Source organism: Kribbella albertanoniae, assembly GCF_004348455.1.
In the GTDB taxonomy this organism is placed as follows: domain Bacteria; phylum Actinomycetota; class Actinomycetes; order Propionibacteriales; family Kribbellaceae; genus Kribbella; species Kribbella albertanoniae.
Genome location: NZ_SMKA01000035.1, coordinates 1 through 45,705, shown reverse-complemented (window position 1 = coordinate 45,705; position 45,705 = coordinate 1). Strand labels below are relative to the sequence as shown.

Genomic DNA, 45,705 nt, shown 5'->3' with positions numbered 1-45,705 from the left:
CGCTGCGCTTGTCGCCGAGGGCCAGCAGGGCGTCGGCGATCTCGTCGATCTTTGCCTTGTGCCGCCGGACCGCCCCCGAGGACGCCTTGATCACGCAGGTTTTGGTGCCGTGCTCGTCGGAGCGGCCGACCCAGACGCCGCGCTCGTCGGTCTTCTCGGCCGCCTCGGCCTTGGCCAGGTCGGGGTCGGCGTGCATCTTGGCGGCTTTGATGATCTTGGCCAGCCGGGTCGGTGAGATCGTGTCAAGCAGGTGCGCGACGCGCTTGTCGACGTACAGCGCGGCCGCGAGTGACAGTTTCTCGCAGTCACGGGCGAGGTTGCGCGCCTTCCAGGCCGTGACCTCCTCGCTCAGCACCCTCGCCCAGACGAACGGGAACCGGTGCCGCAACGCCAGCGCGTTCGCCAGATAGTCCCGCGCCACACCGGGCGACATTCCCACGACCGCGCCGTACTCCGAGACACAGAACTCCAGGATCGGTGGGCAGCCGTCCCCGCCCAGCACCACCACACGCTCCCGGCCATCACTCGCACGACGCCCCGGACGCACCGGGCACACATCGGGATGGAAGCGGTCGGCGTACACGACAGCATGAACGAGGGAGCGTGTGGCCGACCGTTGCTCGGTCGCGCGTTCCTCGGCGGCCGACTCCAGCAAGTCGGCCGTCGACAGCATTGACAGCTCCGTCTCGAACATGTGTTCTAATATAGTCACGAAACGATAACGGGGCAAATCGGCCTTGCAGACAAGGGATACCGCGGCCTGGGTCTCGTAGCGGAGGAGGTGACTTGGGTGGATCAGCGTGTCGACAAGGAACGGCCGGCCGGATCGGGTTGGCGGCTGTTGGCGATTGCGGCGGTGACAACCAGGGTGATGGCCGCCAGCAGGACTGGTCGGTAGCCGAGGTGGTTGGCGAGGGTGACGCTGATGGCACCGGCCGCCAGGGAGACGAAGAAGCCCAGACTGGTCAGGATGGTGAAGTCGCCGGCCGCGAGTTCGCGGCGGCTGAGGTCCATGATCACGGTGGTGGCGGCTACTGAGCCTGCGGCGTACACACCACCGAACAGGCCGAGCACGGTGACTGTGAAAACGAGTGGCGCGAACCCCGAGCTCAGCGGCAGAAAGGCGCTCAAGGCAACGGCTTGTGCCGCGCAGGACAGCGCGAGCACCCGGCTACGTCCGTACCGTCTGGTGAGTAGTCCCCCACCGACCGCGCCGGCGATACCCGCCGTACTTGCGACGATCCCCACGACGATGCCGATCCGGTCCGGCGGCCAGCCGGCATCAACCAGCATCGGCATCACCAGCGCGTACCCGCCGGCCACGCCGACCCAGCTCAATGGCAGCAGCACCAGAGTCCAGCGGACGACGCCGGGCGCGCGGAAGACTGTCAGCAGGGAGCGTGGTGAGGGTCTCTGCCGGGAAGAGGGCCTGCTCGCGATACGACACGAGCTGCCTCAGCGGCGCGAGCGTGACGACGACCACGGTGAGCACAGCCGCGTGCCATCCCCACCTCGAATAGATCAGCAGCGCCAGACCACCCCCGACAACATGTCCCAGGTAGCCCCCGCCCAGGCGGATGCCACTCCCGGCACCGCGGTCGGCGTACCTCAGTGCTCGCACTGACAGCGCATCCGCAGCCACGTCTTGCATCGCGGCGGCCTGGACGATGAGGAGCACGATCACCAGCAGGAGGCCGAACTGCCTGACGGGATCGATCGGGAGCAGCGCGGCCAGTCCCAGAGCGAGTGTCGGTTGCAGGACCAGCAGCCACGAACGGAAGTGACCCCTGCGAGCTCCGAACCGATCCAGCAGTGGCGCCCACAAGAACTTCACCGCAAGCACCATGCCGGTCAGGTTGAGCGCGGCGAGCTGACTCAAGGACGCACCGCGATCACGCAGGATCACAACCAGGGCGACATGGAGGAAGCTGATCGCGATGTACTGCCCCGCGTGCAGCGCCGCCAACAGCCGGTACGTCGGGATCGGCCGCGCGACGCCCAACTCAGCTGACTGCGTCGTCATCGGCCCCCCACCTGCCAGCTCGCCGCAGTCAGGCGCTCCCGGTAGAAGCGCGCGTACGTCGCGCCGCGAGCCATCAGCTCGTCATGGCTGCCGACCTCTGCCGTCCGGCCACCGTCGATGACGACGATCTGATCGGCCTGCTCAATCGTGGTCAGGCGGTGGGCGATGACCACAACCGTGCGGCCTCTGCTCGTCAGGGCGGTCAGGCCGGCGGTCACGGCCGCATCGTTCTCCGGATCCAGCGCCGCGGTGGCCTCGTCGAGCAGCACGATCGGTGCTTCCTTCAGCAACGCCCGCGCGATCGCCACCCGCTGCCGCTCTCCGCCGGACAGGGAGAGACCGCCTTCACCGACTCGGGTGTCCCACCCGTCCGGCATCCGCGCGACCACCTCGTCCAGCCGGGAGGCGGCCGCGGCGTCGGCCAACTCGTCGTCGGTGGCGTCGGGTGCGGCGAGCCGCAGGTTCTCGGCCAGCGTGCCGTCGAACAAATAGGTGTCCTGGAACACGATCGCCAGCTGACTCATCAAGCTGTCCGTCGTCAGTTCACGGACGTCGACCCCGCCGACGCGCACCGATCCCCCATTGACGTCCCAGAACCGGCAGATCAGCCGCAGCACCGTGGTCTTACCGGAGCCGGACGGACCGACCAGCGCGGTCATGGTGCCGGCCGGGACCCGGATCCCGAAGTCGTTCAGAACGGGGCGTCCGCCGTACCCGAAGGTGACGTTGTCGAACTCCACCGTGCTGTCGCCGCTGGGCTTCGGTTGCGCGGGCTCGGGCAGCGGGGCGGCGTCGAGTACTTCGGCTACGCGGTCGATCGCGACCTCGGCGACCCGGATCGTGCCGAACAGGTTGCCGACCTGCGCGAGCGGTTCGACGAAACGTGCTGCGAGGACCAGCAGGGCAATGGTTTCGGCGAGCGAGAGTTCACCGGCCAGGGCTAGTAGCGCGCCAGAGACAAGCACGATCGTGAAGCCCACTTGGACGACGGCGATGTAGGCGATCTGCGGCATGGTGTGCCGGTTCAGCGCGGCGCGGAAGGCCACTCGTTGCTGGTCCAGTGCGCGTTCCATCGGAGCGAACCCTTCCTGGGCACGGCCGGTGGCGCGCAGGACCGGCTGGGCCTGGGCGAACTCGATGGCGCGACCGGCGGCCTCGGAGGACGCGTCGTCCATCACCACCTGGGTCTCGCGGACGATCGGCGCCGACCAGCGCAGGATCACCATTGCGGCCGGCAGGGTGACCAGGAAGGCCAGTCCCATCCGCCAGTCGATCAGGAACACACCGGCGACGACCGTCAGCGGGGTTGCGATGGACTGCACCAGCTCGGGCCAGACATGCGAGACGATACTCGCGGCCGACGGCGTCGACTGCGCGACCGTTCGGGCCGTGCGGCCGGCTCGGTCGCCGACGAACCAGCCCAGCGGCAAGGTGAGTAAGTGCCGGCCGAGTCCGTGCTGCAGGTCGCGCATGATCAGGTGGGCGATGCGGTAGCCGAGCGACTTCGCCCACCACAACGCGCCCAGGTATGCGACGCCCAGTACGGCGATGATCCCGGTCCATCGGGCGGCGAGGTTCAGATCGGGTGGCGACTGGAGCAGGGCCTGCAACAACGGGATCAGGCCCAGCAGCATTCCACCTTGCAGTACGCCGAGGACGGCGTACCGGATGGTCAGTGTCCGAAGCATGGCCGGGTGCGGCCAGAGAGCGAGCAGCCGGTTGATCATCGTGCAGCCTCCGTCCTGGGGAGCTGGTACTGCGCCGCCCACATCCGGGCGTATTTCCCGGCACTGTTGAGGAGTTCGTCGTGCGTGCCGCGCCCGACGACGTGGCCGTCGTCCAGCACCACAATCTGGTCGGCGCGCGCGATGGTGTGCAGGCGATGTGCGACGACGAGCAGCGTGCGGCCCTTGGTGAGTTCGGCCAGCGCCTGCTGGATCGCAGCCTCGTTGTCCGGGTCGACGGACGCGGTCGCCTCGTCCAGCAGCACGATCGGCGCGTCCTGCAGGATCGCCCGGGCAATGGTCAGTCGCTGTCTCTCCCCGCCCGACAACACGCCACCGCGACTGGTGACGACTGTGTCGTAGCCGTCCGGTAACGCGAGGATCGTCTCGTGGAGTTGCGCCGCCCGTGCCGCCGCCTCCACCTCGTCGTCGCCGGCAGTCGGGTCGCCCAGGCGGATGTTCTCGCGGATGGTGTCGCGCACCAGTACGACGTCCTGGAAGACCACCGCGACCATCCGCAGCAGTACGCCGGGCGCCAGCTCGCGGACGTCGACCTCGCCGATCCGGATCGCGCCGCCGGTGACGTCGAAGAACCGCGGGACGAGGCGCGTCAAGGTCGTCTTGCCGGAACCCGACGGCCCGACCAGCGCGGTCACCGACCCTTGTGGGCAGTGCAGATCGACGTGATGCAGCACCTGGTGGTGCTCGTCGTAGCCGAAATCGACGGCCGCGAACCGGATGTCCCACTGCGACGGCATTCGAGGCTCACGCACTGTCGGCAGCGAGGGCTCATCGAGAACCGCAGAGACATTGCCCGCAGCAGCTTTGCCCTTGCGGAGCAGTTGGGTGCCTTGCACCAACGTCATGTACGGCGCGGGCAGGCCGACGCCGACCAGGATGAACGGCAGCAGGTCGACCGGTGCCAGCCAGCCGGCCGAGATCATGGCCGAGCCGGCTCCGATCACGACGACCAGGACGGCTGCCGGAGACAGCAGCGCCATACTGGCGAACAGCGCGCGGCCGCTCTCGGCGCTCCAGGCCGCCAACGCATCACAGAACTCGTCGACCGCACCCGAGAACCGCCGCCACGCCCGCCCGGTCAGGCGATAGGCCTTGATCACCTGGATGCCGTCGACGTACTCGACCGTCGCGTTGTTGATGGATTGCTGGGCGGTGACGAGCTGCTGCATCCGGACCGGCAACGTGCGATGCGCCCTGCTGATCGTGAGCATGGCCAATGGCAGGAGCGCTAGCGTTACCAGGGTCATCCGCCAGTCGACCGTCACCAGATAGACGATGGCTGCGAGGGGTAGTCCGACCGCGCTCGCCACGTCGAGCCCGGCATGGGCGACCAGGTGGTGCATGTCCTCGATGTCGTCGTCGAGGACCTTCTTCAGTTCGCCTGATCCCTTCTTGCTGAACCAGCCCAGCGGGACGGTGGAGAGGTGGCGCGCCAGGCGGGCTCGGAGCTGGCGCTGCAGATCCGCGTCGACGTAGTGCGTCAGCAGATTGCCGGCCACCAGCAGACCGAGACGCCCAGCTGCTCCGGCCACGCCGACTGCCAGCCAGCCGACGACCGCGCGCCCCGGGGTGTCCACGGTCAGCAGCGTCTTCGCGATCTCGGCGACTGCGACGTACGGCAGGAGGCCGAGCGCCGAGCTGACCAGCGATAGACCGGCGCCGAACAGCAGCCGTCCGCGGACAGCGTGGAACAGGCTCGGTGTAGGCGGTTTCGCGGTGGCTTTGCGGTCGGCTTTCATCAGTGCGGCGCTCCCTGTCTGACGGATGCGTACAACGTACACACAGGGACAGCTTAATGACAACCATTTCAATTTAGGGAGAGCTTCAGTCGCGCGGCAGGAAGCCGTTCACCAGGGCGGTCACGCCGCTGACGAGGGCCTCCCGAGGCGCCACGATTGGCGCCGTACCGGCGATTTTCGCGAGTTGGGTGTAGGCGGTGCCAGCTGCGGAACCCTGCCGCCGGAACGCGGTCAGCGTGAGCTCGTCGAGGTGGCCGAAGGTCAGCTGACCCCAGACGAAGTGCCACATCGCCGCGTGCGCGACGACAGCGGTCGCGTCATCGAGCCCGGTCTCCCGCAGCGCCTCGACCAGATGCTCCGAGATCGGCAGTGCGCCGGGCGGCAGCTCCTGGACGGCGAGCAGGGCTTGCACGGTCCACGGGTTGGCTGCGAGTACGTCGTACGTCTGCGTCAGCGTATCGATGATCCGCTGCCGTGGATCAGACCCAGTCGGCAGGGGCTGCCGGGCGATCTCCTCCGCGACGTTTTCGAGCAGGCCGATCAGCAGCGAGCGCTTGTCCGCGACGTGACGGTAGAGCGACATCGGCGACGTACCGATCTCGTCGGCCACGCCACGCATGGTCAACCGCTCTACGCCGTCGCGTTCGACCAACTGCTGCGCCGCCGCGATGATGCGGGCACGGCTCAGCGGGCCGGCCCTCCCGGCCGGCCCGGATCTCCGCTTGGTCGCCACCCGCCCAGTCTGTCAGGGGGTGGTCAGCACGATGCGGAGGTTGGCCTTGGGTTGGTGTTGCCAGGCGGCTTTGGCTTCTTCCAGGGGGTAGGTCTCGATGATGGGGCGGATGCCTTTGAGGACGGCGAAGTTGAGGGTGTCCTCGGAGTCCTGGGCCACGCCGGAGTACCAGCCGGAGACGCTGATCCGGCTGTCGGCGAGTTCGTGGCCGGTGACCTGGATGGGGTCGGAGCCTTCCAGGACGATCAGTTGGCCGTTGGGGCGGAGGCCTTTGATCAGGTCGGTCTGGAGTTCGGCGCGAGAGACGGTGGCCAGTACGGCGGACGCGCCTCCGAGGGCCTTCAGGGCCTCACCCGCGTCGCCTTCCGTGCTGTCGATGTATTCGTCGGCGCCGAGCTGCCGGGCCAAGGCGTCCTTGTCGCGGCCGCGGTTGATCGCGACGGTCCGGAAGCCCATCTTGTCGGCGAACTGGATCGCCAGGTGCCCGACACCGCCGACGCCCTGGACCGCCACCAGATCACCGGGTCCGGCCTTGGAATGGCGCAGGGCGTTGAAGGCGGTGATCCCGCCGCACATCAGCGGGGCCGCTTCCTCGAACGTGAGTCCTGAAGGGATCCGGGCGACCGCGTCTTGCGGGGCGACCATGTATTCGGCGTAACCACCGTCGTACGACGTACCGACGATCGTCCGGTTCACGCAGTTCGTGAAGTCACCGCGGCGGCAGTGCTCGCAGGTGAAGTCGACGCCGCCGGACCAGCCGACACCGACCTTCTCGCCGACCGTCCACAGCGTCACGCCCTCGCCGACCGCGTCGACCACGCCGGCGATCTCGTGGCCCGGGATCCGGGGCAGGACCGTGCCGAACAAGGCGTTGCGCGGGATCGCGTCACCGCCGCAGATTCCGCAGGCGTGGACCTTGACCCGAATCTGTCCGGGCGCCGGGTCGGGAATCGCTACATCCGTTACCACGAAGGGCCCGCCGGCCTGCTGTACCTGAGCTGCTCGCATAGTCATCAGAAACCCTTTCAGTGCATTCCGCCGTCGGCGACCAGTTGCTGTCCGGTGATCAGGCCGGCGTCGTCACTGGTCAGGAACGCCACCACCGCCGCCACGTCCTCCGTCGTACCGAGGCGCCCGATCGGCACCATCGCGACCAGGCTCTGCTTGTACTCGTCGTTCGCCGGGTCGGTGAAGATGCCCGCGCCGTCGATCGGACCCGGTACGACGGTGTTGACCGTCACGCCACGTGGTCCGAGTTCGAGGGCGAGCACTCGGGCCAGGTACCCGGTGGCCACCTTGCTCGTGCCGTAGAGACCGACGCCCAACTGCGGGACGGTGGTGGTGTTCGACGAGATCGTGACGATCCGGCCGTTGTCGGCGATCCGGCGGGCGGCCTCGCGCAGGACGAAGTACGGGCCCTTGGTGTTGACCCGGAAGAGCAGGTCGAAGTCCTCCTCGGTCACGTCGGTGACCGCGACGTTCACCTTCTCCATGCCCGCGTTCGCGACCACGATGTCGATCCGCCCGAACGCCGCGATGGTGGCATCGAAGACCTTCTGGATCCCGTCCAGCTGGGACACGTCGGCCGCGACCGTGATCGCGCGGACCCCGAGCGCTTCGGCCGCCGCCTGAACCTCGGCCGCGGCGTTCTCGTCGCGCGAATAGTTGACCACCACGTTCGCCCCTTGCCCGGCGAGCCGGAGCAGGATCGCCCGGCCCAGCCCCTTGGACGAGCCGGTGACGAGCGCGGTTCTCCCCTGCAGCGTCATACTTACTTTCTCCCATCAAGTCGCCCTGCTCCGATCGTCCGGCGTGATCGGACGGAACGGAAACAGAGCTTTTTTGGGGAGGGCACAAGGAATCGTTGTGGCAGGATGCTGGTGTGGATCTGAGCTTGCGTCTCCTGCAGGCGCTGGCCGCCGTGGCCGAGGACGGCAGCATGACGCGGGCGGCCCGGCGGCTCAATCTGACCCAGCAAGCGGTCAGCGGGCAGATCCGCCAACTGGAGCGCATTGTCGGTACGCCGCTCGTCGTGCGGCTGTCGTCCGGAATCGAGCTGACCGCGGCCGGCCAAGTCGTTCTGAAGCAGGGCGAGGCGTTGCTGTCGTCGGCGGAAGCGATGATGTCCGAGGCTCGGATGGTCGGGGCCGCGCGGTCCGAGCCACTGCGGATCGCGTTCAAGGCGCAGAGCACCGCGCACTTCATGCCTGCGGTCGAGGCGGCGCTGCGGCGGCAGGCACCGGATCTCGAGGTGCAGCCGATCTCCTCGCACACGCTGCCCGAGGAGATCGAGGCGCTGGTCGAGGGCCGGGCGGACGCTGCGTTTCTGTGGTTGCCGATCGGCGATGATCCCCGGTTCGTCATTCATCCGCTGCTCGCCGAGGACCGCTGGGTCGCGCTACCGCCCGGGCACCCGTTGTCCGAGCGGAACAGCTTGACGATTGCCGACCTGGCCGACGTACCGGTGGTTGGGCCGCGCGAGGGGATGCCCGAAGCGGTCGTCAGCTTCTGGTTCATCGATCCGCGGCCTGACGGTTCGCGGGCTGTTTTCGGGCCAGAGGGTCGGACCCCAGAGGAGTGCCTGCATCTGGTGGCCGCGGGGCACGGCTGCTGGATCGCGCCTGCGTCGACGGTGACCTACTTCGCGCATCCGCGGCTGGTGTGGCTGCCCCTGGTCGACGCGCCGCCGAATCAGCTGGCGCTCATGTGGGCTGTGCACAACCCGAACCCGTATCTGCCGTTGCTGCTGCAGGAGACCAGCCGGGTGCTGCTACCTGCCAACTGAGGTGGATTGGGCCGGCTTGTCGAGGGCGCCGTCGAGGCGCGTCGTGATGGTGATCGTGAGGAGCGTGAGGACGGCGAGGGCCGCGATCAGGGTCCAGCGGGCTGCGGTGTTGCTCATGAGGAAATCGTGGCGTGCGGCGGGTGCCCTGCGGAAGGGTGCAGCGACGGTTTCAGGGGCCGGTCCGGGGTGCGCTCCGGGGGTTCCCTTGTGCGGGAACGCCGGGTGAACGAGGTGTGACCGAATCGGCACGCCGAGGTGGTGGGCGATCTGCCGTGCACGGCTTTACGGTTGGTGCCTGGGCCGGCGCCGAGAAGGGGTCAGATGAGCACTTTCGAGGACTTGGGTTCGTTGTTGCTGGTCCGCGGCGCGGATGAGATCGACCACGCCGGCGGCAGCCTCTACGTGCATCTGCATCGCGTCGCCAAGCGGCTCACCACGCTGGGCGCGTCCGAGACGCTGATCCTGGCCGGGCTGGCGCACGCGTCGTACGGCACGGATGGTTTCCCGACCCATCTGTTCGACTGGCAGACCGAGCGCCCGGTGCTCGAGTCGGTGATCGGGCCGGAGGCGGAGCTGCTGGTCTATCGGTACGGCGCCTGCGACCGGGAGACCAGCTGGCGCGATCTGGCCGAGCACCGCACGGTCACCGACCGCTTCACCGGCACCTCGGAGGAGGTGAGTGGCGAGCAGTTGCGGGAGTTCGTCGATCTCACCATCGTCAACGAGCTCGACGTTCTCGACCACGCACCGAAGCTCGAGCCCAAGCTGCGCCCGTTCCTGCAGGAGCAGATCCCGCGCTGGCAGTCGCTGGCCTCGCCGGCCGTGCTGGCCGATGCGCAGCGGATTCTGCAGCTCTGACCCGCGTTCCTGGAATTCCGTCGTTCGGCGACGCATGATCGGAGCATGTCCAGGTACGAAGTGATTGCTCACGCCAAGCCGGTACGCCGTCTGACCGAGCCCGAGTACGTCGCCCTGTCGCTCACCTCGTACCCGCTCGACCGGGGTCTGCGGTTCCAGCGACTCGACGAGCTGCCCGACGGGAAGGTCGCGATCGTTCTCCAGCACAAGACCTCGGCCCGCAAACAGGACCAGGCCTACGCGATGGCCCAGCGGACGCTGTTCCAGCTCGGCATTCCAATGACCGAGGTGGAGCGCGTCGATCTGCATCGGGTCACGCGCAAGCACGGCCGCGCCTTGGTGCGTTCGTGGATCGGTCCGCAGGGTCCCGGTGATCCCGCCGGTGACCGCGAGCCGCGCCGGCCGAAGCCGACGCTGCCTTCGCTGCGGGCTGCCCGGGAGCTGCCGACTGACTAGGGGGTGAAGACCTCGAAGCGGGTCGCGTACTTGGTGCCCAGGAGGGTGCCGGTGGGCCGGGAATTCCCTTCGAGGAATTCCTCGGCGTCGAAGTGCGGCCAGTTGAGGCCGTCGATGTAGGCCTTGTGGGCCTTCAGGGACTCGACGCCGATGCTGAACGTGTCGGTGGTGTCAGCAGCGTGCCGTGAGTTGGGCGAGCCGGCTGCCCAGACCTGCTTGACGCCACCCCAGCGCTCACCGGCGTCGGGGAAGATCCAGCGGTTGGCCGCGTCGCGGACGGCGTCCAGCGTGGCGCGACCGGTGCTGATGTGATCGGCCTGGTTCATCAGTACGTCGCCGTCCCACGTGTCGCGGAAGTTGTTCGTGATCACGATCTCCGGCTGGTGCCGGCGGATCACCTCGGCGATCACGCGGCGCAGCGGTACGCCGTACTCGATCGTGCCGTCGGGTTGACCGAGGAACTCAACTGCCGACACCCCCACGATCCGCGAGGACTCGATCTGCTCGGCCTCGCGCAGTGGGCCGCACTCGTCGGGGGCGATCCCGTCGATCCCTGCCTCGCCCGAGGTCAGCAGGACGTACACGATCTCCTTGCCCTGCGCGGTCCAGCGCGCGATCGCCGCCGACGACCCGAACTCCAGGTCGTCCGGATGCGCGACCACGGCCAGCGCCTTCTGCCAGTCCTCGTCGACCGGCTGCAATCCTTCCGAAGCACTCATGCTGTGCAGGCTAGTCGCCGAAGACCTTGCGTGTGTACGGGTTACTGAACGTGCGGTTGGGATCGACCCGATCGCGCACTGCGAGGAAGTCGTCGAAATGCGGGTAGCGGGCACGGAGGTCGTCGGCGCCGAGGGTGTGCAGCTTGCCCCAGTGCGGACGCCCTTGGTACTCGGCGACGATTCGCTCGAAGGCCTGGAAGTAGATGTCGTGCGGTAGCCGGTGGTACTGGTGGATCGCGATGTACGCCGTGTCGCGGCCGGACGCGGTCGACAGCCAGATGTCGTCGGCCGCGGCCACCCGGACCTCGATCGGGAACGGGAAATGGTGGCCCGACTTGTCGATCCAGTCCCGGAGGCGGTGCAGCACCTCGACCACGTGCTCGCGCGGTACGGCGTACTCGGACTCGCGGAAGACGACGTTGCGCTCGGAGACGAACACCTTGTACGACGCGTCGACGTACTCGCGGGCGGAGAGGGCGCGGGATGCGAGCCGGTTGATCCGGGGCACCAGCGCCGGGCGTCGGGTCGCCAGGCGGTTGGTGAGCTCGAAGACACGGTTGGACAGCAGTTCGTCGTCGATCCAGCCGCGGATCGTGCCGACGGGCGACGCGGTCACTCCTTCGGCAACCCGGTTGTTGCGCAGGGTCAGCGCGAGCTCGGTGTGCGGGAACCAGTAGAACTCGAAGTGATCGTTGCCGTCGGCAAGCTGATCGAAACCGTCGAGCACTTCGGCCAGCGGGAGGGGCATCTCCTGGGCGCGCAGCAGGAACGCCGGGACGGTCTGCAGGGTGACCGCGCTGATCACGCCGAGCGCGCCGACCGAGACCCGGGCCGCGTTGAAGACGTCCGCGTTCTCCTCCGGGGAGCAGTGCAAGATCGAGCCGTCGGCCGTGACCAGGTCGAGTGCGGCGATCTGGGTGGCGATCCCGCCGAGGCGAGCGCCGGTCCCGTGGGTGCCGGTGGAGATCGCTCCGGAGATCGTCTGTTTGTCGATGTCGCCGAGGTTCGCCATCGCGAGGTCGAAGGCGGCCAGGCCGGCGTTGAGCTTGCGCAGACCGGTCCCGGCGCCGACGGTGACGCGACCGGATTCCTGGTCGGCGTTGGTGATCGCGGACAGGTTGTCGAGTCGGACCATCACCTGCTCAGGCGCGGCACAACCGGTGAACGAGTGGCCGGAACCGACAGCCTTGAGCTTCTTGCCTTGCTCGGCCGCAGCTTTGACCGATGCGGCCAGCTCGTCGACCGAGGTCGGCGCCAGGATCTCAACGCCGGTCGCAGCTTCAGTCCCGGCCCAGTTTCGCCACGTGCTCATCCGAAGTTCCGTCCCTCACCTCGGTAGGTTGCCAGCTCGGTCAAGGTTTCGCCGTCGATTGCGTGGACGGACTCGAAGCGTTCGAACATTTCCCCCGCCTTTGCGTAGCGCATCCAGACTCGATCTCCAAGATGCAGGGCGTCGGCGGACTTTCCAAGGACCGGAGTCTGCACTTCTCCGGCACCTTCTGTGCCCAACAGCTTCAGGCCGGCCGGCCAGGCGGGTGAGGGCAGGCGGGACTTCTTCGCGGGGCCGGAGGCGACGTAGCCGCCACCGAAGAGGGTGGCGATCCGCGGGGCTGGGCGGCGTACGACGTCCAGGGCGTACGCGACCGCGGGCTCGGGCTGGAAGACGTCGTACTTGTCGAACAGCGTCGGACCGTAGAGGCCGGAGCCGGCGGTGACTTCGGTGACGACCGGGTCGGCGCTGCTGATCTCCAGGCTGCCGGTGCCACCACTGTTGACGATCCGCAGCGGACCGAGCTGCTTGACCGCGTCGACGACCGCACCGCGCCGGTCCGCGAGCTCAGCGGCGGAGCGGCGCTTCACCCAGCGCACAGCCGGGGACGTGTCGGGCAGACCGGCGATCTGCGCCTCGTAGAACATGACTCCGGTCAGCTCGAACGCGTCGTCCGCGACAACCTGCCGAGCCAGTGCGGCCACGTCATCCGGGGTGCGGAGCGGCGAGCGCCGTACGCCGAGATGCTGGCCGAAGACCCGCAGGGACGCGTCGACGTCGAGTGCTACCTGGATCTTCGCGCCACCAGTAGTCGCGGCGCGGATGAAGGCCAAGTGCTCTGGGGAGTCGATCATCAGCGTGATCTTCGCGGCCGCCTCGGGGTTGGCGGCCAGCTCGCGCAGCGCAGTGCGGTGCGTGGTCGGGTAGCCGAGCAGGATGTCGTCGACACCGTTCTCAGCGAGCCAGAGGGCCTCCAGCAGCGAGTAGCCCATCACCCCGTGGAACCCGGGCCGCTCCAGCGCGGCCGCGAGCAGCTGGCGGCAGCGCACCGACTTGGAGGCGATCCGGATCGGAGTCCCCGCGGCCCGCCGTACCAAATCGTCCGCGTTCCGCCGGAACGCGGCCAGATCCACCACGGCGAACGGCGCATCCAAGCCCGCGGTCAGCCGTCCGTACCGCTCGAACTCACCCATTCTGGGAGTGTAAGCGAAGAAATACTGAAAGGTAATACATCTTTGCGAGTTAGCCCTTGAGCCGGGCAGCTGCCGCCTCCACGCGCTCGTCGGTTCCGGTCAGCGCGACCCGGATGTGGTGATCGGCGTCGGGGCTGTAGAAGGTGCCGGGCGCGACGAGGATGCCGTGCTCAGCCAGGGCGGCCACCGAGGCATAGGAGTCGTACGTCAGGTGGTCCGCCCACAGGTAGAGGCCGCCGTTGGAGAGCGTGATGTTCCAGCCGGCGCCGGTGAGGGCGTCGCGGAGGAGGGTGCGGCGGCGGAGGTAGCGCTCGCGCTGCTCATCCACATGGGTGTCATCAGCGAACGCAGCAGCCATGGCTGCCTGGATCGGTGAAGGCACCATCAGTCCGGCGTGCTTGCGTACTGCAAGCAGTTCCGCGACCACCGTCTCGTCGCCAGCGACGAATCCGCCCCGGTAGCCGGCCAGGTTGGAGCGCTTGGAGAGCGAGTGCACCGCGAGCAGGTTGTCGAAGGTCCCACCGCAGATGTCGGGGTGCAGCACGGACATCGGCTTCTCGTCCCAGCCGAACTCGGCATAGCACTCGTCACTCACCAGCAGTACGTCGTTCGCCCGCGCCCACTCGACAGCCCGCCGCAGGTCGTCCGGGGGCGTGATCTGGCCAGACGGATTGCGGGGCGAGTTCAGGTAGGCGATCCGGACCGGACCACCGTCGTACGCCGTCGGGTCCGCCACCGGCACGCTGGTTGCGCGTGCCAGGGCCGCACCGGCCTCGTAGGTCGGGTAGGCCAGGTCGGGGATCAGCACCATGTCCCCAGCGCCCACGCCGAGCAGCGTCGGCAGCATCATGATCAACTCTTTGGTCCCGATGACCGGCAGTACGCCGTGCTGCGGGTCCACGCCGACCACTCCGAGACGACGGGCCAGCCAGTCGACCGCAGCTTGGCGGGCCGACGCCGTACCGAGTGTGGTCGGGTACGCCGGTGCGTCCGCCGCGTCAGCCAGCGCCTTCTGCACCAGTGCGGGCACTGGGTCGACGGGACTACCCACGGACAGGTCGACGATGCCGTCCGGATGGGCGGCCGCCTTGGCCTTGTATGGGGCGAGCTTGTCCCACGGGAAGTCGGGCAGCCGGCTGGAGGTCTCGAATTTCACTCCGCCATTCTCCCCCGCTCATTCACTGCAGGGCTTGCCTGGGTCCACTCTCTGGAGGATCTGGTCGGCGATCACCTTCAGCTGAGCGAGTTGCTCCGGCGTGAGCGCATCGATCACGTACTCGCGGACGGTACGGACATGTCCGGGTGCAGCGTCCACCAGGAAGGCGTAGCCGGCATCCGTCAGGGTGGCGACGGTGATCCGGCCGTCATCCTCAGCGGGACGCCGTACGACGAAGCTGCGGCGCTCGAGCCGTTTGACCACGTGCGACAGCCGCGACAGCGAGCCGTTGGCGAATCCGGCCAGATCACTCATCCGCCGGGACCGGTCCGGTGATTCGGAGAGCCCGGCGAGCACCAGGTACTCAAAATGGGTCAGACCGGAGTCCCGCTGCAGCTGGTAGTCGAGCGCTCCGGGCAGCTTGAACATCAGCCCGGCCAGCGACATCCAGGCCGCGAGCTCATCGCGCTCCAGCCATCGGGTGTCCTCGTTCCGCTCCGCCACGCCGCTAGTTTACGTGATTTGTTGACGCTTCAAGTCCCGAGGGTCTACCTTGAGTTGATACATCAACTGATAACCGAGAGTGAGCCATGAACGTCTTTCTGTGGATCCTGGCCGGAGTTCTGGCCGCCTTCTTCCTGGCCGCGGGCGCGAACAAGCTGGCTCAGTCGCACGCCAAGCTGCTCGCGACCCCGAACATGAAGTGGGTCGAGGACTTCTCGCCCGGCACCCTGAAGCTGATCGGGGCCGCCGAGGTGCTCGGCGCGATCGGCCTGATCCTGCCGGCCGTCCTCGACATCGCCCCGATCCTGACCCCGCTGGCCGCGGTCGGGCTGGCCGTGATCATGCTCGGCGCGATCATCACCCACGGCCGCCGCAAGGAGTACCAACCGATCATCATCAACGCGGTGGTCCTGGTGCTCGCCGTCGTGCTCGCGATCTTCCGGTTCGGCCCGAACAGCTTCTGAGCACTCAGAGGTAGAGGCCGGTCTGCCCGTCCTCGAGGCGGTTGGAGGCGACGGCGTGCAGGTCGCGCTCACGCAGCAGGATGTAGTCGTCGCCTCGGACCTCGACCTCGGCCCGGTCCTCCGGGTCGAACAGGACGCGGTCGCCGACCTCGACGGTCCGGACGTTGGCGCCGATCGCGACGACCTTCGCCCAAGCCAGCCGGCGGCCCATCTGGGCGGTGGCGGGGATCAGGATGCCGGCCGACGACTTGCGCTCACCCTCGGCCTCCACCGAGACCAGGACGCGGTCGTGCAGCATCCGGACCGGCAGCTTGTCGTCGGTGAGCTTCTTGCGAACAGTCACCGGCGTCCCACCAGGCGACGGATCAGCAGCAGCACGGCGACGACACCGACGGCAGCACCGGCGACCGCGACGAGCTTCTGGGTGCGGAGCTGCCCGGTCTCGTCGAACACCTGGGACTTGGCCTGCTCGACCTGCCGCAGGGCCACGTTCTTCGGGTGCGCGCGGTCGACCAGCTCGTCCACGGTCGAGGCCAGCCGGGCCCGGGTGGCGGCGATGTCCGCTTCGATCTGCTCGGCGGTGCGAGCTTTCGTCTCCGACATACCCCCATCCTCGCAGGTCAGCCCTGCATGTCCACGACCACCTTGATGTCGTCGGGCTCCCGGGCCAGCGCCGACGTCCAGTCGGACAACGGGACGGTCCTGGTGATCAGGCGCGTCAGCCAGTCCGGATCCGCCGCCTGCAACACGTCCACGGCGTCGGCGTAGTGCCGCTTGGCGGCGTTGACCACGCCGATCACCGAGACGTTGCGCACGACGAGCTGCCGGATCAGTGCATCGAGCTGTACGTCGATCGAGGCGGGCCCCGGCGAGATGCCGATCAGACACATCACCCCGGCCGGTCCGAGCAGCTTGGCGCAGTCGAAGACGACCTGGCCGACACCGGTCGCTTCGATGATCACGTCCGGTACGACGGGGAGCTGGCTGAGGTCCGTCAGATAGCTGGCCCCGAGTGCGCGGACCAGGTCCGGCTTCGGCCCGTCGGACATCCGGTCGAGCACATGGACGTCGTACCCACGCTGTCGCGCGACCATGGCGGCCAGGAGCCCGATCGGCCCGGCCCCTGTGATGAGGACGTGTTCGGGGCCGTACCAGGACCGCTGTCCGACCGCATCGATCTGTTCCCAGCTCTTGGTGAGCACACTGGCCGGTTCCACGAGTACGCCGAGGTTTCCGAGCTCGGCGGGAACCGGTACGGCGAAGTAGGGGTCGACGCGCCAGCGCTCGGCGCCGTACCCGTCCAGCTCCTTGATTCCGCGCTCGGTGTAGCGGCCGTTGCGGCAGAAGTCCCACTCACCGCGTGCACAGGCCGGACAGGGCACCGGGTCCGGCCGGCGGACCACTCCGGCGACCAGGTCACCCGGTGCGAAGCCGGAACCCGCAGGTGCCTCGAGGACCCGTCCTAGCGACTCATGGCCGATGACCAGCTGGTCTGAGCCCGGCCGACCGGTTCCGAAGTGTGCGGACACCAGCTCTAGATCGGTCCCGCAGATGCCTGTCAGCAGGGCTTCTACCAGGATTGATCCGTCAGTGACCGGCGGCTCTGCCACCTCACCCAACCGCGCGGAGTCCGCCTTGCCCGGTGTGATGGTCATCGCCCGCATGGCCTCAGGCTAGCCGGGTCATGTCCACTGTCACCTCGATTGCTGTGGCCGCGCCGCCCGAGTAGATGCCCTTCAACGGGGACACGTCGGCGTAGTCGCGACCAGTGGCGACCCAGACGTGCCGGTGTGCGATCGGAAGGTCGTTGGTCGGGTCGAAGCCCCACCACTCACCGGTCCAGGCTTCGATCCACGCATGGCTCTCACCGACGACTGTTTCACCCACTGCTGCGTTCGGCTTGGTGTGTAGGTAGCCGGAGACGTAGCGGCTCGGGATACCGACAGCACGCAGCATGGCGAGCGTGAGGTGTGCGTAGTCCTGGCAGACGCCCTCACCGGCCTGCCACGCGTCGATGGCCGACGAGTGCACACCTGTGGTGCCGCGCTGGTACTTGAGGGTGTCGTGCACCCACTTGGACACTGCGAGCACGGTCTCCTGGGGAGTCCGACCCTTGCGCAGCCCGCGGGCCACAGCGGTCAGCTCGCGGTGCTTCGGAACGTAGCTGGTCCATTCGAGGTACTCGGCGTACAGGTCGACGGACTCCGACGACCGCACGTCGTTCCAGGACGCATCGACCGCAGGGAGCGGCTGTCCGGTCGTTTCGACCACGGAGGACGCGACGACCTTGAGCTCGGTGTGCGGGGTGAACAGGTCGAAGGCGTTGACCTCAGTGCCCCAGTAGTCCGTGTACTTGTAGGCACGGGTCGCGGGGACAGTCTCCAGCCGCGCAACCATCAAGTTCTGCCGGTCGTCACTGCGCGGGGTGAGCCGAGCCTCGTTGTAGGACTGGGCGACCGGACCGTCGTACCGGTAGCCGGTGGTGTGCACCACCCGGAGACGCCACCTCACAGGTTCACCTCCGCGTTGTTCCACTCGATCCAGGGCACGGTGTGGAAGTACTGCCGGGACACTGCCTCGCCGACCTCGCGCACTGTCGTCTGCAGCGCCTGCAGTCGGCCGGTGAGGTTGTCCAGCAGCTCAGCAGGGCGCAGGAACTCCAGATCGCTCCGCGCCTTCCCCAGCAACCGGGACGCCTCCGCGCCGGTACCAATGCGGGCCGCCGGACCGCGGTCGAGCTCCTCCAGACACGCCTCGGCCTGCAGCAGCGCGTGGAACGCCGACCGCGGGAACAGCCTGTCGAGCAGGAGGAACTGCACCACCCGGGAGGCATCGAGTGCACCCCGATACGTGCGCAGGTACGTGTCATGGGCACCAGCAGAACGCAGTACCGTCACCCACCCGGGAGACGTCGGCTTGTCGCCCACCCGGGACATCAGCAGCCGGACGATCATGTCGACCCGCTCCACCGAGCGCCCCAGCACCAGGAACCGCCATCCGTCGTCGCGGCTCATCGTGGAGTCGGCCAGTCCGGCGAACGTCGCCGCCCGGTCCTCCACGAAGCTCAGGAACCCGTGCGGCCCCATCCGGCGCGCAGCACGCTGCCGCTCCGGTACGGCGTTGTACGTCGCGTTGATGCACTCCCAGAGCTCACTCGACACCACCTCCCGGGCGACGCGGGTGTTCTCCCGGGCACTGGAGATCGACGAGATGATCGAGCCGGTCTCCGGTGACATGGCGACCAGCTCGGTCAGCCCCCACACGTCCAGCGGTGCGCCGTCCGGCGGGTTGATACCGAGGACGTGGAGCAGGGTCCGGCTGGCCGTATCGGCATCGACCGAGGCATCCTCGAGCAGCTGGTGCACCGAGACGTCGAGGATCCGCGCGGTGTCGTCCGCGCGTTCGACGTACCGGCCGATCCAGTACAGCGATTCGGCGTTGCGTGCGAGCATCGTCAGCACCTCCCCATCACTGTTGCTGCTGCTGGGCGATATTGAGTTCCGGACCGCGCTCCGGAGTGGACGCCTCTTCTGAGGTCACGCCGAGCCCCGGACCGCTGAGCTCGGAGACCGCCGCCGAAGCACGTGGCGCCAGGACCCAGGTGTCCTTGGAGCCACCACCCTGCGACGAGTTGACGATCAGACTGCCCTCGGGAATCGCCACTCTGGTCAGTCCGCCCGGCAGTACGAAGACGGAGTCGCCGTCATTCACCGCAAACGGCCGCAGGTCGACGTGACGCGGTTTGAGCCGTCCACCGACCTTGGTCGGCACAGTCGACAGCTGTACGACGGGCTGCGCGATCCACCCCCGTGGATTCGCCTTGATCCGGCGCCGCTGGGCTTGCAGCTCCTTGGGCGAGGCGTCTGGTCCGAAGACGATGCCATAGCCGCCAGAACCCTCCACGGGCTTGGTGACCAGCTCGTCGAGCCGGTCCAGCACCTCGTCGTGTTCCGCGGGCAGCCAGCAGCGGTAGGTGTCCACATTGGGCAGCAGCGGCGCTTCACCCAGGTAGTACTTGAGGATCTCCGGCAGATACGTGTAGACGAGCTTGTCGTCACCGACACCGTTGCCGATCGCGTTGGCGATCACCAGGTTGCCTGCGCGCGCCGCGTTCACCAGGCCCGCGACCCCGAGCACGGAGTCCGGTTCGAAGTGCACCGGGTCGAGGAACTCGTCGTCGATCCGCCGGTAGATCACATCGACCCGCTGCTCGCCCTCGGTGGTCCGCAGGTAGATCACGTTGTTCCGGGCAAACAGGTCGCGGCCCTCGACCAGCTCGACGCCCATCTGCCGGGCCAGCAGCGAGTGCTCGAAGTACGCCGAGTTGAAGACACCTGGTGTCAGTACGACGACGTTCGGATCAGTGGCTCCTGGTGGGGCCGCAGCGCGGAGTGATCTGAGCAGGTGGACCGCATAGTCGCCGACCGGACGCACCCGGTGCTTGGCGAACAGGTCCGGGAAGACTCGCGCCATGGTCCGGCGGTTCTCCATCACGTAGGACACCCCGGACGGGCTGCGCAGGTTGTCCTCCAGTACCCGGAAGTCGCCCTGCTCGTCGCGGACCACGTCGATCCCGGCCACGTGGATCCGGACGCCGTTCGGCGGGACGATGCCGGCGGCCTGCCGGTGGAAGTGCTCGCACGAGGTGATCAGCCGGCGCGGCAGTACGCCGTCCTTCACGATCTGCTGGTCGCCGTAGATGTCAGCCAGGAACGCCTCCAGCCCGCGAACCCGCTGCACGATCCCACGCTCCAGCCGGGCCCACTCCGAGGCCGTGATGACCCGCGGCACCAGGTCAAGCGGAAACGGCCGCTCCTGGCCAGACAGGCTGAAGGTGATGCCCTGATCGACCAGAGCCCGGTCCAGTGCCTCGGACCGCGTCGTCAGGTCCGCCGGCTGCAGCGGACTGAGGGAATCGTGCAGCCGCTTGTACGCCGTCCGGACGCCATCGACCGGATCGAACATCTCGTCGTACGCATCGGCATGCGGCCGCCGCGGATCGAGGTATCCGGCAAACAACTGTGGTTCCGCGGGGCGGGGAGGTACGCGGCTCATCTCCGCATCCTCACTCACGAAAGCCATGTCCGCACCTGGAACGAGAGGCGTGCCCCCTGAGGCGTGGCCAGAGTTTTCACGCACGTAACATTGCGGGCATCTCACTCGATCCGTGGAGGGCCTGATGTCCGAGCGTTTGTCCGTCGGCGATGCCGCACCTGATTTCACCCTCCAGGATGCCGACGGCAACGACGTCGCGCTGAAGGACCTGCGCGGCCAGAACGTGATCGTCTACTTCTACCCGGCCGCGATGACCCCGGGCTGCACCAAGCAGGCCTGCGACTTCCGCGACTCGCTGGACTCCCTGCAGGCCGCCGGGTACGCCGTACTGGGGATCTCCCCCGACAAGCCCGCGAAGCTGGCCAAATTCCGGGAGCGCGACGGCGTGACGTTCCCGCTGCTGAGCGACCCGGAGAAGGAGACGCTGACCGCGTACGGCGCCTTCGGTGAGAAGACCATGTACGGGAAGAAGGTGACCGGGGTGATCCGGTCGACGTTCGTGATCGACCCGGACGGCAAGGTCGCGGTGGCGCAGTACAACGTGAAGGCGACCGGGCACGTGGCCAAGCTGCGGCGCGATCTGGGGCTGTAGGGCGCGGGTTGCTGATTCACCGGCCGGAGGTCTTCCGCGGAGGAAAACCTCCGACCGTTTCATGTGAGCGGTCCAAGTCCCGAGCATGCCGCTGTGATTTGGATCACACCAGTAGTTCAGCGGACCGCAGCTAGGGTGTTACCCACCGTGAGATTTCCCGCTTTCCTGTGAACGAGCAGTACTCCGGAGGCCGTTGCAGTCTTCCGGAGAAGCCGTTTCGGTTCATTGCGAACTTCGCCCTGACCAGCCCAAACCGGGTACTCTGCGCGCGCAGTGAGCCTCTGGGAGGGAGGGACCAACCGCGATGGGAAAGCATTCCTCTGCGGTAACGCGAAGTAACAAGAGCAACAACAACCGCCGGCCGGTGTACATCACCGCGGTCGGACTACTGGTGCTGTCGATCGGCGGCGTCTTTGTGGTCCGGTCCTTCGGCTCGGAGGCCGGGGCGGACGGGATCCTCGGCGGCAAAGCGTGCGACGATCCGGCCCAGGTCAAGCTGACCACCGCGCCCGAGTTGCAGCCGGCCATCGAGACCGCGGCCAAGTCGCTGGCCGCCAAGGGCGGCAAGGACGGCGTTCCGTGCCTGCAGTTCACCATCACCGGGGCCTCTGCGGCGAAGGTCGCCCGGAGCCTCGCGACCGGGGGCGCCGACCGCCCCGACCTGTGGATCCCCGACTCCTCACTCTGGGTTTCCCAGGCCGACGACGGCGAGACCGTTCCGTCCGTCGCCGTACCGTCGGTGGCCAGCTCGCCGATGGTCCTGGTCGGCCGCAGCTCGAACTTCGCCGATACCTCGTCCTGGCTCCGGGCCATGGCCGGTGCCCAGCCGGCCCTGCTCGACCCCTTGGGGACTTCGCCGGGTGCGCTCGCACTGCTGGCGATCCAGGCCGAGCGGCAGCAGACCTCGACGCCGGACACCACGGTGAACAGCGTCGTCGTACCGCTCGCGCAGCGGCTCGGCTCGATGCCCAAGCCGTACACCGATGTGAACGCACTCTTCGGCCGCGCGGCACCGGAGGGCAGCACGGTCGTCGTGCCCGCCTCGGAGCAGGCGTTCGTGAAGTTCCAGGAAGAGCACCCCGAGGGCGGACTCAAGGCAGTCATGCCCGCCACCGGCACGCTCTCGCTGGACTACCCGATCGTGGTCACGGCCAAAGGCGACACCGCCAAGGCCACTGAAGCCGGCAAGGCGCTCGGCGCGGAGATGCTCGGCGACGTCGCCGGCCAGGCCCGCGACCAGGCCGGCTTCCGCGACCAGTTGCTCGGCCAGCTCAGCGGCGGCCGTGGCGTCGGTGAGGTCGACCAGCTCCCGAAGCCGAACGCCGAGGCGATCGAGCGCACGCTCGGTGGCTGGAGCCGGCTCTCGCTGTCCACCCACTCGCTCGCGGTGATCGACGTCTCCGGCTCGATGGCGGAGAAGGTCGGCAACAAGACCCGGATGCAGCTCACTCTCGAGGCGGCCATCGGCGGCCTCACGCTGTTCCCGGACACCGCATCGCTCGGCCTGTGGACGTTCTCGTCGAACAACGGCACGGACGGCGCCGACTACAAGAAGCTGGTGCCGATCGCCCCCTTGTCGCCGAAACAGCGCAAGACGATCACCAACGTCCTGAAGGTCCAGAAGCCGATCCCGAACGGCGGCACCGGCCTCTACGAGACCGCGATCGCCGCCGTCCGCGCGGTGCGGAGCGACTACGACCCGAACGCGGTCAACTCGATCCTGCTGTTCACCGACGGCAAGAACGACGACCCGGGCAGCGCCGACCTCGAAGCGACGATCCGCAGCCTGCAGAGCCTGAACGACCCCGACCGCCCGGTCCGCATCATCGCGCTCGGGATGGGCCCGGACGCGAACCCGGACGAGCTCAGCCGACTGGCCCAGGCCACCGGCGGCCGCCACTATGTCGCCCAGAACCCCAGCGACCTCCGTCAGGTCTTCATCGACGCCCTGCAGAGTCGCTGACCTCGCCCGCTCCCCTAGGATGTCTGTCCTAGGGGAGCCATTCCCCGGCCAGAGTGGTGGAACGGCAGACACGCCGGCTTTAGGTGCCGGTGCCCTTGGGTGTGCGGGTTCGAATCCCGTCTCTGGCACAGCTGTCGACTAGTCGAGGCAGAACTCGTTGCCTTCGACGTCCTGCATGTTGATGCAGGACTCGTTGATGCCGTCGGCGTACAGGATCTGGCCTTGTACGGCGCCGAGCGCGACCAGGCGGTCGGACTCGGCCTGTAGTGCGGCGAGCCGCTCGTCGCCGACGAGGCCGGTCCCGGCGCGCACGTCCAGGTGCACACGGTTCTTGACGACCTTCCCCTCCGGGACCCGCTGGAAGAACAACCGTGGTCCCACGCCGGTGGGATCGATGCATGCGAACGCCGACCCCTGGCTCTCCGCCGGGAGCGAGTCGTTGAACTCGGTCCACGACGCGAACCCCGGCGGCGGGGGCGGCACCTCGTAGCCCAGTACCTCGCACCAGAACCGCGCAACCCGCTCAGGATCCGCGCAGTCGAATGTCACCTGAAACTGCCTGACCGTTGCCATCCCCTCAGCTTATTCGCGCCGCCGGTGCATTAGCTTGTCGAAAGTGGACAGCGGGCTTCGTTGCAGGGGTGTAGGGATGCGGGGATGAGCGCATCGGTGAGCGACGCGATCACCAGAGTCCACCGCGAGGAGTGGGCTCGGGTGGTCGCTGGGCTCGTACGGCGGTTCGGGGATCTGGATGTGGCCGAGGAGGCCGCGGCCGAGGCGTTCGCGGTGGCCGTCGAGCGATGGCCGAATGACGGCGTACCGCCTAACCCAGGTGCATGGCTGACGACGACGGCGAACCGGAAGGCCATCGACCGGCTCCGGCGGGAGAGCAAGCGCGACGATCGGCAGAAGGAGGCTCAGATGGCGTACGACGAACCTGTCGAGCCTCTCGGGGTGATCGACGACGAGCGGCTGCGGCTGATCTTCACGTGCTGCCATCCGGCGCTGGCACCGGAGGCGCGGGTGGCGTTGACGTTGCGGATGGTCGGTGGGCTGACCGTGCCGGAGATCGCGCGGGCGTTCCTGGTGCAGGAGACCACGATGGGTCAGCGGATCACCCGGGCGAAGGCGAAGATCAAGGCGGCCAAGATCCCGTACCGGGTGCCGGCCGCGGAGGACCTGCCGACGCGGGTGACCGGCGTACTCGCGGTGCTGTTCCTGGTTTTCAACGAGGGCTACCTGGCGACCGGTCCCGATACTGATCCGGTCCGCGCGGACCTCACGGCCGAGGCGATCCGGCTGGCCCGCCTGATCCGCGGGCTGTTACCGGCCGACGGCGAGGCGGCGGGGTTGCTGGCATTGATGCTGCTGACCGAAGCCCGCCGTACGGCGCGGGTCTCGGCGACCGGGGAATTGGTGCCGCTCGGCGAGCAGAACCGCGGCGCCTGGGATGCCGACCTGATCGCCGAAGGGCACCAACTCGTCCGCGAACGCCTGGCCGCCGGCGTCGCTCCCGGCCGCTACCAGATCCTGGCCGCGGTGAACGCCGTCCACACTTCGGCGCGCGATGTCCGAGACACCGACTGGTCGCAAATCGTCGCGCTCTACAACCAGCTGTTCCGCGTGGACCCCTCACCGATCGTGGCACTCAACCGCGCGATCGCCATGGCCGAGCTGGACGGGCCGGAGGTAGCGCTGGGTGCTATCGACCAACTGGAGCCGACTCTGTCGGGCTATCACGCCTACCACGCGACGCGGGCCGATCTGCTTCGGCGACTGGGTCGCAGCAAGGACTCCCGGGCCGCCTACGACCAGGCGATCGGCCTGGCCGGCAATACGGCCGAAGCCGCTTATCTGACCCGCCGCCGCGATCAACTGGGCTAGCCCGGAAACTATTCAATTCAGGTCGAAACAATCCATCCAAACGCTTGGCCGAATAGCCGCACAGTGATCACGCAATTACCCAGGTGATAACTCCGGCGAGCTTTTGCCGAACAGCGCTTGGCAACATGGTGAAGTTGCAGCGAGGTGCCTGCTCAGACCTAAAAAACATAGCGGTTGTTCTTTATTCTCTTAAGCGTGTCCATCAGCCCCGGTGGACGCAGGGGAGGAACTTCAGTGATGGCTGCGCAATCGACGACCCTCGACGGATTTACCGACCAGTTGTTCAGACGAATACCCAGGGCCGACCAGCGGCGCTGGGCCGAGGTGTACGTGCAGGGCCTCCTCACGACACCGGGCAAGAAGTCGGTACGGCGGATGGCCGCCGCGGTGACCGATTCCGACACTGCCGCGCAGGCCCTGCACCAGTTCGTCAATGCGAGCCCCTGGGAATGGGAGCCCATCCAGACCGAGCTCACCCAGTGGGTCGAGCGGCACACCCGGCCGCGGTGCTGGACCATCGCACCCGTCGTGCTCCCGAAGCGCGGTGGGCAGTCCTGTGGTGTGCACCGCCGGTTCATCCGGCAGACCGGGCGGACCGTCAACTGCCAGATCGGCCTCGGAGCCTTCCTGTCTTCGAACACCGGGGACCTGCCCGTGGCCTGGAACCTGCTGCTCCCCGAGGAATGGTCGGACACCGCGCGGCGCCGGCAGGCCCGCATCCCGGAGAGCGCGACGACAGCCTCGGCGATCCAGAACACCGTCAAGCTGACCAACGGACTGGCCCCGCATGCGGCCGAGGATTCGCTGCCGGTGGTTGCTGACCTGGTCGGCTATCTGGACACATCCGCCATGATTCGCGGACTCGTCGAACGCGGTCACGACTTCGTGGTCGCCGTACCGGACAACCTGCTGCTCCAGCCCGGCAGCCATCTGGCCGCCCGGCAGTGCGCCGAAGGCCCTCCGGTGCGCGCTGCGCAGTTCATCGACGGACGTGCCAGCCACGCCCCGCACCCGTCCGGTCTCGTCTATCTGCCGCGCACCCACACCAGGCCGGGTCTGCAGCGCACCTATCGTCTGTTCGAGCGACCCGCAGACGACCGCGGCCGGTCCGGCGGGCTGTGGCTGACAAACATGACGAACCGGCCCTTCGGTGAACTGCTCGCACTGGTGGACGCGCAGACAACGACAGCGACCACCATCGGCCGCCTGGAACGCGACTTCGGGCTGCGGGACTTCGAGGGACGCTCCTACCCGGGCTGGCATCACCACATGACGCTGGTCTCCACGGCGTACACCTATCAGCAGTTGGCAGTGCGCCAATTGCGTCGCGCCGCCTGACAACACAGCAGGGCCGCGCTCTTCACTACCCGAAGAGCGCGGCCCTGGCTGTTGTCACGGCTTGGTCGTGAACAGGTGCCCGTAGTCGGTGATACCGGCCGCGACGTCAGCGGCGTCAGCAAGATGCAGGGCGTGCCACATGATCACCTGGTTCGCGGTGACCACGTTGAAGCCGAGCTCTTCCTCGAGGGGCTTGATGGTGCCGACGGCGCGAATACCGTTACCAGCAACGAGTACGGCGTCAGGGTGGTGCGCGGCGACCGTGGTGCGGATCCAGGCCGACAGGTTGGTCGGCGTGATCGCCTTCTGATTCGACGGCAGACCGCATGGCGCGTGGTGTACGACGTCGAACCCGAACTCGCGGAAGTAGTCCGCACCCTGTTCCGAAAGGACGTCGTCGAACCACGGCGGATTCACGATCGCGATCTTGCGTGCGCCGAGCGCGTGGAACGCCGTACGAGCGGCTTTGGTCGTTCCCGTGATCGGGAAACCGCGGGTGACGGGAGCGAGCCGTTCGTAGAGCTCCTCTTCCCCCTTCGCCTTCAGCACATAGCTCGACGAGGTGAAGCCGAGCGCGAGGGCGTGCAGCGGACTCGCGGCCACGAGCTCGACGGCCTGGTCCAGGAACGGCGGTTCGACGAACGCGCGGACGGGGTCGTGCGGGATCTTCTCGTCCATCTCGCCGCCGGCCCGCATCGCGGCGAAGTGGATCCGCGATCCGTGAATGGACACGGACGCAGGAGCCATGGCCTGGAGCTCAGCTTCGGGACCGACGTCGGCATGCGGTACGACGACTCCGATCCGGGTGCTGGCATCCCAGCCGTCGAGTGGCGCGTTGCTCATCAGGTCTCCCTACTGTGCTTCCGCGGCGAGGCTGCCGCCGGCGACTGTGCCCGTACCCGAGAGGAAGTTCGGGTGCTTGGCGCGCATGGTGGCGATGACGAAGTCGTACGGGACGTCGTCGAAGCTGCCGTGGTCCTTAAGGAACTCCATCGACCCACCGCCGTCGGCGTACGGGTGGTAGAGGCTGTCGCTGGTGCCGTCGAACTCGAGGGCCTCCATGCCGTACAGCTTGCAGAGCATCTTGTTGAACACCGGCGTGGCCTTGACCCACTTGCCGTTCAGGTGGACCTGGGTGAGGCCGTGGAAGAAGACATCACCACCGATGTGCTCGATCAGCCGCGGGGAGGCCAGGTGGTTGCGCACATCGCCGTACACAAGACGCGACGGGATACCGACGGCGCGGACGGCCGCCGCGTAGACCGCGGACTTGTGCAGGCAGAAGCCGGACTTGGCCCGGACAGTGCTCGAAGCCTTCAAGCCTTCGGGCGACAGGTCGGCGTCGTACACCTCGTAGAAGATCCCGTCGCGTACGGCGTAGTACAGCTCGGTCGCGTTGGTCGTCGGGGCGGCCGAGCGGTCCTTGACGGCGTGGTCGACGAAGGCCTGGACCTCGTCGGTCTCGTAGTCGAGGAACTCGGTCGGCCGGGTCAGCTCGTTCAGGTCAGCAGTCATGGAAACTCCTCAAAGGCCCATCAGAGTGGCGATGCGGTTGCGCTGGATCTCGGAACTGCCGGAGTAGATCGTCCCGGCGATGGAGTTGCGCAGCTCGCGCTCCATCCCGAACTCGGTGAGCACCCCGCGACCGCCATGGATCTGGACAGCGTCAAGGGCCGTTTGCACGTTGGCCTCGGAGACGATGGTCTTGGTGGCAGCCAGATCGAAGGCGGCGTCCTGCCCGGCCTCGACCTTGGCGCCGGTGTCGGTCAGCCACTTGCGGGCGGTCTCGACGCGCATCTTCATGTCCGCGAGCTTGTGCGAGACGGCCTGGTACTTGCCGATCGGCTGCCCGAACTGCGTGCGGGTCTTGGCGAACTCGACGGTCTCCTCCAGCCGGCGGGTCATCTCGCCGAGGGTGAGGGAGAAGCCGAAGAGGACCTCACGCTTCATCACGTAGTCCAGGACCAGGAATCCCGCGCCCTGGGCACCGATCCGGTTGGCCACCGGGACGCGCAGGTCCTCGAACGCGAGCGTGCCGATCGGGCTGGTGCGCAGACCGAGCTTGTCCATCGTCGGTCCGACGGACAGACCCGGCGTACCGGCTTCGACCAGCAGCGTGGTCAGGCCGAACGGGCCCGGCTTGCCGGTGCGGACGTAGAGCAGGAAGAGGTCGGCGATCGGGGCGTTGGTGATGAACATCTTGGTGCCGTTGATGACGTAGTCGTCACCATCGCGATGGGCGACGGTGGACACGTTCGTCGCGTCCGAGCCGCCGGTCTCCTCGGTGATCGCGTGCGCGGTGATCAGGTCACCGGCCATGATCCGCGGGAGGTACCGGGACTTGAGCTCCGGTGTCGCGAACCGCTGCATCGGGATGCCGACGGAGACGATCTGCGTGGACGTGGAGAAGGACAGTCCGGCGTCACGCGACGTGTACCCGAGGCCTTCCAGGGCACGCATGGTCTCGGTCAGGCTGCGACCGCTGCCGCCGAGCTCGGTGTCGAACGGGGTCCGCAGGATCCCGGACTCCTGGATGGCCTTCCACTTGTCCAGCGGAAAGGCACCGGCGGCGTCCGACTCCTGCAGGTCGGCGTTGAGCTGATCTGCCCACGGGGTGGCGAGGTGGAAAAGGTCGTCGTTCAAGAGGTGTCCTCGGGTCGGCTGCGGGGAGCCTGCCGACCGTTGCTTTTGGCAACAGCCGGCAGGCCGGGTGACTCAGTACTGCGAGAAGCCGTCCGCGGACAGCATGTGCTTCTCGTCGCCGTTGATCGGCGGGTTGAACACGGAGATCAGGTGCAGGTCCTCGTCCTCGGAAGCGACCAGGTAGTGCGGGTCGTGCTCGTTGAGGGCGTACATGGTGCCTTCGACGATCTTGTGCCGGGTGCCGTCCTTTTCGACGACCTCACCCGAGCCGCCGATGCAGAAGCAGGCTTCGAGGTGCGCGCGGTACTGCAGCGCGCTGGTGGTACCGCGCCGGACGAGGGTGTCGCAGATGGCAAAGCCCATGCCGTCGGCCTCGGTGAGGACGCGGTAGCTGAGGCCGTTGCCCCACTCGACAGGGGCGATGGTGTCGATGCTGCGCACGATCATGTTCTTGCTTTCTCTTTCTACTGGACGGGTGTGACGGAGTGGGTTTCGATGAGGGCGACGATCGTGTCCAGGCTGCGGAAGTTGTCCGGGCCGAACTCGATGTCGTCGAAGGAGACCTGGTAGGTCTCGGTGAGGTGCGAGATGAGCCGGATCAGCCCGAGGCTGTCGATGACGCCGGAGTCGATCAGCGCGTAGTCACCGGTCAGGTCGGAGGTGTCCTCGCCGGCCAGGTACTCCGCGACCACGTAGGCACGGATCTCGGCGGCAATGTCCTGGCTGTTCACGGGTGGATCTCCTTCAGGCGGTTGCTCTTGATCAGGTTTCGGTCGGGCTTGCCCGTGGAGGTGCGGGGCATCGGGTCGTCCGTGATGTGCACGGACGTGGGAATGGCATGGCGGGGCAGGTGCTGACCTGCATGGGTGCGCAGGCGCAGGCCGGTCAGCGCACTACTGAGGCGCCTGCTGACATGGGCGTGCAGCCGTACGCCGGCCTGTTCGTCGGGCAGCGGTACGACGACTGCCTCGATCACGTCGGGATGCGCGGAGATCACCCGCTCGACCTCCTGCAGGTTGGTGCGCACACCGCGGACCTTCACCTGCCAGTCCGCACGGCCCTGCAGGCTGTACAGACCGTCGTCGTCACGGGTGACGAGGTCGCCGGTGCGGTAGAACGTGCGGCCGTCGATGGTTTCGAAAGCCTCCGTGTTCAAGGCCGTGTTGAGGTAGCCGTCGGTCTGGAAGGGCGTTGCCACCAACAGTTCGCCGTCGCGGATCAAGGCGTCGGTGCCGGCGATGGGGCGGCCGATCGGCATCTTGCCGGTCACCGTGGCCGGGTCGACCTCGTGGATGAACGAGTCGTTGGTTTCCGTGCAGCCGAAGATGTTGTGGAACTTGGCGTTCGGGAAGGCGTCGTGGACCGGTTTGAGCAGCGAATCCGGCACGCTGTCGCCGGTGAAGATCACCTCGCGGACTGGAGCGAACGTCGTACCGGCTTCTGTCAGGAGGCGGTAGAGCATCGGGACGCCCTGGATGAAGGTGACGTCCGTGACCAGGCTTTCGATGTACGGCGCGTCCGTCGCTCGGCCCTGGTCCACCAGCACGACCTGGGCTCCCAGTTGCAGGAAGGTCCAGATGTCGAGGAGCGCGAGGTCGAAGTTGAGGGGCGCGTAGGAGAGCGCAACCTCGTTGTCGGTAAGGGAAAACTCTTGCGTGGCCCAGGCGGCGAAGGCGTCGAAACCGGCGGCCGCGATGGGCACGATCTTCGGCGTACCGGTGGAGCCTGAGGTGGTGAGCAGGAGGCACGTGCGGGCCGGATCCGCTGCTGCGAACCCCGCCGACTCCTGCTCGTTAGCCTGCACCGCGTCCGCGGTCAGGGCATCGATCGCGGTGAGGACATGGGTGGCGCGGGCCTGCTGCGCCAGGCGGGCCAGTGCGGCCGCGCCGAGATCGGGTGACGGAGCCAGTACGACGAGGCCCTCGAGGAACGCGGCGAGCAGCAGCGCGATGGTCTCCGGTGACTTGTGCGCCGGGACGCAGATCGTGCTTCCGGCCGGCAGGTTCAGCTCCAGCAGGCTCTGCCGGAAGGTCTGCGTGAGCTCGCCCAGTTCGCCGTACGAGACGGTGCGGTCAGCGGAGACCAGGGCGGTTTCGTGGGGTCGTAGGTGGCCGTGAACGGCGACGGCTTCGGCCAGGCAGGGCGATGGCACGGCGGAATTCCTCGCAGTAGGGAGAACTCTGGACGCGCACACCACTCGGTCGAGTGTTCGAATCCGGTGGCGGCGATCCCGAAGGTATCCCGCGAGGTACATGCTTGGTCAAGCATCTACTTGGCGAAGTAGTAGTGAGCAGGATCATTGGTGCTTGTGCGGGCAAACAAAAACCCCCGCGACGCCATCGGGCGCAGCGGGGGTCGGGCGTGCCGGGCTAGGAGGTGCGCAGCGCTTGAACCGTGGGGCCCAGGTCAGGGTCGGCGGCGAAAGCGTTGAGGGCGGCCGAGAGGACCTCGACATAGGTGGCATGGGCTGACTGATAGCGCTTGCGGCCCTCGTCGGTGATGACCGCGTAGACGCCTCGCTTGTCCGACGGGCAGAGGTCCTTGAAGGCGAAGCCGGCCGCCTCCAAACGCCCTACCAGGCGGGTGATCGACGACTGGCCGAGACCTACTTTGTCGGCGAGATCCTGCATCCGCAGCTCACTGGTCTCGGACCCGACGAGGTGCTCGAGCGACCGGTACTCCGACAGGCCGATAGCGTGCCGGCTCTGCAGGGCGGCGGCGAGCTCGCGCTCGACCTGGGCGTGCAGTGTGAGCACGCGATCCCAGGCGCTGCGGTCAGATGTGCGCACGGGCGCCAGCTGCGAGGTTGTCATGGAGCGCGGTCCTCCTCGGTTGATTCTTGAATCAGAGTACATGCTCGTGCAACCTCTCGGGGTTTCCCTTGCTCAAGTGTTTGGCGTACAGTCTGGGCCAGACGCTTGCATGTACAAGCAATTCTACGGAGGACTCCTCATGCACTGGCTCCTACTCGGCATCGCCGTCGTCTTCGAGGTCGTGGTCGCGATCGCGGCCGGCAAGGCCGAAGGCTTCAAGAACCGCAAGTGGACGATCATCACCCTCGTCAGTGGTGCGTTCGGCACCTTCTTCCTCAGCCGGGCGCTGCTGACCTTCAACGTCGGCGTCGGCTACGCCCTGTGGACCTCGATCTCCGGGATCGGCATCACCGTGCTCGGCGTCCTGGTGTTCGGCCAGAAGCTGAGCTGGCGCAAGGGCCTGGGCATCGCCGCGATCATCGCCGGCGTCGTCGGGCTGCAGCTCAGCGGCGCAGCGTAAACCCACCCTCCCGTAACGAAAGGAACTCCGCAGATGTCCTCGACGTCCCCCTCCGCTGCCAAGTCCTGGCTGATGCTCCTGCTCGCCGGTGCGTTCGAAATCGGCTACGCGCTGTCCGTCGGCGGCAGCCACGGATTCACCCGACTGACCTGGTCCCTGGTCGCTGTCGTCTTCTTCCTGCTGACCCTGTGGGCGCTGAGCGCCGCACTGCGCACCATCGAGGTGGGGATCGGTTATGCGGTCTGGGCAGGAATCGGCGCGGCCGGCGCGGCAGCGCTCGGCCCGGTCTTCTTCGACCAGAGCCTCACCGTCGTCCAGTCCCTGTGGCTCGGCCTCATCGTCCTCGGTGTCATCTGGCTCAAGCTCGCCGACAAGTTCGACGCCCCCAAGACCCCAGTCGAGCAGCCTGCGCAGGAGCCCGCCGGCGTCTGAACGGCCCCACCGACGCACCCGGAGCGGCAACTCGCTCCCGTCCGAGCCGACGGGCCGCTCCGGGTGTTCACCCTCCTCTTCCCCCCAAAGGACCTGCGCCTGATGCCTACTGACCCTCTCGACCACCTGACTCCTCACATCGAGGAGGCCGTCCGGATCAGCAGCAGCCACGTCGCCGAAGGCGGTATCCCGTTCTCCGGCATCGTCGTCCGCGACGGCCACGTCCTGGGGACCGGTTTCAACCGCGTCCTCGAGGACGACGACCCGACCGCGCACGCCGAGGTCGTCGCCCTGCGCGCCGCCGCCAAGAAGTCCGGCCGGTTCGGCGTCGCGGGAGCCACCCTGATCGCGTCCGGTGAGCCCTGCGCCCTGTGCTACATGGCCGCGCTCTACTTCAACATCGAGCACATCGTGTACGCCGCCGACCGCAAGACCGCCGAGGCGTACGGCTTCAACTACTCCAGCTCGTACTCGATCTTCGCCAGTGACCCCACCACCTGGCCGATCCAGGTGACGCACGCCCCGATCGAGGGCCACGAGGCGCCGTTCGAAGAGTTCATGTCGGTGAGGAAAGGTGCCCAGCGATGACTGACAAGGTCAAGATCAAGATCTTCTCCGACTACGTCTGCCCCTTCTGCATGCTCGCCGAAGGCCCGATCGAGGAAGCGACGAAGGATCTGTACGTCGACATCGAGTGGATGCCGTTCGAGCTCCGCCCGCACCCGCACCCCACCCTGCGCCCCGAGGACGAGTACCTGCCCGCCATCTGGGCCCGAGCCGTCTACCCGATGGCCCGCCAGCTGGGCGTAGACATCACCCTCCCCACTGTCTCCCCCCAGCCCTACACCCACCTGGCCTTCGAGGGTTACCAGTACGCCGCCGCCCACGACAAGGGAACCGAGTACACCCACCGCATGTTCCGCGCCTTCTTCCAAGAAGACCAGGACCTCGGCGACCCCGCCGTACTCGAGTCGCTAGCTTCAGAGATCGGCCTCGACGGCCCCGATTTCCGCAAGGCCCTCGACAACCGCACCTACCAGGCCAAGCACGAAGAAGCCCTCCGCGAAGCCCAGGCCCACCAGATCCAGTCGGTCCCCACCATCGTGGTCGGCAACACCCGCATCGAAGGCGTCCCCACCCCCTTCGAACTCCGCAAAGCCATCCTCGACACCCAGGCCGAGCAGCAGGTAGCCGCCGCCTTCGGAGGCTCCTGCAGCATCGACGGCTGCTAGTCGAGGGTTTTGAGGTACGCCGTTCCGCGGGGGGACAGCTCGTAGCCGGTTTCGAGGCTGTGGGTCAGGCCGAGGTTCTTGAGTTTGCGGACGTCGAGTTTGAAGGGGGCGGTTTCGCGGCCGAGATCGGCGGCGAGGTCGCCTGCTCGGGTGGCCGGCTTGGACTGGATGAGGCGGAGGGTCTGGGTGGTCCAGGGGCCGTGCGGGTTGGCGGCGTCGAAGCGGGCCAGGCGGTCGGTGAGGTCGGCGATGTCCTCGTCCGACAGGTCTGTCTGGGCGGCCAGCTCTTCGCGGGGGTCGGGGCCTTTGACCAGGTGGAAGCGGATCAGGAAGGTCGGCCAGGACTCGTCGCCGCGGAGGCGGCGGAGGATGTCGCCGGCGTTGCTGCGGTCGGCGAGGGCCACGTCGGGGTCGTTGTCGGCGATCAGCGCGGGGTTGATCTGGCTGATGCTGTCGATCTGGATCCGGCCGGCGTTGGTGCGGTAGATCCGGCCCTCGACCACGCGGGGCTCGGACCAGCGGCGGTAGGCCGAGGTGATCCAGCCGTCCTCGACGCCTTCCTTGTCACGTCCTGCGAACAACATGCGCTAGGCCCCCAATGCTTTCGCGACGATCGGAGCCAGGGCGCGCAGGGCCTTCCCGCGGTGGCTGATCGCGTCCTTCTCTTCGATCGACAGCTCGGCCGTGGTCCGGTCGTAGCCGTCGGCCTGGAACAGTACGTCGTACCCGAAACCGCCGGTACCGCGGACCTCGTGGATCACCGAGCCGCGCATCTCACCGAGCACCAGCTCGTCGGCCGCGCCCTTCCGCACGAAGGCGACAGCCGCGACGAACGACGCACCCCGCCGCTCGTCCGGGACATCCTCGAGCTGACCCAGCAGGAGCTGGTTGTTCGCGTCGTTGTCCTTGGCTGGGCCGGACCAGCGGGCGGACAGTACGCCGGGCATGCCGTTCAGCGCGTCGACGCAGATCCCGCTGTCGTCGGCGATCGACGGCAGCCCGGTCGCGGCCAGCGCGGCGTGCGCCTTGAGCAGCGCGTTGCCCTCGAAGGTCGGCTCGGTCTCCGGCGGCTCCGGGTACGGCGGTACGTCGGCCAGCCCGAGCACCTCGATCCCCGGCACGATCGGCGTCAGGATCCGGCGCAGCTCCACGAGCTTCTTCTTGTTGTTCGAGGCAAGTAAAACCTTGGTCATCCCAGGGCCTCCTGCTGCAGCTTCGTCAGGTCAGCACAACCGGCAAGACCCAGCGAGAGCAGGCTGTCCAGCTCGGCGCGGTCGAAGGGTGCGCCCTCGGCGGTGCCCTGGACCTCGATGAACTTGCCGTCGCCGGTGATCACCAGGTTCATGTCAGTCTCGGCCCGGACGTCTTCCTCGTAGCAAAGGTCGAGCATCGGGGCGCCGTCGATGATCCCGACCGACACCGCGGAGACGGTCCCGGTCAGCGGCTCACTCTTCAGCAGCTTGCGGTCACGCAGGTACGACACCGCGTCCGCGAGCGCGACGTACGCGCCGGTGATCGCCGCCGTACGGGTCCCGCCGTCGGCCTGGAGTACGTCGCAGTCCAGCAGGATGGTGTTCTCGCCGAGCGCCTTGTAGTCGATCACCGCACGCAGCGAACGCCCGATCAGCCGCGAGATCTCGTGCGTCCGGCCACCGATCCGGCCCTTCACGGACTCGCGGTCCGAGCGCGTGTTCGTCGACCGCGGCAGCATCGCGTACTCCGCGCTGACCCAGCCCAGCCCGGAACCCTTCCGCCACCGCGGCACACCCTCGGTCACACTCGCCGCACACAGCACCCGCGTCTTGCCGAACTCCACCAGCACCGACCCTTCGGCGTGGTCGAGCCACTTCCGCGTCAGGGTTACCGGGCGAAGCTGGTCAGGGGTACGTCCGTCGATGCGAGCCATGAGTTCAACCCTAAGCCTCCAGGCGCTGGACCTCCGCATTGGTCAACGCACCTGACGCCGGGCGTCGCTGAGACAGGGCCATCCGGGCCGCGAACGGGAGCAGGTCGCCGGCCCGGCGGCCCAGCCACGGGACGCCCTCCTTCACCATCCAGACGGTGTCCGCCCACTTGGTCGGCGGTTTGTAGGCACAATCGAGATTCGGCGGTACGTCGATCCGCACGCCCCGCCGGGTCAGTTCGTCGGCGAACATCCGGGCGAGTTTGCGGTGCCCACGCTCCCCCGGATGCATCCGGTCGATGCTCCAGAAGTCGCGCCGGTACACCTCGGGGTAATCGGCCATGTCGAGCCGGATCCCGCCGTACCGGCTGTGCAGGTCGTCGTACGCGAGGTTGACCTGCTCGATCCGCTGCCACAGCGGCCGGCCCATCCACTTCGGCAGGCCGAAGATCTTGGCGTGGTCATGGAACCGGACGGTGAGCAGCAGCGCGCCGCGCGCGGTCAGCTCCTCGGCGCATACGTGCAGGTGGTCGCGGACGCGGCCCGGGTCGAAGGTGGACCGCAGGGTGTCGTTGATCCCGACGATCAGCGAGGCGAGGTCGATCGGGCCGCTGCCGATCTCGGGAAGCTGTTGGGTCGCGACCAGATCGCTGGTCGCGCCACTGGTCGCGAAGTTGGAGAACGTCACACGGTGGGAGCTGCCCAACGAGTCAGCGAGCAGCGAGGCCCAGCCCCGCCACCCTTCGCCCGGGCGCGCGCCGGCACCGGAAAGGTCGGTCGTACTGCTGCCGTTCATCGGGTCCCCGACACCAACGGTGGTCGAGTCCCCGAGTGCCACGTAGTGGAGGCTCACATTCCGTCATGGTGGCGACACGGGGCGAGGTGCCGCTGTCGGCTGGGTGACCAGGAAGGCAATTCCATACAGAGGACAGGTGATTGAAGGACAGAACTGCTCGGAGTTAGGGTGATTCAAACAACTATGTGCAGGAGTTGCTGGCTGATGACTGATCTTCGACTCGGCGTGGTGGGACTCGGCGCCCGGAGCTACCTCGCGGGACACGCCCATCTTCCCGGGCAGGGCAGCGCGATCGTCGCCGTCGCCGACCCGGTCGCCGCGCAGCGGGACCTGGCCCTGGAGAAGTACCCCGAGGCGACCGCGTACGCCGATCACACCGAGCTGCTGGACCAGAAGCTCGACGGCGTCTTCCTGACCACCCCGGACGACCTGCACGAGGGTCCGGCGATCGATTTTCTCACGGCCGGCGTCCCGGTCTTCGTGGAGAAGCCGCTGGCGATCACCACCGAGGGTTGCGACCGCGTCCTGCAGGCGGCCTACGAGTCCGGCGCGCGGCTGTACGTCGGTCACAACATGCGCCACATGCCCGTCGTACAGACCATGCGGCAGCTGATCCAGGACGGCACCATCGGCGAGGTGAAGGCGATCTGGTGCCGGCACTTCGTCGGTCACGGTGGCGACTTCTACTTCAAGGACTGGCACGCCGACCGCCGCCGGACCACCGGCCTGCTGCTGCAGAAGGGGGCCCATGACATCGACGTGATGCACTGGCTGGCGAACGGGTACACCCGGCGCGTCAACGCGATGGGCGCGCTCACCCTGTACGGCGGGATCGAGGACCGGCTCGACCGGACCGGCCAGCGGTTCTCCGACTTCGTCAGCTCGGACAACTGGCCGCCGCTGGAGCAGAAGGGGCTCGCCCCGGTGATGGACGTCGAGGACCTCTCGATGGCGAATCTCCTGCTGGACAACGGGGTTTTCGTCACCTACGAGCAGTGCCACTACACGCCGGACTACTGGCGCAATTACACGGTGATCGGCACCCACGGCCGCCTGGAGAACTTCGGCGACACCGCGGGCGGCGTGGTCAAGGTCTGGAACAGCCGTCGCTCCGGCTACCGCGAGGACGCCGACCTGGTCGTCGAGATCGCCGGCGAGAGCGACCACCACGGCGGCGCCGACCCGCACCTGGTCAACGAGTTCCTGAACTTCGTCCGGGACGGCGGTACAACGTTGACCTCCCCGGTCGCTGCCCGCGCCGCAGTAGCCGCCGGCGTCGCCGCCACGACGTCCCTACGCTCGGACGGCGTACCGGTCGACGTACCGGCCTTGGACCCGGCGCTGGTCAGCTATTTCGACGGCGGACAGGTGCGCTAACATCGACGACGTGACCCGGTACGCCGCGATGCGAATGCTGAGCCCTCGATCAGGAGGACCAGCGGCGTAGGCACGTGTGCTTGCAGCGAGAGGCCTCCTTGTCGGGGGCCTCTTTCTTATGTCTGCAACCACACTCCAGGAGACCTCGCATGTACCCGATCACCTACCTGACCGACTGTGTCGGCGGGAACGCCCGCGCTCGCCTCAGCACCCGCATCGGCGCCCTCTTCGGCCAGTCCCCCACGATCATCGCTCTCGACGGTCCCGATCCCGAGGCGTTCGCCGGCCTCACCTTGCTCGACTGTCTGAGATCGACGGAATCCCTCGGCGGGCCCGGCCACCCGACCATCACGCTGCTCAACCTCGCGCCGCGCGACGGTCATTGGCCGAACGGGGTTCCGTTCTGCTTCTTCTGGTACGGCGAGCATCTCGTGGCGAGCACGTTCACCCCGCGGGCGCTTGACCTGGTACGGCGGGAGCTCGGGATCACCGAGGTCCAGGTGACCGATATCGCCGAGGTGCTGGCGGCGCTCGACTTCGACCCGATCGAGGCGGAGCGGATCATCACCACGCAGTTCCGCAGCCTCTGGTACTTGCCGCTGCTCGCAAGATGGGTGGTCGACGGCCGTGCGGTTCCTTCCAGCCTGACTGCGATTCCGGAGGTGCCGGATGACGGCCCGATCGTGAGCGTCATCGACAACTTCGGCAACTGCAAGTTCAACTGTCCGCCGGATGAGCTCACCCTCGGCCCGTCGGTGCGGGTTGCTCGGCGCGGTGCCGACGGCAGCACCGAGTACGTCGAGGTCAGTCGCTATCCGCATTTGACCGCCGTACCGCGGAACACTGCCGGCCTGATCCCGGGAAGCTCTGGAACGGGCTTCGCGGAACTGGTCATCCGGGGCGGCTCGGCCGCGGCGGAGTTCGGCTTGCAGGTGGGTGACGCCCCGATACCAGCCCGGCAAGCCGTCGGAGCGGCCTGCTAGCCGGCGGTCCGGTGGGGCAAGGAGTTCCGCAGGGCCCGCTAGCCCGGATCGCGGACCGGCAGGCCATCACAATCGGCCGAATCGCCGCCGCCCAGGCGTGGGCCCGGCGTGCGCACGCAATTGTGATGGCCTGGGCGTCCGGCCCAACCGGGTTCTCGGCCTGGTAGACAGCTGGTATGGCGGCGCAGCTTCGGATCGATCATCGGCAGGCGGTTCGGTATCGGTTGGCGGTCAATCGCCTCGGTGAGCGGTTGGCGGCTGGGGGTTATGTGGAGGCGGCGCGGTTCGGGTTGCAGGACACGGCGCCTCGGGATGCGCTGGTTGGGCTGCATGCGCGGGTGGCGGAGTGCGAGCCGTCGGCTTGGGAGGCGCCGGGGCTGGTGCAGACGTACAGTCCGCGGGCGGCGGTGTACGTGCTGCCGGAGGCGGACTTCGGCGTGTTTACGATCGGGCGGATGCCGCTTGATCCTGCCGAGCAGCGGTCTGTGGCGGAGCTGGCTGAGCGGATCTGCGGGGAGTTCGCGGGGGCTGAGCGGCGGCATGGGCATCCGGAGTTGCGGGGTGCGTGCGCTACTGGGCGGGTGGTGCTGCGGTGGACGACCAGTGCGTTGTATGCGCGGGAGGTGCCGGCCCCGGAGATCGACTTTCGGGAGGCTCATTTGGAGTTGTGTCGGCGGCACGTGCGTGCGTTCGGGCCGACGACTGCGGAGACGTTCGGGTGGTGGGCCGGGCTGTCACGGCCGGATGCGCGGACAGTGTGGAGCTGGCTGGAGCACGAGCTGCTGCCCGTTGAGCTAGAGGGGCGGGCCGCGGCGATTCTGGCTTCCGACGAGGACGTCGTACGGGCAGCGCCTGCTGTGAGCGGTGCGCGGTTTCTGGTGGCTTCGGATCTGAGGTTGTTCGGGGCTGACCGGTACGGGTTGTTCGCGGGGCCTGGGCAGAAGTCGCGGATCGAGCTGAACGACTGGCATCACCCGCACGGCCTGATGCTCGACGGGCAGATCCGCGGAGCCTGGGGACGGCGGCAGGGGGCGATCGAGCTGCGGGTCGCGGGTCCGCTCTCAGCGGCTGAACGGGCTGAGGTTGAGGCGGAGGCGCTGTCGATGCCGATCCCTGGGGCGACGATGTCGGTCAGGGTGTCTTGAGGACCACGGAGCGGAGGATCTCGCGGACGGCTTCGGGCTGCTCGCGCCACGGTGAGTGACCGGCGTCCGGGATCAGATGGAACGACGGTTGCTGGGCGTGTTCGGCCAGAGCCTGTACGGCGGAGTGCGGGCGCGGGTCGCCTTCGCCGTGGATGAACGTGATCGGCGCGGGGATCGCGGCGACGTCGTCGGATTTGCGGCTGTCCGGCCAGCTGTTGATTTCGTTGCTCAGGGCGCGGTTCACGGTCCAGCTGATCGGCAGGTCGACGGACGCGTCCTCCAGGGCCCACTCCATCGCGCGCTCGGGATCCGCGAAATCGGGGAACCACGCCAGCACCCGGAACTCGATCTCCTCCTCGCGTGTCCGGGGACGCCCACCAAGGTCGTCCAGGCGAGCGGCCTGCTCCGGGGTCATCCGGCTCTCGCGGACGACACGGTCGCCCGCCCGCCAGTCACCGATGCCGACACCGTCGAGGTAGACCACTCCGGCCACGCGATCGGGGTACGCGGCCGCATAGGTGATGGCCAGGGTGGCTCCGAAGGAGTGGCCGATGACAACGATCTTCTCGTGGCCCCAATACTCCCGCAGTTCGTCGATGTCCTGGGCCGATCGCGCCATCGACAGTTCGTCGGACGCGCCGGACCGCCCGCAGCCCCGCTGGTCGAAGCGGTGCACGACGGTCAGGTCGTCGATCATCTGCGCGAGCCGCGCGTGGTCGTCCCATGTACCCGGACCACCGTGCAAGATGATCACCGGCGCGGCGGCAGAGGTCGCCGTACCGGTTGTTGCTGTCCACAACGGGACGTTGTCAGATGTCGAAAACTGCATGGGGCGTCGCAACCTCGATCGGTCCCGGGAAGGTGCGGCGAGCGTTCTCCGCCTGGGTCACCCGGTTGTACCACGGTGGGACGTGCGTGATCACGAGCTTTTTCACACCGGCCTTCTTGGCATGTTCGCCGGCGTCGGACGGGGTCAGGTGCAGGTCGGTCGGGTTGTTCGGATTCTCGTCCTGCAAGGCCGCTTCGGACAGCAGCAGGTCGGCACCACGGGCGAGCTCGATCAGTGCGTCGTTCGGCCCGGTGTCTCCGGTATACACCAGCACCTTGCCGCCGTACTCGACTCTGATCGCGTACGCCGGGACCGGGTGCACCATCGGTGCGGTCCGGACCGTGAACGGGCCGATCTGCTGAACGTCCTGCCAGGTATGGAAATCCAGCTCTTCCTCCATCCCTGGATCGAGTGGGAGGTCATAGGCCAGGGCCATCCGCTCCGCCGCACCGGCCGGAGCGAACACGGGGATGCGGGGAATCGGTGAACCCGGTGCGTACTTCGCCGCGACATAGAGGCCGCACAGGTCCATACAGTGGTCAGGATGCAAGTGGGACAGGCCGATCGCGCCGATCTGCGGGACGGCGATGTGCCGCTGGAGCGATCCGAGTGCACCACTGCCGAGATCGAGGACCAGGTGGAAGTCCTCGGCAGTGACCAGATAGCTCGAGGCGGCCGAGTCCGGCCCGGGGACGGACCCGGAGCAGCCGAGCACGGTGAGCTTCATATCTTGAAGATTACCGGCGGGTTGCCGGCTTCGCAGGGAAACTCGTCGCGTCGCGGAACAGCTGATCGAGTTGCCTGGCAATGATTTCGCGCACATCACGGGCAGATCTGGTGCCATGGACAACATCCAGCGCGAGCCCGGCGACGGCGGAGACCAGCACATCCGCGGTCGAGGTGACATGGACGCCGGGGCGCAGTTCGCCTTGCTCTTCGGCGTACCGCAGGACGAGGGCGACGAAGTCCTCCAGCGACCGATCACCGCTCAGGAAGACGGCTGCCAGCGCTGGGTCGGTGAGACTCCGCGTGTAGTAGCCGGCCAGGGCGCGCAGGCTCAGCCGCCGGTGCGCGTCCAGCGGCAGGAACTCGTCCAGAATCGCGCGTAGCAAGGCTTTCGGGTCGGTCAGGTCGGCTTGTATACGTCCGGCGGCGAGCTGTTCGTTGGTGCGATGCAACAACTCCAGCGAGTCCACGAGCAGCTGGTGCTTGGTTCCGAAGTGATATTGCACAACGCGCACCGACACCCCGGCCGCGGCCGCCACCGACCGCATGCTGACTGCATGCAGCCCTTGCTCGGCCGCGATCCGCCACACCACCTGGGCGATCTCGGTACGACGCTCCGCCCGGCGACTGCTCTCCGGCACCTCGACCGGCCGCACCGGTCCGCGGCGCGCCCGGTACGCCCTGGCCTGGCACGCCCGCGAGCAGTAGACCGGCCGCCGGCCAGTTCGCGAAGGCCGGCTCAGCGGCTGTCCGCAGACCCGGCAGGTTTCATCACGCACAGGCTCAGTCTATTCGTGACGTAATGGCAGATTTCAAGACTAAAGTCGCACGATCCCGTTGGTACGGTCGTATCCATGGACGAGGGAATGTATCGACTGGTGATGGTGACGGTGGGCTTCTTCGGGATCTGGGAGGGAGGTCGCGCGCGGGCCGACGCCTAACTAGCGAACCCAGGCGAACTGGTCTACCCCGGAGAGCACCGGGCCGAGGAAGCGGGAGCCGATCACCTCGAACTCGGACGGGGTGCCGGTCGTGACGAAACGGTGCTTGGGCTCGGCCAGCGAGTCGGACCGGAGCAGACCGGTCTTCGTGAGGACGCCGTACACATCCTTGGCGCATTCCTCGGCGCTGCTGACCAGGGTCACGGCGTCGCCGACGACGTACTGGATCACGCCGGTGAGCAGCGGGTAGTGCGTGCAGCCGAGGATGAGCGTGTCGACGCCGGCTTCAACCAGCGGATCGAGGTACTCGTGGGCGGCCTCGAGCAGCTCCGGGCCGGACGTCACGCCGGACTCGACGAAGTCGACGAACTTGGGGCAGGGCCGCGTGATCAGCTCAACCTGCGGCGCCGCGGCGAACGCATCGTCGTACGCGAGCGACTGCGCGGTGGCGCGCGTGCAGATCACGCCGACCTTCTGATTGCGCGTCGCGGCAACGGCCCGCCGGGCGGCCGGGAGGATCACCTCGACCACCGGTACGTCGTACCGCTCGCGGGCGTCGCGGAGCATCGCGGCGCTGGCCGAGTTGCAGGCGATGACCAGCATCTTCACGCCGGCCTCGACCAAATGGTCCAGACACTCCAGCGCATACTCACGAACCTCGGCGATCGGCTTCGGTCCGTAAGGCTGCCGCGCGGTGTCACCGAGATACAGGATCGGCTCATGCGGCAACTGATCCAGCACCGCGCGAGCGACAGTCAGACCGCCGAACCCCGAATCGAAGATCCCCACCGGCGCATCTGTCACGCCGCACATTCTATCGGGGACGCGCCGACGGTCCCCCGGCGCCCGTAACCAGGGCCGGATTCGGGTCGTTCTAGATGACACCCCGTCCCAACTCCAGAAACGACACGCCGAACCTTGTCCACATCTTTACGTTATGCAATTGCCAACCGACGTGATCCGCGCCACTCTGGGTCGATGTTCGTCTTACCGCCCAACGTGATGCCATGAAGGTGGCGCACCACATCGCGGTGCTGCTGAGCACCGCCGGACCGAATCCGCACCCTGACCAGGTGGCCGCCTCCGGGCAGGCCGCGAATCAGGTTGCCGAACCCAACAGCACGGCCGCAGACATCGCGGCGTCCCTCGGGACGACCGGGATCCTGTTGCTGTTGCTGATGGCGACGTTCTTCATGTACGTCGTCTCGCTGTCGCTGCACCCGAATGCCAAGTGCAATCGCTGCAAGGGCGCCGGTCGTCATCACGGCGGCATCTTCAGCTACGCACAACGTCCCTGCTCGAGTTGCAAGGGGCGTGGCGTGCATCCCCGCATCGGCCGCCGGATCCTGTTCAAATCCTCATGACATAACGACTTCTCAGGCCCAGAGCTGACCCTCGAGGCGGTCCTCCGCCTCGTCGATCGTGCCCTCGTAGGCGCCCGTCGACAGGTACTTCCAGCCGCCGTCGGGGACCACGAAGGCGATATCAGCTCGCTGTCCGTCACGCACGCACTTGGCCGCCTGGCCGAGCGCGGCGTGCAGGATCGCGCCGGTCGAGACGCCGGCGAAGATGCCCTCGTTGTCGAGCAGCTCGCGGACCCGCCGGACGGCGTCCCGCGGGCCGACCGAGAACCGCGCGTCGATCAGGGTCGCGTCGTACAGCTCCGGGACGAAGCCTTCCTCGAGATTGCGCAGACCGTAGACGAGCTCGCCGTACCGCGGCTCGGCGGCGACGATCCGGACGTCCGGCTTGTGCTCACGGAAGAAGCGGCCGGCACCCATCAGCGTGCCGGTCGTGCCGAGGCCCGCGACGAAGTGCGTCACCGACGGGAGGTCTTCGAGGATCTCGCGGGCGGTGCCGTCGTAGTGGGCGGCCGCGTTCGAGGGATTGCCGTACTGGTAGAGCATCACCCAGTCCGGGTGCTCCGCGGCGACCTGCTTGGCCACCCGGACCGCCTCGTTCGAGCCGCCGGCAGCCGGGGACGAGATGATCTCGACGCCCCACATCCGCAGGATCTGCCGGCGCTCCTCGGAGGTGTTCTCCGGCATCACGCAGACCATCCGGTAGCCGCGCAGCTTGGCCGCCATCGCCAGTGAGATCCCGGTGTTGCCCGAGGTCGGCTCCAGGATCGTGTTGCCCGGCCGCAGCCGACCGTCCTTCTCCGCGTCCAGCAGCATCCGCAGCGCCGCCCGGTCCTTGATCGAACCGGTCGGGTTGTGGTCCTCCAGCTTGGCCCACAACCGGACGTCGGCCGACGGCGACAGCTTCGGCAGGCCGACCAGCGGCGTGCCTCCGACCGAGTCGAGCAGGCTGTCGAAACGCATCGTCAGCCGCCGGCCACCGCAGGCAGGACCACGACCACGTCGCCGTCCTTCACCCCGGTCTGCAGCCCACCGGTGAACCGGACGTCCTCGTCGTTCACGTACACGTTCACGAACCGGCGCAGCTCCTCCGGCTCACCCTCGACGATCCGCTCCTTGAGGCCCGGGTGGTCGCCGTTCACGTTGTCGATGAACTCGGCCAGCGTGCCGCCGTCGCCGTTGACCGCCTTCTTGCCATCCGTGAAGGTCCGCAGAATGGTCGGGACGCGAAGCTCGATCGCCATCTCAGTTGTCTCCCAGTTCGCTGCTGTCTAAGTCGGTGTAGGACGCCACGATCTTCACTTCTTCTTCGGTGACCACGCCGTCGACGATCCGGTACGACCGGAACTCCACCGGCCCGTCGTAGCTCTGCTGCTCGGCCCCGTCCCGGGTCGAGACGATCACGTAGTGCGAGTTCGGCTCCTCGGCCCGGGCGATGTCCGTCCGCGACGGATACGCCTCGGTCGCCGTGTGCGAGTGGTACGTCACCACGATCTCCTCGTCCCGCTCCCACAGGTCCTTGTGCACCTTGAGCAGGTCCTCGGACGAGAACTCGTAGTACGTCGGCGACATCGCCGAGTTAGGCAC

General features: G+C 67.5%; 54 protein-coding genes, 1 tRNA gene and 1 pseudogene. 17 read left to right on the top strand and 39 right to left on the bottom strand.

The genetic code is table 11. The features are described 5' to 3' along the window. The 8 genes and pseudogenes from E1261_RS11450 to E1261_RS11415 form a co-directional block, all read right to left on the bottom strand. Positions 1-694: pseudogene (locus tag E1261_RS11450) on the bottom strand (hypothetical protein); the annotation flags it as partial. Between the two features lie 101 nt (positions 695-795). Then, the gene (locus tag E1261_RS11445; RefSeq protein WP_132405647.1) at positions 796-1,299 is read right to left on the bottom strand and encodes an MFS transporter; all 504 of its coding nucleotides are present in this window, start codon (positions 1,297-1,299) and stop codon (positions 796-798) included. Continuing rightward, a complete protein-coding gene (locus tag E1261_RS11440) occupies positions 1,283-2,023 on the bottom strand; it encodes an MFS transporter (protein WP_132405645.1) in 741 nt (246 codons plus the stop codon). Before E1261_RS11440 ends, E1261_RS11445 begins: the two co-directional genes overlap by 17 nt. Then, positions 2,020-3,750, bottom strand: a complete 1,731-nt coding sequence (locus tag E1261_RS11435) for an ABC transporter ATP-binding protein (protein ID WP_132405643.1) — start codon at positions 3,748-3,750, stop codon at positions 2,020-2,022. Before E1261_RS11435 ends, E1261_RS11440 begins: the two co-directional genes overlap by 4 nt. Next, a complete protein-coding gene (locus tag E1261_RS11430; protein ID WP_132405641.1) occupies positions 3,747-5,507 on the bottom strand; it encodes an ABC transporter ATP-binding protein in 1,761 nt (586 codons plus the stop codon). Before E1261_RS11430 ends, E1261_RS11435 begins: the two co-directional genes overlap by 4 nt. An 85-nt stretch (positions 5,508-5,592) precedes the next feature. Next, positions 5,593-6,240, bottom strand: coding sequence for a TetR/AcrR family transcriptional regulator (locus tag E1261_RS11425; RefSeq protein ID WP_132405639.1), 648 nt, complete (start codon positions 6,238-6,240; stop codon positions 5,593-5,595). A gap of 12 nt (positions 6,241-6,252) precedes the next feature. Next, positions 6,253-7,254: an alcohol dehydrogenase catalytic domain-containing protein gene (locus E1261_RS11420; RefSeq protein WP_202874627.1), complete on the bottom strand. Its 1,002-nt coding sequence runs from the start codon at positions 7,252-7,254 to the stop codon at positions 6,253-6,255. Positions 7,255-7,265: 11 nt separating this feature from the next. Next, complete coding sequence (locus E1261_RS11415) at positions 7,266-8,009, bottom strand: SDR family oxidoreductase (protein WP_132405637.1); 744 nt, start codon at positions 8,007-8,009, stop codon at positions 7,266-7,268. Between the two features lie 113 nt (positions 8,010-8,122). Between E1261_RS11415 and E1261_RS11410 the strand changes: the two genes are divergently transcribed. After that, positions 8,123-9,025: a LysR family transcriptional regulator gene (locus E1261_RS11410; RefSeq protein WP_132405635.1), complete on the top strand. Its 903-nt coding sequence runs from the start codon at positions 8,123-8,125 to the stop codon at positions 9,023-9,025. Here E1261_RS11410 and E1261_RS46835 read toward each other — a convergent pair. Continuing rightward, complete coding sequence (locus E1261_RS46835) at positions 9,011-9,142, bottom strand: hypothetical protein (RefSeq protein ID WP_272948572.1); 132 nt, start codon at positions 9,140-9,142, stop codon at positions 9,011-9,013. The two genes, E1261_RS11410 and E1261_RS46835, sit on opposite strands and share 15 nt — an antisense overlap. A 204-nt stretch (positions 9,143-9,346) precedes the next feature. Between E1261_RS46835 and E1261_RS11405 the strand changes: the two genes are divergently transcribed. Then, on the top strand, positions 9,347-9,883 hold the full coding sequence (locus tag E1261_RS11405; protein ID WP_132405633.1) for a DUF6817 domain-containing protein: 537 nt from the start codon (positions 9,347-9,349) through the stop codon (positions 9,881-9,883). Positions 9,884-9,928: 45 nt separating this feature from the next. Then, positions 9,929-10,339 carry a hypothetical protein gene (locus tag E1261_RS11400; protein WP_132405632.1) on the top strand — a complete coding sequence of 137 codons (411 nt, stop codon included), beginning with the start codon at positions 9,929-9,931 and terminating at the stop codon, positions 10,337-10,339. Here E1261_RS11400 and E1261_RS11395 read toward each other — a convergent pair. The 5 genes from E1261_RS11395 to E1261_RS11375 are packed head-to-tail and all read right to left on the bottom strand — an operon-like array spanning position 10,336 to position 15,181. Further along, positions 10,336-11,058 (bottom strand): PIG-L deacetylase family protein, encoded by a 723-nt coding sequence (locus tag E1261_RS11395; RefSeq protein WP_132405630.1) that lies wholly within the window; start codon positions 11,056-11,058, stop codon positions 10,336-10,338. The genes E1261_RS11400 and E1261_RS11395 overlap by 4 nt on opposite strands. A 10-nt stretch (positions 11,059-11,068) precedes the next feature. Continuing rightward, positions 11,069-12,370, bottom strand: coding sequence for a D-arabinono-1,4-lactone oxidase (locus tag E1261_RS11390; protein ID WP_132405628.1), 1,302 nt, complete (start codon positions 12,368-12,370; stop codon positions 11,069-11,071). Then, a complete protein-coding gene (locus tag E1261_RS11385) occupies positions 12,367-13,521 on the bottom strand; it encodes an amino acid deaminase/aldolase (protein WP_132405626.1) in 1,155 nt (384 codons plus the stop codon). Before E1261_RS11385 ends, E1261_RS11390 begins: the two co-directional genes overlap by 4 nt. 49 nt (positions 13,522-13,570) lie before the next feature. Next, positions 13,571-14,677, bottom strand: a complete 1,107-nt coding sequence (gene dapC / locus E1261_RS11380; protein ID WP_132405624.1) for a succinyldiaminopimelate transaminase — start codon at positions 14,675-14,677, stop codon at positions 13,571-13,573. Positions 14,678-14,695: 18 nt separating this feature from the next. Continuing rightward, the gene (locus tag E1261_RS11375) at positions 14,696-15,181 is read right to left on the bottom strand and encodes a MarR family winged helix-turn-helix transcriptional regulator (RefSeq protein WP_238176144.1); all 486 of its coding nucleotides are present in this window, start codon (positions 15,179-15,181) and stop codon (positions 14,696-14,698) included. A gap of 86 nt (positions 15,182-15,267) precedes the next feature. Between E1261_RS11375 and E1261_RS11370 the strand changes: the two genes are divergently transcribed. Beyond that, positions 15,268-15,645: a DoxX family protein gene (locus E1261_RS11370; RefSeq protein ID WP_132405622.1), complete on the top strand. Its 378-nt coding sequence runs from the start codon at positions 15,268-15,270 to the stop codon at positions 15,643-15,645. Positions 15,646-15,649: 4 nt separating this feature from the next. Here E1261_RS11370 and E1261_RS11365 read toward each other — a convergent pair whose 3' ends face one another. From E1261_RS11365 to E1261_RS11340, 6 genes are read right to left on the bottom strand one after another with little or no spacing between them, the layout of a single operon-like run. Beyond that, positions 15,650-15,988, bottom strand: a complete 339-nt coding sequence (locus tag E1261_RS11365; protein ID WP_272948571.1) for a GroES family chaperonin — start codon at positions 15,986-15,988, stop codon at positions 15,650-15,652. Further along, on the bottom strand, positions 15,985-16,248 hold the full coding sequence (locus E1261_RS11360; protein WP_132405620.1) for a DUF3618 domain-containing protein: 264 nt from the start codon (positions 16,246-16,248) through the stop codon (positions 15,985-15,987). Before E1261_RS11360 ends, E1261_RS11365 begins: the two co-directional genes overlap by 4 nt. A gap of 17 nt (positions 16,249-16,265) precedes the next feature. Continuing rightward, positions 16,266-17,309 (bottom strand): glucose 1-dehydrogenase, encoded by a 1,044-nt coding sequence (locus E1261_RS11355; RefSeq protein WP_132405618.1) that lies wholly within the window; start codon positions 17,307-17,309, stop codon positions 16,266-16,268. Between the two features lie 4 nt (positions 17,310-17,313). Continuing rightward, entirely contained in the window at positions 17,314-18,156 is an 843-nt protein-coding gene (locus E1261_RS11350) for a transglutaminase family protein (protein ID WP_132405616.1), read from the bottom strand. Next, entirely contained in the window at positions 18,153-19,097 is a 945-nt protein-coding gene (locus E1261_RS11345) for an alpha-E domain-containing protein (RefSeq protein ID WP_132405615.1), read from the bottom strand. The genes E1261_RS11350 and E1261_RS11345 overlap by 4 nt, the downstream gene beginning before the upstream one ends. 16 nt (positions 19,098-19,113) lie before the next feature. Further along, positions 19,114-20,700 (bottom strand): circularly permuted type 2 ATP-grasp protein, encoded by a 1,587-nt coding sequence (locus E1261_RS11340; protein ID WP_202874625.1) that lies wholly within the window; start codon positions 20,698-20,700, stop codon positions 19,114-19,116. Between the two features lie 124 nt (positions 20,701-20,824). On the opposite strand from E1261_RS11340, the gene bcp reads away from it, so the two are divergent. The 3 genes from bcp to E1261_RS11325 all read left to right on the top strand — a co-directional run bounded on the left by bcp (position 20,825) and on the right by E1261_RS11325 (position 23,383). Next, entirely contained in the window at positions 20,825-21,292 is a 468-nt protein-coding gene (gene bcp, locus E1261_RS11335; RefSeq protein ID WP_132405611.1) for a thioredoxin-dependent thiol peroxidase, read from the top strand. A gap of 304 nt (positions 21,293-21,596) precedes the next feature. Next, the gene (locus tag E1261_RS11330; protein WP_132405609.1) at positions 21,597-23,255 is read left to right on the top strand and encodes a substrate-binding domain-containing protein; all 1,659 of its coding nucleotides are present in this window, start codon (positions 21,597-21,599) and stop codon (positions 23,253-23,255) included. Positions 23,256-23,302: 47 nt separating this feature from the next. Continuing rightward, positions 23,303-23,383 (top strand) — tRNA-Leu (locus E1261_RS11325). 10 nt (positions 23,384-23,393) lie between these two features. Here E1261_RS11325 and E1261_RS11320 read toward each other — a convergent pair. Then, entirely contained in the window at positions 23,394-23,828 is a 435-nt protein-coding gene (locus E1261_RS11320) for a VOC family protein (RefSeq protein ID WP_132405607.1), read from the bottom strand. 84 nt (positions 23,829-23,912) lie between these two features. Here E1261_RS11320 and E1261_RS11315 point away from each other — a divergent pair, with 84 nt between their 5' ends. Further along, positions 23,913-25,139 (top strand): RNA polymerase sigma factor, encoded by a 1,227-nt coding sequence (locus tag E1261_RS11315; protein ID WP_132405605.1) that lies wholly within the window; start codon positions 23,913-23,915, stop codon positions 25,137-25,139. A 237-nt stretch (positions 25,140-25,376) separates the two neighbouring features. Then, positions 25,377-26,477, top strand: a complete 1,101-nt coding sequence (locus E1261_RS11310; RefSeq protein ID WP_132405603.1) for an IS701 family transposase — start codon at positions 25,377-25,379, stop codon at positions 26,475-26,477. Between the two features lie 54 nt (positions 26,478-26,531). Here E1261_RS11310 and E1261_RS11305 read toward each other — a convergent pair whose 3' ends face one another. The 7 genes from E1261_RS11305 to E1261_RS11275 all read right to left on the bottom strand — a co-directional run bounded on the left by E1261_RS11305 (position 26,532) and on the right by E1261_RS11275 (position 31,933). Beyond that, a complete protein-coding gene (locus tag E1261_RS11305) occupies positions 26,532-27,320 on the bottom strand; it encodes a maleate cis-trans isomerase family protein (RefSeq protein ID WP_132405601.1) in 789 nt (262 codons plus the stop codon). 9 nt (positions 27,321-27,329) lie between these two features. After that, positions 27,330-27,992: a transglutaminase domain-containing protein gene (locus E1261_RS11300; RefSeq protein WP_132405599.1), complete on the bottom strand. Its 663-nt coding sequence runs from the start codon at positions 27,990-27,992 to the stop codon at positions 27,330-27,332. Between the two features lie 9 nt (positions 27,993-28,001). Continuing rightward, the gene (locus E1261_RS11295; RefSeq protein ID WP_132405597.1) at positions 28,002-29,120 is read right to left on the bottom strand and encodes an acyl-CoA dehydrogenase family protein; all 1,119 of its coding nucleotides are present in this window, start codon (positions 29,118-29,120) and stop codon (positions 28,002-28,004) included. Positions 29,121-29,192: 72 nt separating this feature from the next. Beyond that, on the bottom strand, positions 29,193-29,567 hold the full coding sequence (locus E1261_RS11290; protein WP_132405595.1) for an ectoine synthase: 375 nt from the start codon (positions 29,565-29,567) through the stop codon (positions 29,193-29,195). 17 nt (positions 29,568-29,584) lie between these two features. Beyond that, positions 29,585-29,851, bottom strand: a complete 267-nt coding sequence (locus tag E1261_RS11285) for an acyl carrier protein (RefSeq protein ID WP_132405593.1) — start codon at positions 29,849-29,851, stop codon at positions 29,585-29,587. Continuing rightward, a complete protein-coding gene (locus tag E1261_RS11280; protein ID WP_132405591.1) occupies positions 29,848-31,272 on the bottom strand; it encodes an AMP-binding protein in 1,425 nt (474 codons plus the stop codon). Before E1261_RS11280 ends, E1261_RS11285 begins: the two co-directional genes overlap by 4 nt. 217 nt (positions 31,273-31,489) lie before the next feature. Then, positions 31,490-31,933, bottom strand: a complete 444-nt coding sequence (locus E1261_RS11275; RefSeq protein ID WP_132405589.1) for a MarR family winged helix-turn-helix transcriptional regulator — start codon at positions 31,931-31,933, stop codon at positions 31,490-31,492. 139 nt (positions 31,934-32,072) lie between these two features. Here E1261_RS11275 and E1261_RS11270 point away from each other — a divergent pair, with 139 nt between their 5' ends. The 4 genes from E1261_RS11270 to E1261_RS11255 all read left to right on the top strand — a co-directional run bounded on the left by E1261_RS11270 (position 32,073) and on the right by E1261_RS11255 (position 34,057). Beyond that, the gene (locus tag E1261_RS11270) at positions 32,073-32,393 is read left to right on the top strand and encodes a DMT family transporter (protein ID WP_132405587.1); all 321 of its coding nucleotides are present in this window, start codon (positions 32,073-32,075) and stop codon (positions 32,391-32,393) included. A 33-nt stretch (positions 32,394-32,426) separates the two neighbouring features. Continuing rightward, on the top strand, positions 32,427-32,825 hold the full coding sequence (locus E1261_RS11265) for a DMT family transporter (protein WP_132405585.1): 399 nt from the start codon (positions 32,427-32,429) through the stop codon (positions 32,823-32,825). A 102-nt stretch (positions 32,826-32,927) separates the two neighbouring features. Next, positions 32,928-33,413 carry a nucleoside deaminase gene (locus E1261_RS11260; RefSeq protein WP_132405583.1) on the top strand — a complete coding sequence of 162 codons (486 nt, stop codon included), beginning with the start codon at positions 32,928-32,930 and terminating at the stop codon, positions 33,411-33,413. Further along, positions 33,410-34,057 (top strand): DsbA family oxidoreductase, encoded by a 648-nt coding sequence (locus tag E1261_RS11255; protein WP_132405581.1) that lies wholly within the window; start codon positions 33,410-33,412, stop codon positions 34,055-34,057. The genes E1261_RS11260 and E1261_RS11255 overlap by 4 nt, the downstream gene beginning before the upstream one ends. On the opposite strand, the gene E1261_RS11250 is transcribed toward E1261_RS11255, so the two are convergent. From E1261_RS11250 to E1261_RS11235, 4 genes are read right to left on the bottom strand one after another with little or no spacing between them, the layout of a single operon-like run. Further along, complete coding sequence (locus tag E1261_RS11250; protein ID WP_132405579.1) at positions 34,054-34,641, bottom strand: hypothetical protein; 588 nt, start codon at positions 34,639-34,641, stop codon at positions 34,054-34,056. The two genes, E1261_RS11255 and E1261_RS11250, sit on opposite strands and share 4 nt — an antisense overlap. A gap of 3 nt (positions 34,642-34,644) precedes the next feature. After that, positions 34,645-35,250, bottom strand: a complete 606-nt coding sequence (rdgB, locus tag E1261_RS11245) for an RdgB/HAM1 family non-canonical purine NTP pyrophosphatase (RefSeq protein ID WP_132405577.1) — start codon at positions 35,248-35,250, stop codon at positions 34,645-34,647. Then, positions 35,247-35,963 (bottom strand): ribonuclease PH, encoded by a 717-nt coding sequence (gene rph, locus E1261_RS11240; protein ID WP_132405575.1) that lies wholly within the window; start codon positions 35,961-35,963, stop codon positions 35,247-35,249. The genes rdgB and rph overlap by 4 nt, the downstream gene beginning before the upstream one ends. A gap of 10 nt (positions 35,964-35,973) precedes the next feature. Continuing rightward, positions 35,974-36,813, bottom strand: coding sequence for an SGNH/GDSL hydrolase family protein (locus E1261_RS11235; protein ID WP_132405573.1), 840 nt, complete (start codon positions 36,811-36,813; stop codon positions 35,974-35,976). Between the two features lie 147 nt (positions 36,814-36,960). Here E1261_RS11235 and E1261_RS11230 point away from each other — a divergent pair, with 147 nt between their 5' ends. The 3 genes from E1261_RS11230 (at position 36,961) to E1261_RS11220 (ending at position 40,261) form a co-directional block, all read left to right on the top strand. Continuing rightward, the gene (locus tag E1261_RS11230; RefSeq protein WP_132405571.1) at positions 36,961-38,133 is read left to right on the top strand and encodes a Gfo/Idh/MocA family protein; all 1,173 of its coding nucleotides are present in this window, start codon (positions 36,961-36,963) and stop codon (positions 38,131-38,133) included. Positions 38,134-38,282: 149 nt separating this feature from the next. Continuing rightward, positions 38,283-39,116 carry an SAM hydroxide adenosyltransferase gene (locus E1261_RS11225; protein ID WP_132405569.1) on the top strand — a complete coding sequence of 278 codons (834 nt, stop codon included), beginning with the start codon at positions 38,283-38,285 and terminating at the stop codon, positions 39,114-39,116. 176 nt (positions 39,117-39,292) lie between these two features. Beyond that, positions 39,293-40,261, top strand: a complete 969-nt coding sequence (locus E1261_RS11220; RefSeq protein WP_132405567.1) for a DNA glycosylase AlkZ-like family protein — start codon at positions 39,293-39,295, stop codon at positions 40,259-40,261. Here E1261_RS11220 and E1261_RS11215 read toward each other — a convergent pair. From E1261_RS11215 to murI, 4 genes are all read right to left on the bottom strand, one after another. Then, positions 40,248-41,090: an alpha/beta fold hydrolase gene (locus E1261_RS11215; protein ID WP_132405565.1), complete on the bottom strand. Its 843-nt coding sequence runs from the start codon at positions 41,088-41,090 to the stop codon at positions 40,248-40,250. The two genes, E1261_RS11220 and E1261_RS11215, sit on opposite strands and share 14 nt — an antisense overlap. Continuing rightward, positions 41,071-41,817, bottom strand: a complete 747-nt coding sequence (locus tag E1261_RS11210) for an MBL fold metallo-hydrolase (protein ID WP_132405563.1) — start codon at positions 41,815-41,817, stop codon at positions 41,071-41,073. Before E1261_RS11210 ends, E1261_RS11215 begins: the two co-directional genes overlap by 20 nt. A 10-nt stretch (positions 41,818-41,827) precedes the next feature. Then, on the bottom strand, positions 41,828-42,595 hold the full coding sequence (locus E1261_RS11205) for a TetR/AcrR family transcriptional regulator (protein WP_132405561.1): 768 nt from the start codon (positions 42,593-42,595) through the stop codon (positions 41,828-41,830). A gap of 162 nt (positions 42,596-42,757) precedes the next feature. After that, on the bottom strand, positions 42,758-43,570 hold the full coding sequence (gene murI / locus E1261_RS11200) for a glutamate racemase (protein WP_132405559.1): 813 nt from the start codon (positions 43,568-43,570) through the stop codon (positions 42,758-42,760). Positions 43,571-43,764: 194 nt separating this feature from the next. Here murI and E1261_RS11195 point away from each other — a divergent pair, with 194 nt between their 5' ends. Next, positions 43,765-44,121 carry a hypothetical protein gene (locus E1261_RS11195; RefSeq protein ID WP_132405557.1) on the top strand — a complete coding sequence of 119 codons (357 nt, stop codon included), beginning with the start codon at positions 43,765-43,767 and terminating at the stop codon, positions 44,119-44,121. A 12-nt stretch (positions 44,122-44,133) separates the two neighbouring features. Here E1261_RS11195 and E1261_RS11190 read toward each other — a convergent pair whose 3' ends face one another. The 3 genes from E1261_RS11190 to E1261_RS11180 all read right to left on the bottom strand — a co-directional run. Further along, entirely contained in the window at positions 44,134-45,081 is a 948-nt protein-coding gene (locus tag E1261_RS11190) for a PLP-dependent cysteine synthase family protein (protein WP_132405555.1), read from the bottom strand. A gap of 2 nt (positions 45,082-45,083) precedes the next feature. Next, positions 45,084-45,362, bottom strand: coding sequence for a MoaD/ThiS family protein (locus tag E1261_RS11185; RefSeq protein WP_132405553.1), 279 nt, complete (start codon positions 45,360-45,362; stop codon positions 45,084-45,086). A gap of 1 nt (position 45,363) precedes the next feature. Next, the coding region (locus E1261_RS11180; protein ID WP_132405551.1) for a M67 family metallopeptidase at positions 45,364-45,705 on the bottom strand (342 nt) is incomplete at its 5' end.

Coding starts and splice junctions, on each gene's coding strand:
- E1261_RS11195 (WP_132405557.1), top strand. CDS start 43,765: ATGAAGGTGGCGCACCACATCGCGGTGCTGCTGAGCACCGCCGGACCG.
- E1261_RS11370 (WP_132405622.1), top strand. CDS start 15,268: ATGAACGTCTTTCTGTGGATCCTGGCCGGAGTTCTGGCCGCCTTCTTC.
- E1261_RS11445 (WP_132405647.1), bottom strand. CDS start 1,299: ATGCCGATGCTGGTTGATGCCGGCTGGCCGCCGGACCGGATCGGCATC.
- E1261_RS11385 (WP_132405626.1), bottom strand. CDS start 13,521: ATGGGTGAGTTCGAGCGGTACGGACGGCTGACCGCGGGCTTGGATGCG.
- E1261_RS46835 (WP_272948572.1), bottom strand. CDS start 9,142: ATGAGCAACACCGCAGCCCGCTGGACCCTGATCGCGGCCCTCGCCGTC.
- E1261_RS11395 (WP_132405630.1), bottom strand. CDS start 11,058: ATGAGTGCTTCGGAAGGATTGCAGCCGGTCGACGAGGACTGGCAGAAG.
- E1261_RS11210 (WP_132405563.1), bottom strand. CDS start 41,817: ATGAAGCTCACCGTGCTCGGCTGCTCCGGGTCCGTCCCCGGGCCGGAC.
- E1261_RS11225 (WP_132405569.1), top strand. CDS start 38,283: ATGTACCCGATCACCTACCTGACCGACTGTGTCGGCGGGAACGCCCGC.
- E1261_RS11345 (WP_132405615.1), bottom strand. CDS start 19,097: ATGCTCGCACGCAACGCCGAATCGCTGTACTGGATCGGCCGGTACGTC.
- E1261_RS11305 (WP_132405601.1), bottom strand. CDS start 27,320: ATGAGCAACGCGCCACTCGACGGCTGGGATGCCAGCACCCGGATCGGA.
- E1261_RS11300 (WP_132405599.1), bottom strand. CDS start 27,992: ATGACTGCTGACCTGAACGAGCTGACCCGGCCGACCGAGTTCCTCGAC.
- E1261_RS11255 (WP_132405581.1), top strand. CDS start 33,410: ATGACTGACAAGGTCAAGATCAAGATCTTCTCCGACTACGTCTGCCCC.
- E1261_RS11275 (WP_132405589.1), bottom strand. CDS start 31,933: ATGACAACCTCGCAGCTGGCGCCCGTGCGCACATCTGACCGCAGCGCC.
- E1261_RS11400 (WP_132405632.1), top strand. CDS start 9,929: ATGTCCAGGTACGAAGTGATTGCTCACGCCAAGCCGGTACGCCGTCTG.
- E1261_RS11220 (WP_132405567.1), top strand. CDS start 39,293: ATGGCGGCGCAGCTTCGGATCGATCATCGGCAGGCGGTTCGGTATCGG.
- E1261_RS11185 (WP_132405553.1), bottom strand. CDS start 45,362: ATGGCGATCGAGCTTCGCGTCCCGACCATTCTGCGGACCTTCACGGAT.
- rph (WP_132405575.1), bottom strand. CDS start 35,963: ATGGCTCGCATCGACGGACGTACCCCTGACCAGCTTCGCCCGGTAACC.
- E1261_RS11215 (WP_132405565.1), bottom strand. CDS start 41,090: ATGCAGTTTTCGACATCTGACAACGTCCCGTTGTGGACAGCAACAACC.
- E1261_RS11340 (WP_202874625.1), bottom strand. CDS start 20,700: ATGAGCCGCGTACCTCCCCGCCCCGCGGAACCACAGTTGTTTGCCGGA.
- E1261_RS11230 (WP_132405571.1), top strand. CDS start 36,961: ATGACTGATCTTCGACTCGGCGTGGTGGGACTCGGCGCCCGGAGCTAC.
- E1261_RS11330 (WP_132405609.1), top strand. CDS start 21,597: ATGGGAAAGCATTCCTCTGCGGTAACGCGAAGTAACAAGAGCAACAAC.
- E1261_RS11355 (WP_132405618.1), bottom strand. CDS start 17,309: ATGCGGGCGATGACCATCACACCGGGCAAGGCGGACTCCGCGCGGTTG.
- E1261_RS11415 (WP_132405637.1), bottom strand. CDS start 8,009: ATGACGCTGCAGGGGAGAACCGCGCTCGTCACCGGCTCGTCCAAGGGG.
- E1261_RS11320 (WP_132405607.1), bottom strand. CDS start 23,828: ATGGCAACGGTCAGGCAGTTTCAGGTGACATTCGACTGCGCGGATCCT.
- E1261_RS11190 (WP_132405555.1), bottom strand. CDS start 45,081: ATGCGTTTCGACAGCCTGCTCGACTCGGTCGGAGGCACGCCGCTGGTC.
- E1261_RS11270 (WP_132405587.1), top strand. CDS start 32,073: ATGCACTGGCTCCTACTCGGCATCGCCGTCGTCTTCGAGGTCGTGGTC.
- E1261_RS11360 (WP_132405620.1), bottom strand. CDS start 16,248: ATGTCGGAGACGAAAGCTCGCACCGCCGAGCAGATCGAAGCGGACATC.
- E1261_RS11390 (WP_132405628.1), bottom strand. CDS start 12,370: ATGAGCACGTGGCGAAACTGGGCCGGGACTGAAGCTGCGACCGGCGTT.
- murI (WP_132405559.1), bottom strand. CDS start 43,570: ATGTGCGGCGTGACAGATGCGCCGGTGGGGATCTTCGATTCGGGGTTC.
- E1261_RS11290 (WP_132405595.1), bottom strand. CDS start 29,567: ATGATCGTGCGCAGCATCGACACCATCGCCCCTGTCGAGTGGGGCAAC.
- E1261_RS11265 (WP_132405585.1), top strand. CDS start 32,427: ATGTCCTCGACGTCCCCCTCCGCTGCCAAGTCCTGGCTGATGCTCCTG.
- E1261_RS11315 (WP_132405605.1), top strand. CDS start 23,913: ATGAGCGCATCGGTGAGCGACGCGATCACCAGAGTCCACCGCGAGGAG.
- E1261_RS11435 (WP_132405643.1), bottom strand. CDS start 3,750: ATGATCAACCGGCTGCTCGCTCTCTGGCCGCACCCGGCCATGCTTCGG.
- E1261_RS11430 (WP_132405641.1), bottom strand. CDS start 5,507: ATGAAAGCCGACCGCAAAGCCACCGCGAAACCGCCTACACCGAGCCTG.
- rdgB (WP_132405577.1), bottom strand. CDS start 35,250: ATGACCAAGGTTTTACTTGCCTCGAACAACAAGAAGAAGCTCGTGGAG.
- E1261_RS11260 (WP_132405583.1), top strand. CDS start 32,928: ATGCCTACTGACCCTCTCGACCACCTGACTCCTCACATCGAGGAGGCC.
- E1261_RS11440 (WP_132405645.1), bottom strand. CDS start 2,023: ATGACGACGCAGTCAGCTGAGTTGGGCGTCGCGCGGCCGATCCCGACG.
- E1261_RS11310 (WP_132405603.1), top strand. CDS start 25,377: ATGGCTGCGCAATCGACGACCCTCGACGGATTTACCGACCAGTTGTTC.
- bcp (WP_132405611.1), top strand. CDS start 20,825: ATGTCCGAGCGTTTGTCCGTCGGCGATGCCGCACCTGATTTCACCCTC.
- E1261_RS11250 (WP_132405579.1), bottom strand. CDS start 34,641: ATGTTGTTCGCAGGACGTGACAAGGAAGGCGTCGAGGACGGCTGGATC.
- E1261_RS11405 (WP_132405633.1), top strand. CDS start 9,347: ATGAGCACTTTCGAGGACTTGGGTTCGTTGTTGCTGGTCCGCGGCGCG.
- E1261_RS11420 (WP_202874627.1), bottom strand. CDS start 7,254: ATGACTATGCGAGCAGCTCAGGTACAGCAGGCCGGCGGGCCCTTCGTG.